The sequence below is a fragment of the Microcoleus sp. AT8-A3 genome (assembly GCF_036705675.1).
GTDB lineage: Bacteria > Cyanobacteriota > Cyanobacteriia > Cyanobacteriales > Microcoleaceae > Microcoleus.
Window position 1 is genome coordinate 1 of the sequence record NZ_JAUBVD010000045.1, and the last position, 50865, is coordinate 50865.

Annotated in this window: 46 protein-coding genes and 1 pseudogene; 28 read left to right on the forward strand and 19 right to left on the reverse strand. The window is 45.5% G+C overall.

All coding sequences use genetic code 11. The features are described 5' to 3' along the window. Positions 1-233: 233 nt before the first annotated feature. The 4 genes from QUB51_RS22245 to QUB51_RS22260 all read left to right on the forward strand — a co-directional run bounded on the left by QUB51_RS22245 (position 234) and on the right by QUB51_RS22260 (position 6011). A complete protein-coding gene (locus QUB51_RS22245) occupies positions 234-656 on the forward strand; it encodes a thioesterase family protein (protein WP_333057646.1) in 423 nt (140 codons plus the stop codon). A gap of 250 nt (positions 657-906) precedes the next feature. Continuing rightward, the gene (locus tag QUB51_RS22250; protein ID WP_333057647.1) at positions 907-2352 is read left to right on the forward strand and encodes a slr1306 family protein; all 1446 of its coding nucleotides are present in this window, start codon (positions 907-909) and stop codon (positions 2350-2352) included. A 611-nt stretch (positions 2353-2963) separates the two neighbouring features. Beyond that, complete coding sequence (locus QUB51_RS22255) at positions 2964-3992, forward strand: hypothetical protein (protein ID WP_333057648.1); 1029 nt, start codon at positions 2964-2966, stop codon at positions 3990-3992. A gap of 528 nt (positions 3993-4520) precedes the next feature. Then, positions 4521-6011, forward strand: a complete 1491-nt coding sequence (locus tag QUB51_RS22260) for a DUF697 domain-containing protein (RefSeq protein WP_333263357.1) — start codon at positions 4521-4523, stop codon at positions 6009-6011. A 298-nt stretch (positions 6012-6309) separates the two neighbouring features. Here the strand turns inward: QUB51_RS22260 and QUB51_RS22265 are convergent, their stop codons facing one another. Beyond that, positions 6310-6999, reverse strand: a complete 690-nt coding sequence (locus QUB51_RS22265; RefSeq protein WP_333247969.1) for a hypothetical protein — start codon at positions 6997-6999, stop codon at positions 6310-6312. A 135-nt stretch (positions 7000-7134) separates the two neighbouring features. Continuing rightward, positions 7135-8127, reverse strand: a complete 993-nt coding sequence (locus QUB51_RS22270; protein WP_333057651.1) for an SAM-dependent methyltransferase — start codon at positions 8125-8127, stop codon at positions 7135-7137. A gap of 221 nt (positions 8128-8348) precedes the next feature. Here QUB51_RS22270 and QUB51_RS22275 point away from each other — a divergent pair, with 221 nt between their 5' ends. After that, positions 8349-8588 carry a hypothetical protein gene (locus tag QUB51_RS22275; RefSeq protein WP_333057652.1) on the forward strand — a complete coding sequence of 80 codons (240 nt, stop codon included), beginning with the start codon at positions 8349-8351 and terminating at the stop codon, positions 8586-8588. 253 nt (positions 8589-8841) lie between these two features. On the opposite strand, the gene apcB is transcribed toward QUB51_RS22275, so the two are convergent. Beyond that, positions 8842-9351, reverse strand: a complete 510-nt coding sequence (gene apcB, locus QUB51_RS22280) for an allophycocyanin subunit beta (RefSeq protein WP_293258696.1) — start codon at positions 9349-9351, stop codon at positions 8842-8844. Positions 9352-9691: 340 nt separating this feature from the next. Between apcB and glnA the strand changes: the two genes are divergently transcribed. Then, positions 9692-11113: a type I glutamate--ammonia ligase gene (gene glnA / locus QUB51_RS22285; RefSeq protein WP_333057654.1), complete on the forward strand. Its 1422-nt coding sequence runs from the start codon at positions 9692-9694 to the stop codon at positions 11111-11113. 240 nt (positions 11114-11353) lie between these two features. Here glnA and QUB51_RS22290 read toward each other — a convergent pair whose 3' ends face one another. Next, positions 11354-12025 carry a hypothetical protein gene (locus QUB51_RS22290; protein ID WP_333211800.1) on the reverse strand — a complete coding sequence of 224 codons (672 nt, stop codon included), beginning with the start codon at positions 12023-12025 and terminating at the stop codon, positions 11354-11356. Positions 12026-12133: 108 nt separating this feature from the next. Between QUB51_RS22290 and QUB51_RS22295 the strand changes: the two genes are divergently transcribed. The 3 genes from QUB51_RS22295 (at position 12134) to QUB51_RS22305 (ending at position 13811) form a co-directional block, all read left to right on the forward strand. Further along, complete coding sequence (locus QUB51_RS22295; RefSeq protein WP_333057658.1) at positions 12134-12460, forward strand: hypothetical protein; 327 nt, start codon at positions 12134-12136, stop codon at positions 12458-12460. A gap of 2 nt (positions 12461-12462) precedes the next feature. Next, positions 12463-12696 (forward strand): hypothetical protein, encoded by a 234-nt coding sequence (locus QUB51_RS22300; RefSeq protein WP_333048876.1) that lies wholly within the window; start codon positions 12463-12465, stop codon positions 12694-12696. Positions 12697-12905: 209 nt separating this feature from the next. Further along, entirely contained in the window at positions 12906-13811 is a 906-nt protein-coding gene (locus QUB51_RS22305) for a ferritin-like domain-containing protein (protein WP_333263359.1), read from the forward strand. 508 nt (positions 13812-14319) lie between these two features. On the opposite strand, the gene QUB51_RS22310 is transcribed toward QUB51_RS22305, so the two are convergent. From QUB51_RS22310 to QUB51_RS22320, 3 genes are all read right to left on the reverse strand, one after another. Further along, positions 14320-15027: a hypothetical protein gene (locus tag QUB51_RS22310; protein ID WP_333263363.1), complete on the reverse strand. Its 708-nt coding sequence runs from the start codon at positions 15025-15027 to the stop codon at positions 14320-14322. 137 nt (positions 15028-15164) lie between these two features. Continuing rightward, positions 15165-15665 (reverse strand): hypothetical protein, encoded by a 501-nt coding sequence (locus QUB51_RS22315; RefSeq protein WP_333263366.1) that lies wholly within the window; start codon positions 15663-15665, stop codon positions 15165-15167. Between the two features lie 550 nt (positions 15666-16215). Continuing rightward, the gene (locus QUB51_RS22320; protein ID WP_333263369.1) at positions 16216-16656 is read right to left on the reverse strand and encodes a hypothetical protein; all 441 of its coding nucleotides are present in this window, start codon (positions 16654-16656) and stop codon (positions 16216-16218) included. A gap of 1005 nt (positions 16657-17661) precedes the next feature. Between QUB51_RS22320 and QUB51_RS22325 the strand changes: the two genes are divergently transcribed. Then, positions 17662-18165 (forward strand): YbjN domain-containing protein, encoded by a 504-nt coding sequence (locus QUB51_RS22325; protein WP_333057661.1) that lies wholly within the window; start codon positions 17662-17664, stop codon positions 18163-18165. 74 nt (positions 18166-18239) lie between these two features. On the opposite strand, the gene QUB51_RS22330 is transcribed toward QUB51_RS22325, so the two are convergent. From QUB51_RS22330 to QUB51_RS22340, 3 genes are all read right to left on the reverse strand, one after another. Then, positions 18240-18698 (reverse strand): divergent PAP2 family protein, encoded by a 459-nt coding sequence (locus QUB51_RS22330; protein WP_333057662.1) that lies wholly within the window; start codon positions 18696-18698, stop codon positions 18240-18242. Positions 18699-18712: 14 nt separating this feature from the next. Then, entirely contained in the window at positions 18713-19639 is a 927-nt protein-coding gene (gene crtE / locus QUB51_RS22335; RefSeq protein ID WP_333057663.1) for a geranylgeranyl diphosphate synthase CrtE, read from the reverse strand. A 190-nt stretch (positions 19640-19829) separates the two neighbouring features. Continuing rightward, entirely contained in the window at positions 19830-20717 is an 888-nt protein-coding gene (locus tag QUB51_RS22340) for a LysR family transcriptional regulator (protein ID WP_333263373.1), read from the reverse strand. Between the two features lie 110 nt (positions 20718-20827). Between QUB51_RS22340 and QUB51_RS22345 the strand changes: the two genes are divergently transcribed. Next, positions 20828-21316 carry a GNAT family N-acetyltransferase gene (locus tag QUB51_RS22345; protein WP_333057666.1) on the forward strand — a complete coding sequence of 163 codons (489 nt, stop codon included), beginning with the start codon at positions 20828-20830 and terminating at the stop codon, positions 21314-21316. Positions 21317-21394: 78 nt separating this feature from the next. After that, a pseudogene (locus QUB51_RS22350) lies at positions 21395-22168 on the forward strand (class I SAM-dependent methyltransferase); the annotation flags it as partial. 135 nt (positions 22169-22303) lie between these two features. Here the strand turns inward: QUB51_RS22350 and folD are convergent. Beyond that, positions 22304-23173, reverse strand: coding sequence for a bifunctional methylenetetrahydrofolate dehydrogenase/methenyltetrahydrofolate cyclohydrolase FolD (gene folD, locus QUB51_RS22355; RefSeq protein ID WP_333247948.1), 870 nt, complete (start codon positions 23171-23173; stop codon positions 22304-22306). A gap of 143 nt (positions 23174-23316) precedes the next feature. Here folD and QUB51_RS22360 point away from each other — a divergent pair, with 143 nt between their 5' ends. Further along, positions 23317-23742: a DNA-binding protein gene (locus QUB51_RS22360; protein WP_333233209.1), complete on the forward strand. Its 426-nt coding sequence runs from the start codon at positions 23317-23319 to the stop codon at positions 23740-23742. 323 nt (positions 23743-24065) lie between these two features. Beyond that, positions 24066-24488, forward strand: coding sequence for an NUDIX hydrolase (locus QUB51_RS22365; RefSeq protein ID WP_333233207.1), 423 nt, complete (start codon positions 24066-24068; stop codon positions 24486-24488). Between the two features lie 292 nt (positions 24489-24780). Here QUB51_RS22365 and QUB51_RS22370 read toward each other — a convergent pair whose 3' ends face one another. After that, a complete protein-coding gene (locus QUB51_RS22370) occupies positions 24781-25329 on the reverse strand; it encodes a LeuD/DmdB family oxidoreductase small subunit (RefSeq protein ID WP_333042404.1) in 549 nt (182 codons plus the stop codon). A gap of 177 nt (positions 25330-25506) precedes the next feature. Between QUB51_RS22370 and QUB51_RS22375 the strand changes: the two genes are divergently transcribed. The 3 genes from QUB51_RS22375 (at position 25507) to QUB51_RS22385 (ending at position 31504) form a co-directional block, all read left to right on the forward strand. Beyond that, positions 25507-26382 (forward strand): hypothetical protein, encoded by an 876-nt coding sequence (locus QUB51_RS22375; RefSeq protein ID WP_333057675.1) that lies wholly within the window; start codon positions 25507-25509, stop codon positions 26380-26382. A gap of 774 nt (positions 26383-27156) precedes the next feature. Further along, positions 27157-29259 (forward strand): ATP-binding protein, encoded by a 2103-nt coding sequence (locus tag QUB51_RS22380; RefSeq protein ID WP_333263376.1) that lies wholly within the window; start codon positions 27157-27159, stop codon positions 29257-29259. A 565-nt stretch (positions 29260-29824) separates the two neighbouring features. Continuing rightward, positions 29825-31504 carry an AarF/ABC1/UbiB kinase family protein gene (locus tag QUB51_RS22385; RefSeq protein WP_333263379.1) on the forward strand — a complete coding sequence of 560 codons (1680 nt, stop codon included), beginning with the start codon at positions 29825-29827 and terminating at the stop codon, positions 31502-31504. Here the strand turns inward: QUB51_RS22385 and QUB51_RS22390 are convergent. Both QUB51_RS22390 and QUB51_RS22395 read right to left on the reverse strand, forming a co-directional pair. Then, positions 31457-31699, reverse strand: coding sequence for a hypothetical protein (locus QUB51_RS22390; protein ID WP_333298333.1), 243 nt, complete (start codon positions 31697-31699; stop codon positions 31457-31459). The genes QUB51_RS22385 and QUB51_RS22390 overlap by 48 nt on opposite strands. Before the next feature lie 18 nt (positions 31700-31717). Beyond that, positions 31718-32179, reverse strand: a complete 462-nt coding sequence (locus tag QUB51_RS22395; RefSeq protein WP_333263383.1) for a hypothetical protein — start codon at positions 32177-32179, stop codon at positions 31718-31720. A gap of 200 nt (positions 32180-32379) precedes the next feature. Here QUB51_RS22395 and QUB51_RS22400 point away from each other — a divergent pair, with 200 nt between their 5' ends. From QUB51_RS22400 to QUB51_RS22420, 5 genes are all read left to right on the forward strand, one after another. Then, complete coding sequence (locus QUB51_RS22400; RefSeq protein ID WP_333263386.1) at positions 32380-32979, forward strand: N-acetylmuramoyl-L-alanine amidase; 600 nt, start codon at positions 32380-32382, stop codon at positions 32977-32979. 190 nt (positions 32980-33169) lie between these two features. After that, the gene (locus tag QUB51_RS22405) at positions 33170-33766 is read left to right on the forward strand and encodes a C39 family peptidase (protein ID WP_333263389.1); all 597 of its coding nucleotides are present in this window, start codon (positions 33170-33172) and stop codon (positions 33764-33766) included. A gap of 141 nt (positions 33767-33907) precedes the next feature. After that, complete coding sequence (locus tag QUB51_RS22410) at positions 33908-34957, forward strand: hypothetical protein (protein ID WP_333263391.1); 1050 nt, start codon at positions 33908-33910, stop codon at positions 34955-34957. A 539-nt stretch (positions 34958-35496) separates the two neighbouring features. Beyond that, positions 35497-36585 carry a galactose-1-phosphate uridylyltransferase gene (galT, locus tag QUB51_RS22415; RefSeq protein WP_333057678.1) on the forward strand — a complete coding sequence of 363 codons (1089 nt, stop codon included), beginning with the start codon at positions 35497-35499 and terminating at the stop codon, positions 36583-36585. 107 nt (positions 36586-36692) lie between these two features. Continuing rightward, a complete protein-coding gene (locus QUB51_RS22420; protein WP_333263394.1) occupies positions 36693-37805 on the forward strand; it encodes a M24 family metallopeptidase in 1113 nt (370 codons plus the stop codon). A 391-nt stretch (positions 37806-38196) separates the two neighbouring features. Here QUB51_RS22420 and QUB51_RS22425 read toward each other — a convergent pair whose 3' ends face one another. From QUB51_RS22425 to QUB51_RS22435, 3 genes are all read right to left on the reverse strand, one after another. Next, positions 38197-38448 (reverse strand): TIGR02450 family Trp-rich protein, encoded by a 252-nt coding sequence (locus QUB51_RS22425; protein WP_242725377.1) that lies wholly within the window; start codon positions 38446-38448, stop codon positions 38197-38199. 769 nt (positions 38449-39217) lie between these two features. Beyond that, a complete protein-coding gene (locus QUB51_RS22430) occupies positions 39218-39442 on the reverse strand; it encodes a hypothetical protein (RefSeq protein ID WP_006635912.1) in 225 nt (74 codons plus the stop codon). A gap of 1488 nt (positions 39443-40930) precedes the next feature. After that, positions 40931-42763, reverse strand: coding sequence for a peptidase C14 (locus QUB51_RS22435; RefSeq protein WP_333057680.1), 1833 nt, complete (start codon positions 42761-42763; stop codon positions 40931-40933). Between the two features lie 282 nt (positions 42764-43045). Here QUB51_RS22435 and QUB51_RS22440 point away from each other — a divergent pair, with 282 nt between their 5' ends. From QUB51_RS22440 to QUB51_RS22460, 5 genes are all read left to right on the forward strand, one after another. Continuing rightward, a complete protein-coding gene (locus QUB51_RS22440) occupies positions 43046-43747 on the forward strand; it encodes a V4R domain-containing protein (protein WP_333057681.1) in 702 nt (233 codons plus the stop codon). Between the two features lie 94 nt (positions 43748-43841). Next, the gene (locus QUB51_RS22445) at positions 43842-44108 is read left to right on the forward strand and encodes a hypothetical protein (protein ID WP_333057683.1); all 267 of its coding nucleotides are present in this window, start codon (positions 43842-43844) and stop codon (positions 44106-44108) included. Positions 44109-44278: 170 nt separating this feature from the next. Beyond that, positions 44279-44749, forward strand: a complete 471-nt coding sequence (locus tag QUB51_RS22450) for a phycobilisome protein (protein ID WP_333057685.1) — start codon at positions 44279-44281, stop codon at positions 44747-44749. Positions 44750-44799: 50 nt separating this feature from the next. Next, positions 44800-45462: a V4R domain-containing protein gene (locus QUB51_RS22455; RefSeq protein ID WP_333057688.1), complete on the forward strand. Its 663-nt coding sequence runs from the start codon at positions 44800-44802 to the stop codon at positions 45460-45462. Between the two features lie 242 nt (positions 45463-45704). Next, positions 45705-46871 (forward strand): pentapeptide repeat-containing protein, encoded by a 1167-nt coding sequence (locus QUB51_RS22460; RefSeq protein ID WP_333057689.1) that lies wholly within the window; start codon positions 45705-45707, stop codon positions 46869-46871. 17 nt (positions 46872-46888) lie between these two features. On the opposite strand, the gene QUB51_RS22465 is transcribed toward QUB51_RS22460, so the two are convergent. Further along, entirely contained in the window at positions 46889-47359 is a 471-nt protein-coding gene (locus QUB51_RS22465; RefSeq protein WP_333057690.1) for a phycobilisome protein, read from the reverse strand. Positions 47360-47397: 38 nt separating this feature from the next. Then, complete coding sequence (locus QUB51_RS22470) at positions 47398-47880, reverse strand: 2Fe-2S iron-sulfur cluster-binding protein (RefSeq protein ID WP_333057691.1); 483 nt, start codon at positions 47878-47880, stop codon at positions 47398-47400. 502 nt (positions 47881-48382) lie between these two features. On the opposite strand from QUB51_RS22470, the gene QUB51_RS22475 reads away from it, so the two are divergent. After that, positions 48383-50317 (forward strand): serine/threonine-protein kinase, encoded by a 1935-nt coding sequence (locus tag QUB51_RS22475; RefSeq protein WP_333057693.1) that lies wholly within the window; start codon positions 48383-48385, stop codon positions 50315-50317. Positions 50318-50865 lie beyond the last annotated feature (548 nt).

Genomic DNA, 50865 nt, shown 5'->3' on the forward strand with positions numbered 1-50865 from the left:
TCGAAAATCGAAAATCCTCAAGCCCCCGCATTTATCCGTGGGGTCAATCTAAAATCTAAAATCTAAAATCTAAAATCGATTGACCGTCTGTGCTTCCCGGACTAAGATTAACCTGGAAGCAGTGACGTTTCAACTATTGAGTGTAACTTGCAATCAGTTCTGAGCCAGTATCGACCCAGAGTGCGATCGCACTCGGAACTACAAAATACCGCAACAACTGGAAAGGTGAGAATTTGACACCATTTACTACAGAAATTAGAGTGCGACATTATGAAATGGATGCTCTCGGTCACGTAAATAATGCTGTTTACCAGCATTATTTAGAACACGCTGCGATCGAACATTTAGAACATTTGGGATTTACTCTCGATCGCTACCGGGAATTGGGCGGCGTCTTTGTAATGCGACGGATAGAAATTGACTATTTGCGATCGGCAGCCGCGGGCGATCGATTGGAGATATCCACTTGGATCGAACAAATGCGCGGCCCGCGCGCTGTCCGCCGCTACTCCATCGCGTTAGCTGGAAGTGACGAAATCTTGTTAAAAGCAGAGGCGCTTTGGGTTTGGGTTGAAGTTACCACCATGCGCCCGCGAGCAATTCCCAAACAAATAATTGATATTTTTGAATCACAATCTCAAGCATTACCAACCTAGAGAAAAAATCCACTATTATATTTGCAAAATCATGTAAAAATCTATTGGTTTGTAGTGAGGAATTCAGTCCTTAATTCCCCGTTTGTAGAAGTGCAAAAAGTTGATTGGCGCCAGGGCCGCAAATCCCGATCGCAAAAAGTCGGATCGCCCGCCTGCCAGTTTGGATGCCGCAGAGGTACGATGGAAGAGAGGGAGGGAGGCCAAGCCCGGTAAGGTTAAGCTTGGCGACAATACCCACAGGAAGGGAAAAATGACACTTAACTTGCGGCGACCGATTTTAATTGGCGGAATAGGACTTTCAGCGGCGCTGTGGCTGCTGGAAACTCTACAGCATTCGGGTTCAGAAATGGGCGAAACGGCACTCATCGGCTTGGCTGCTGCCGGTGCGGGTTATTGGTGGTGGAAACAACAATCCCCCAAACTCGAACTCGCACTCCCGCAACCCCTGGCGAACCGGGAAGCAGCCGAAAAAGCGATCGCGGCTTCAGAAACCGCAATTAAATTGCTAGCCTCAGAAGCTCAAAACTCCGCCGATCCTGCTAATCTAACAGCAAAGCTCGATCGGCTCAGAACCGAATTAGACAGACAAGATTTGCGGATTACCGTAACTGGCGGCAAAGCTGTCGGCAAAACTGCCTTAATTCAAGTTTTAAATTCTAATTGGGCATCTCAACACCCGCAAAAGCTTAGTTTACAAGAAACTGCAGCGCTGTTTGCTAATACAAATGCCGATGCCAAAATCAACGGTGATTTAGTGCTGTTTGTGACAGCGGGCGACATCACAGATTCCGAATTTAAAACATTATCTCAGCTAGCTTCGGCAGGTCAGCGCGTGTTGCTAGTCTGGAACAAACAAGACCAATATTTGCCAGAACAGCAGTCGCAGGTTTTGAACTCTTTGCAGCAGAAAATGCAAGGAATATTGGGAACAGAAGAGATAATTGCGATCGCAGCTTCTCCCAATTCTATTAAAGTGCGCCAGCACCAAGCGGACGGCACATTTAAAGAACGGATCGAAAATCAAGTCTCTCAACTCGACGGGCTGACGGAAAGATTGACTAAAATCTTAACGGAAGAACGGCAACAGTTGGTCTGGGCGAGTGCAGTGCGTGAGGCTGCAAGTATCAAGCTAGAGGCCAAAACCTTATTAAATGCAGTCAGGCGCGATCGGGCAATTCCCATTATCGAACAATATCAGTACATCGCCGCCGCCGCCGTCTTTACTAATCCGGTTCCAGCTTTAGACTTGCTAGCAACAACCGCCATCAGCACCCAACTCGTAATCGATCTCGGCGCCATCTACCAGCAAAAGTTTTCCTTAGACCAAGCTAAGACAGTAGCGGGGACTTTGGCTAATCAAATGTTTAAATTGGGATTAGTAGAACTGTCTACTCAAACTATTACTGGACTGCTGAAAAGCAATGCCGTCACCTATGTAGCAGGAGGCGCGGTGCAGGGAATTAGTGCAGCCTATTTTACCAGAATAGCTGGATTGAGTTTAATTGAATATTTCTCAACTCAAGAATTGGAAAATGCTAAAGGCATCTTCAATCTTACGGAACTGACGAAAACTTTGCAAGCAGTATTTCTGCAAAATCAGCAAGTTTCCTTCTTGCAAGGTTTCATCAATCAAATCGCAAGTCGTCTCGCGCCTCAGACATCAGGAACCCCGGCTGTTAACTCAGTCGCCAATTAAAACCCTGTAGGGTGTGCACCGGTTTTGGCGGCCGTGCAATACCAGCCCTGTCTGGCATGATAAATTTGAATCGGAGAAACAGCAGAACTCGCTATTTCTCCTTGTATTTTTCAGACATCAAGTGGGGCGGGGCGGATTTATTGAGGTTATTGGTTAGTGGTCAAAATTAGGGTGAATTCGCCCCTACAAAATAGGGGTTTTTCGTAACTTTTTCTAGAATGAAACAGCCATTTCAATCAACTAATAACCTCCGGCCCTGCTCAAAGTCTACTATTGAAAAAGCCACCCATGCCATTGTTAATTTTTTTTATTTCTTTTTTCGCTCTTGTGGAAACTGTAAAAAAAATCTACAATAACCAGCCAGATTTTTAGCTACTCCATCGGGTTTCAAACTGTCCTAACTATTGAGGATTGGCTTGTCAAAAAGCTTGGGCAATATCTCCGATCATGTCCGATGAATTAACCGCAATAAATCAGGTTCGTAGTGCGGACTAAAGTCCGCGACCTATTGCGGACGGAAGTTCGCACGCGCGATCCGTATGACATGAGGCAGCCAAGCAAATGTTTGGTGTTCAAGGTTCAATTAGTTCGTGTCTGATTATATAATAATTATGAAAAATGTCAAAAAGATTTATGACGAATTGTACAGAAAAATTGTCCTGAGATTGTATGAAACTAAAGTGTGGGATATGGGTGTACTTTTTGCGATATGGGCTTGGGTAATCTATGAATACTTGTCTCGTAAAAGTCCATATAATTTGTCTAAATATTACAAAAAGAAACGTCCCGATGTCTTAACTTTTCAAGTGTTTTGTCCGACCAAACATCCGCAAAGATTCCATCGCATCAGCATCATGGAAGAACACTATTTCCAAAGTATATTTCTAGCTTCTGGTAACTTGATTCGCTTCCCCATTTTCTGTTTTAATGACAAAGTAGTTTCTCGATCTTTGGCTGGTCGAATTATTCCCGAATTATTAGATATGGGTCTGCCGATAAATCCCAGCGAGCGCGCCAAATTACAAATCAAAACTTTTTATGACGATGTATCCAGAAGCAACTGGACAATCTATGTAGATCCATCTGAGTTTAGTCGAGTAGAATATCAGCAAATGCTCTGTTGTTATGAAGCACATCGTGAGGAAATAGATTCTAAACTAGAAACTTCTAAAGTTACTCCGTGGTGGAGTCCGAAATCAAAATACCCCAAAAGCTTTGAATTTGATTATCGTGCCAAACGTATTGCTCGCATTGTCTATGGAGCCATGCCTCAACCTCAAGTATTCTCACCTCAAAAAATTTCTACTGGCTGCGTAGTAGATGGCAACTGGATTCATATTTCTAATGAAAGTTTGATCGTTTACCCGAATGGGCAATGGCAGATTCATATTCGACGCAAACATGGCAAAAACCCGTGGAATGATTGTACTTTGGGTGAAGGAAAGGTAACATTTGTCGATCCAGTTCCAGTATTTGATGTTGAGTGGCTGCATTTTTATGATTTAGACTCTATTAAAGATATCAGCGTTGGCGAATATTTTGCTTCTTTTGCTGATAATGAAGGTAAGAAATTAACGGATTTTTATCAATTTGGCAAGATTCCATCTAAATTCAATACATTACAAATATACGGTAGCTGAATTATTTAAAAAAATACTAAAAATTTATTTTAAACTTGACAAATTGATAAAATTTGGGTAAATTTAATTCAAGTATTTTATCGAGACAGTCGGTTAAAACGATCTGTTTTTTGAGAGTGACCTAAATATTGTCTGGTTTTCTATTTTTTCTGGCTCAGAGTCCAGTTACTTTTTACAGAAGTGCGATCGCACTTTTATTCACACACTGTCCAGAGTATTGTTAACAAAACTTACGCCAGCCGGGTCAAAAACCCGGTTTCTGCATCAAGCATCTCTCGGATATATCGACGATTTTTCAGAGAAACCGGGTTTTTTGCGTAAGTTTTAGTTAAGAGGACTTTCGCTTTGAGGCAGGGACTTAAGTCACTGCCGGAATCCGAGTTTGAGGAGGTTGTTGACACGCCTTTGCCCTGTTTCTACCTAACTCCCCAATAAAAAACTAGAATTTTATCAAAACTTGTATTAAAATAAGAAATAGGATTTATAATTCGACGATCAATTCTACCTGCTTAAAAAAGCCGATCGCCAATGGCTGACAATTCCCTTCAAGAAAATCGCTTATCCCTTGCCCGCGCCAGTTTGCGCGAAGCCCTGGCGCGCTACTCCCACCTGCGCCAAGGGAAAAAGAACTCGAATAATACAGAATTAGAAGCGGCGCTGCAATATCAGTTAGATATTTTAACTTCCACCTCAGAAAAACTAGACTACAACATCATCCGCATTGCTACTTTCGGCTTAGTCAGCCGTGGCAAGTCAGCCGTATTAAACGCGCTTTTAGGTCACAAAATTCTGCAAACAGGCCCCCTCAACGGCGTGACTCAGTGGCCGCGTTCCGTGCGCTGGAGTGTGCCTTTATCCTTCCTTGACAGCGAGGAATCCCCCCAACCCCCCCTGGCCAAGGGGGGGAAAGGAGGCGTGCAAGTAGAATTAATCGATACTCCCGGACTTGATGAAGTTGGCGGCGAAGTGCGCGGCGAAATGGCGAAACAAGTAACTCGCCAAGCTGACTTAATTCTGTTTGTCGTTGCAGGTGATATCACCCGAACTGAATATCAAGCACTGTGCGAATTGCAAACAGCTCAAAAACCGGTAATTTTAGTTTTTAATAAAATTGACCTGTATCCAGAATTAGACAGAAAAGCTATTTTCCAAAGTTTGCAAGCGCTGGCAAATTCTGAAGAGTTAGCAGCCGCTGCGGTAAAAGAGGAAAAAGATAGCGAAAATTTGTCCGATCGCCCAAACAACCCATCTGATAAATCTACTGCAAAATCACCGCCTAAAACTTCCAAATCATTAGAAATAGTCATGGTAGCCGCCGAACCAGCACCGGTGCAAGTGCGGGTGGAATGGGCCGACGGAAGAGTAACTAACGAATGGGAGTCGCCCCCCGCGCAGATAGACGAACTCAAACATAAAATTCTGACAATTCTTAACAGAGAAGGTCGATCGCTCCTCGCTCTAAATGCTTTAGTTGAAGCTAGAGATGCCGAAGCAAACATTGCCCGTCACGTTCTCAAATTGCGACAAACAGAAGCCGAAGATTTAATCTGGCAATTTGCAAAATATAAAGCTTTGGCTGTCGGTTTAAATCCAGTGGCATTCTTGGATGTAATGGGAGCAACTGTCGCAGATTTAGCCTTAATTCGCTCTTTATCGAGACTTTACGGCTTACCCATGACTGGTTACGAAGCCGGCAAACTTTGGCAGACTATTTTCTCCAGCGCTGGCGGCGTACTTTTGGGAGAATTGGGCAGCAGTTTTCTGTTGGGATTTGGCAAAAGTGCAGCCGCAGCGGCCCCGCACATCGGCTTTTCTACTTTTGCCGGAGTTGCTGTCACTCAAGCTAGTTTAGCAGCTTACGGAACCTACGCTGTCGGTCGTGCCGCCCAAGTTTACTTAGAAAAAGGCTGCACCTGGGGCCCCCTGGGACAAGATACGGTAATTCAACAAATTCTCGCTACCATCGAGCGTAATACAATTATCGATCGCCTGCAGCAAGAGTTTAAAATTGGCACTTAAAAATTGCCCTAGTAGTTGAGTAGGGTGCGTCAGGAGAGGGTTATTTGTGATAATTGAAGAATTAGGATCTGACGCACCCTACTGCTTTTATTCTTCTACAACTGTCAAAAAAGAATGCAACTGTAGGTAAACTCCAAACCACCATGCTCATCAGTGATACCCCCTTCTTTAATCTAAAATCTAAAATCTAAGGAATGAGAATTAAATAACTTCCACAAGTTTGTGGGATGGGCGGGACGCCCATCCCACAATAACAATTAAAATTGTAAGTTATTTAATTCGCGATCCTAAAATCGTATTACCGTCTCGCGATTCTAACGCCTTCTCTAAAATGCGCGATCGTGGCAATTACTGCTATAGAAAAGTAAAATATTCTAATCAACCAAAAACAAACCCGCATTGACCAAGAAACAATAGTCGGAGCAATACCTGTGAACTGTACAAATCTGGAATTAACTTTTTTTTCAAAGCTGTCCAGGTCTTTCATCTCCGATTGTTTCGTGGGAATAACGGGAAACTGACCAGTATATACGTAATAACCGATAAAACCAGGCAATCCCACTTTTCTATTCAAAAATGAGTTAGTTAATGTTGCAGTTTGCGCTGGTAATAAATTATCCGATTCCTCTACTTTTTCCAGCCAAGAATTATATCTGATGGCTGGCGTAATCATGAAAACTAAAGGAACTATAACTATCAACAAAGCGGCACTAATTTTTCGACCATATTGAGGGTGTAGGAGCCTTGTCGCCACACCCACTCCCATACCGATAAATGCAAATATCAATATATTTAACAGTTCAATAATTTCGAGGCCTCTCAACAAATCGCCGATAATCAGAATGGTATATAATAATTTGTCTGCCAGTAGCAGAGCTGCCCACTTGATCAGAATTGAAACGCCTACAATAGTAGCTACAATCGCCACATACCCAATGCCACCTAGAACGTAGAGTAAAATCGAACCGACTTGTTTAAATGACTGCATGGAATTATTCACTCTTGTGAAAGTTTAGGAGTCTGATTGACAAAAATTTTAAAAATTTATAGCAATCTGGAGTTCCAAATTTGATTTTTAAAGTTGATTAGATCAACATCTGGAAATCAATCTAAAATCTAAAATCTACAATCGATCGACAAGTTCCCGCGCCGCCGCTTTGGTGACTTGTGCGATCCGTTCCTTCACAACATCCTCTTCGTTAGCGCAGCCCTCGAAGAGGATCGCCCTGTGGTCTGTTTCTTGTTCGCGATCGATCCCCAACCATAAAAGATACTCGATATTACCGGCCGGGCCAAGTAAAGGCGACCACGTTAAGCCGCGTTGCTGCCATCCTAAAGCTGTGGCTGCCTTCCACACTTGAAAAATCGCATCAGCTTGAGTTGCTGAGTCTCGCACTACGCCTTTTTTCCCAACTCTCTCGCGCCCTACCTCAAACTGCGGTTTTACCAGCAACACCGCTTCTCGCGGTGGTGCCAACAATTCCCACAGCGCCGGTAAAATCTTATCCAGGGAAATAAACGACACATCTACTACCGCCAAATCTGCATAAGCCCCTATTAGCAACGAATCTTGCTCCCCCCCTTGACAAGCGGGGAGTAAATCTTGCTCCCCCCCTTGACAAGGGGGGGCTGGGGGGGGTGAATCTTGCTCCCCCCCTTGACAAGGGGGGGCTGGGGGGGGTGAATTGCCGTAAAGCTCAGTAGCAGTCATGTACCGCAAATTGGTGCGTTCTTTCAAAATTACCCTCGGATCGTTACGCAAGCCCCAATCTGCTTGACCGTAGCCAACATCTACGCCATACACTAGGGCGGCGCCTGCTTGCAGCAGACAGTCGGTAAAACCGCCTGTGGAAATGCCACCGTCGAGACAAATTCTGCCTGCAACGGGAATCGCGAAAACTTCTAAAGCTTTGGCTAATTTGTCACCGCCTCTGGAAACATAGCGCGATCGCTCTTTAATCTGAATTTTTGCTGCAATGTCAACCTCAGTGCCCGGTTTGTCAACTACCTGTTGATTGATGGAGACTTTCCCAGTCCGAATCAATGCCTGAGCTTGCTGTCTGGAACTGCACAAATCTAGGCTGACCAATAAAGTGTCTAGTCGCTGTTTAGCCAAGGTTTTTAATCTGTACGGATAGGGTTAAGAACAGTACCAGATTAGCACTTACGCACAAGCCCGACTGCTAATTTTTGGCGATTATTTTGGTTTTTTGATCGTCGCGGGGCGATCGCCCCACCTCACCTTATGTGACTGAGATCGCTTTGATTGTGTAGTTTTATCACAGATATACCTTCATAAAATCACACAATAATTTTGGCTGCTAGCGGATGATTTAGATGCAGCTAAAAGCGCTACAAATACCATCAGGGCGATCGACCATGAAAACAATTAACTTTCCTATCAGAAATCCTGGCAATTGTCAAGAAAATCCCCTCGCCTTCGTCAGCGGTGACATCATCCACATTCTTTACCCCAACGGCGAAGTAGAAGCAACAACCACCGCACAAATCGATCTGCGCCAAACCAAAAATCCCCTAGACAAATGCCTCGTCTGGGGATGTGTTGACGATTTTTAGCACCCGTTTCAAACAAGAATGCAATTATAGGGAAGCTCCAAACCCTTAAATCATCAGTCATTCCCAATAATTCAAATTTTTAATCTATAATTTTTAACCTATAATTTTTAATCTGAAATCTTTAATCTAAAATTGTATAACCCATAAAAAAAGATCGCTTGGAGGCTGTGAGGCCAAAAAAAGCGATCGATCCAACTGCTGCTAACTGCCAGCCACAAGTGCAATTTGCTGCTAAAAGAACTAGCAAATTGACTTAAATATCTTGTTCGCTCAATTCGCGAATCATGTAATCAAAAGGCTGATCCAAAAAAGGCCCCACAGACAAGCCAGCAGCTTCCACCTGAGCCTTAACCATCTCCTTCATAATGCTAATCCCCATCACCGTCGGGCCAATGGGAACGCTTAGAGAATTGTAAGTTTCGCGCAAACCTTGCAGCACGCGCTCGTCGAGCACGTCGGTACTTCCAGCCACCAGGGCGTAAGTAGCATAGCGCAAGTAGTAGTCCATATCCCGCAGACAAGCCGCGTAGCGACGAGTCGTGTAGGCATTTCCACCGGGACGGATCAGTTCTGGCTGTTCAGCAAATAGCTGGATACCAGCTTGCTTGACAATTGCCGCAGCATTGCTGTTAATCGCAGCCGCCGCCTGTACCCGTGCCGTGCCCGTTGCAAAATAAGATTTCAACCGATCGATACCATCTCGGTCTAAATACCTACCAGCAACATCATAATTTTCAATCAGGCTCGTCACTGCATCGCGCATAAGTTTCTCTCCCAAAAATCTTTATCAATACTTTGCTATCTGAGACAGACCGCCTATTGTAGACTACTACAAATCGGCGTTTGATTAAGATTTGAGATAGGATTTTCACCAAGGGTAGTCTATCCGCGGCAAACTGTCGTAAAATTCAGCCGTTTGCCTTGTATCTTCATCCGACAAATAATCCACAGGGCAAGAATCTCAAACGGCCCGGCCCCACTGGGCCCCTATTTCAAACTTTTGTAGCCCTAGATACAAAATAGTGGATACTGAAGGCCTACGATCGCCCACACAGTCTGAAATCGGCCGATCGCCAAGACACAACCAATATCAGGAGTAAGTCATGTTCCAGACACCCCAAGAAGCCTTAAACTACATACAAGAAAATAAGATCCAGATCGTTGACCTCAAATTCATCGATATGCCGGGGATCTGGCAGCACCTTTCCCTGTACCACGACCAAATCGACGAAACCGCATTCACAGACGGCGTACCCTTCGACGGTTCCAGCATTAGGGGCTGGAAAGCCATCAACGAATCAGACATGACGATGGTCATCGATCCGACCACCGCTTGGATGGACCCGTTCATGGCAGAACCGACCATCAGCTTCATTTGCAGCATCAAAGAACCTCGCACCGGCGAACCGTACAGTCGCTGTCCCCGCACCATTGCCCAAAAAGCCATAGACTACTTGCTTTCCACCGGTCTCGGCGATACAGCATTCTTTGGCCCGGAAGCAGAATTCTTTATTTTTGACGACGTTCGCTTCGACCAAACCCAAAATTCCGGCTACTATTACGTAGATTCGATCGAAGGTCGCTGGAATTCCGGCAAAGAAGAAGCAGGCGGCAACCTCGGCTATAAACCGCGTTACAAAGAAGGTTATTTCCCAGTAGCACCAACCGACACCTCTCAAGACATGAGAACGGAAATGCTGCTGACAATGGCAAAATGTGGCGTACCCATCGAAAAACACCACCACGAAGTCGCCACCGGCGGTCAATGCGAACTCGGTTTCCGCTTTGCAACTTTAGTACAAGCAGCCGACTACTTGCTAACTTACAAATACGTCATCAAAAACGTCGGCAAAAAATACGGCAAAACCATCACCTTCATGCCCAAACCGCTGTTTAACGACAACGGTTCCGGGATGCACGTTCACCAGTCGATTTGGAAAGACGGTCAGCCTCTATTTGCAGGCGATCAATATGCTGGTTTCAGTCAAATGGGACTGCATTACATCGGCGGCATTCTCAAGCACGCACCGGCACTTTTGGCAATCACCAACCCCACGACCAATTCCTACAAGCGTTTAGTTCCGGGCTTTGAAGCGCCTGTAAACTTAGCTTACTCTCAAGGAAATCGATCGGCATCAGTGCGGATTCCGTTGTCGGGAACCAACCCCAAAGCCAAGCGGTTAGAATTCCGCTGTCCCGATGCTACATCCAACCCGTATTTAGCATTTGCAGCCATGCTGTGCGCCGGCATTGACGGCATCAAGAATCAAATCGATCCCGGCGAACCTTTGGACGTGGATATCTACGACCTTTCCCCTGAAGAATTGAGCAAGATTCCTTCAACTCCCGGTTCCTTGGAAGGCGCTTTAGAAGCTTTAGAAAAAGACCACAGTTTCTTAACTGAAACCGGCGTATTTACCGAAGACTTCATCCAAACCTGGATTTCCTACAAACTCGACAATGAAGTCAACCCGATGCGGCTGCGTCCTCACCCCTACGAGTTTGCTTTGTATTACGACTGTTAGATAGTTAATAATCCAACCTGAACAATTGAGAATTCTCATTGTTTGTCGTTGATGTCTAATCGAAAAAAAGGTCGCCTGCAAGGGCGACCTTTTTTAATAATTTATGCGAACTCAAAATTTTATATCCAGTCCGGTGGCATCCTTCGTGTATTGATCTGTGAGCTTCCATAACCGTGCTGTACTTATTCAATTTGGTTAACCCACATTAGCTTCTGAACTAATCTTTGATAGACCTGCGCTCTAGGGTAGCTCTGTCTCCTCCAACAACAACTTTTCAGCGACTTGAGAACCATACACATGGGTTAACAACGTTGGCAACCATTTATTTCGAGTGATGTCTGGGGGATTCACACCACAAGCCAACAGAAGGTCTCGCAAACGCTTAAACAAACCATACACCTGCTTGTCTAAATCCGGGACATATCCTCGAATCTCTTCGATAAACTCTAGTGATCCACCCAGCAATCCAAAACGTTCATGTGATTTCATCAGCCCCCACTTACCTTGGGCTGAATAAATAACACTGTCTGAAGTATAAGGATTTATACCCAACGTCGGTCCAATTAGCCTATCTTCTTCTGTTCCAGAGTACCCCTCAAGAAACTCTGATAATGAGATATAACAGTGAGTGAGTTGATCGCTTGGGTATCCTGTAGGTAGTAGTGAGATATAGGAGCCAGTATCACCTAAATTTACTGCTGCGTTAATTAGTGCGTCAATCAGGAGAAGGTCATTTTCACCGTCACAAGGATAGATAATTGTTCGTCCTATCACCTGTGATGTGAAAGGTTGGTTAAACGGATTGTCGTGAACAAAAATTTTCCGAAGGAAAGGCTCTGCTTCTAAATGAAATTCATCTTCAGTAAGAGTGTGCATATAATTTAGTCTTGTTATTATTTCCATTAAGTCCATAATCTCAAATCTCAAATCTCAAATCGGATGACCGTCTATCCGCCTTGCTTGCGCGGTGTTGCTGTTGTGGTAAATTAGCAATTTGCAGCAATTAGCAACTAGCAGATAATGTCGGATATTTTTGTGATGGTACGCAATCAAAATAACATGGCAATGACTTCAGTTGATGGCATTGCCTTCATTACTTTACTAAATCGGGACGGACGGGTACTGGCCGAGGAGACAGTGGCTTTGATGGAGGCAGATGCGGGATTTGATGACTTGGCAGCAGGACAATATACTGTAATAGTTAGGCATGAACGGGTTGAACCGCGATCTGCCACCTGGGATGTCACAATCAGCAATGAAGATCAAGTAATCATACTGACATTTGTCTATCTAGAACCCGAACGGGTACTGCTTCGCATCCTAGCTACAGTTGAAGAGAGACTATAATCATGACAGCTAAAGTTATTCCATCACAGTCAATTAAAATGTTTCGCTATCGAGTGCATTTCTTGGCAAAAGACCTTTGGAAAGAGAAAAACCCAGTTGGTCGGATGAATCTGGCTTTACAGTTAGCGGATGCGGCGACAACGCTGGCGAGACTGGAAGTGGAGGAGATGCACAAATTTCAACAAGAGCCTGCTAGCCTTGAGGCTTCAGACTCGACGGAACCTGAAAAGTTTTGAGTGCGTGAGATTGCTTTGGGAGCCTCGCGGAACGCTTGCGTAAATGACAAATCAAAACTATTTTAGTCGATCGATCTGCGAGTAAAAAAATTGTATGTATAAAATTCAATCTGCCTGCAACACAACAACTTTCAGCCTTGCGAGGTAATTGGTTGTCAAAAAAACTGCGTTACACTTATATAAGTATCTTTACAAAACAACATAAAAGCATGACTGTTGCCTACCCCCGCAAGCTTCGCAACGCAATGGGAGCGCGCGAAATTTTAGCTAATGTAGTGCGCGATCGCGAAATTCACCTGATCACCCTCAACCGCTACCGCTACAGCGAACAGCGCAGTTGCAAAGACCTCACCGAGGTGATCGAACAGCTAAACGGGGAACCAGCCGAACTCGTGCGCGACCTCTCCCGGCACATTTCCGACGAAGCGCGACACGCTATGTGGCTCACCGACTTGCTGGTAGACCTCGGCCAAAATGTGGGAACGCCGCCGGGAGTCTCCTACATTGACGAATTTGAAAGGTTGTATGACAGCGAACAACAAGACCCCACCACAAACCGCGAAGACTTTGTAATTTCTTCCCTGGCCGCGATTAACGTCACCGAAAAGCGGGGCTGCGAATACTTCTCAGCGCACATCCACGCCCTCAAACAGGCTCCCCAAACCGCAGAAAACGTCAAAATCCGCGAAACAATCGAAAAGATTTTTCCCGAAGAAGCTGGTCACGTCCGCTGGGGCAACCGCTGGCTCGGCTCCATAGCTGCCAAAAGCCCGGAACACCGCCAGAAGGTGGAACAGGCCAAGCGCAAGTATGTGGCGATCGAACAAGCAGCTTTTGAATCGGGAATGGATATCATGCTGGGGGCAGAACTCCGCCGCGTCACCCGCCTCGTGGATATTGCCAACACCATGCCGATGTGGGAACGCCCGCAATACCTGATGGAACGCTTACCCAGAACCCTGCTGGCCCCGGATCTGCAAATGACTAGAGTCGATGTAGCTCAGCGCGCCTGGAACCGCGACCCGCAGGCATTTATGGAGAAATTGGTACCCATGTTCCTCAACGGCTTGAATACCATTGAGAAGAAGCCGGCGGCGACTAAGCCCAAGGCTTAAAAACGATCGCGAACCTGGTTGAAACCGCTCTGCAAGTCAAACTTGCGTCTGCCTCCGCCAACAAGCGAGATATACTGGTTCCCTGGCATAGCCTCGGAACCAGTTATTTAACCCTCTTTTGTCACTTTCGGCAGAAAATAATCTGGGATGGTTATAGCATAAGACTTTTACCAAAAACCTTGATTTGGGCCATTCTGTTAGAAAATAAATGCTCAAATCCTTGATCTATCTACAGTTTAAAATTTTGGTATCATTTTTATTTTCCCAGAGTGACAAAAGAGGGATAAGGGCATGTCCTGAGCCAGAGACTAGAACCGCTAAGGTCATTAAATAGTGTCAAGCGTGTGACACACGGCTTTAGGTTTCCTAGACCGGATAGGCAGGTGGCTATTTTTCCGACGGTCTTCTAAATCTTTTTCACTTCGACAAAGACTTAAGAACCCGTCGAAAAAATCCCGCTAGAGGTTTAGGCGGGGATAAGCTCATTTAAACTGGTGGGGTTCATAAGCTAAGGTGTGTCCTTAGCGGGCGCATCTTCAGCGGGCGCATCTTCAGCGGGCGCATCTTCAGCGGGCGCATCTTCAGCGGGCGAATCTTCAGCAGGCGCGTCCTTAGCGTCTCCGGCGGGCACTTCTTCTAAATTGAGACTAATCTGGGCTAACTTCCAGGCATCTGCTTCCGGTAGGTATCCTACTGTGAAGTTTATGCGGGTAGGTGTGGTGGGATAATAGCCTTTGATGACAAGCACACCATCACTATCTATTGCTGGCGCTGGCGTGAAGACTGGTTCCATCTTGTTGACAAAAGGTCCGATATTCGTGCCTTTTGTGTCTAGATCGGTAAACGACTTAAAGATTGCCGCGAATTCCTCCACCGTCACTTCCTTTTGCCAGCGCTTAGAGATGGTCGAATGGAGCTCTGTAAAGTTCTTGGTTTGGACGGCCTCGTTCCATGCTAACAGGGTCTCTTTCGTCAACTTTGTTAGCTCTGCCGTTGGAGGCACCTTGTCTGGTGCGAAGCCAGTCGAAGCAACGCCGGGCGAAGCAACGCCGGGCGAAGCGATAGTGTCGGTCTCGCCAGCGGTCATCGTAATTTTGCAGCCATGTAAAATCGGAACCAGGCAAAGCGCCAGTGGCGCCCATATCAACATCAATTTGTGGCGAATTACCATTTTCTGTCCCTTTGGGTACGTTGAAAAGTCTGGTTTCTGATTCAATTAGTTTCCCCCGCGAGTGGGGAGTCTGATGCCGTTAGGCGTTGAGTAGTTCTGAGAATTGATTGAGAAATATTAATTTAAAAAGCAATTTACAGTAGTTTTACTGTAGAGGGCTTTTTTATTATTATTTTTTAATTTTAGAAGGTTTTTTCGCTTATAACGATCTCACCATCCTCGGTTTTTACTTGAAAAGAACTTCCCACCGAGTACAGGAATGTTGTTCCATTATCAGTGACCTCTTTTGCCCTATAAGTTCCGTCACCCATAACGACGCCTAAAAGAACATTGGAATCATCGGGACTTCCCTTATTTACATATACTAGATAGTTGACCTCGTATTCATCCTGACAAATGGATATTTCATAGCTGGCTGTTGAGAAGTGTTCATATATTTTGTCATTATCCACGCAAAGGCTGGTAGCTTGTGCGATCAACAAATTTCCCGAAGAGGTGGAACTCAAGTTCTCACCAATAGCAGAAGGCGCAGCTAACAAAGGTAATCCGGGTAACAATAACCCAAAAATGGTACCAACTATAGCAGAATACTTGCAGCCTTCAACCCAAATTTTTGAAGTCATTTTGTTTGTTTTTTTAAGTGGTAACTTTTTAATTGTATCTTTGTTTTTTAACTGTGTCAACCGTGGTTTTTCGTAAGTATTTATACACCCTCTATACTGTTTTTGTGAACTTTTAAATATTTTGGAACTTAGCTATAACCAGCTTGAGGGTGAATAGTGCCTACGCAAAATGCAGGAGTGAAATATACAGTGATGCCAGTTGGTCGGAAACAACCTAAAACCCTATTAAGGATTGAAACAATTTCTTCACACTCCGATAGCCTAACCCGACATCAAATCCTAAAAAGCAATCTTTGAATTGGGATTTTAGGACAAAAAAGTCACTGTGTTCAGGGTGCAGGGTAGGGGAGCGCAGGTTGCAGGGTGAGGGTGAGTGAATATCACCCTTCTCACATCGACAGCACTCAAATGTATCAGAAGCTAGAGAGTAGAGATAAGGGTAAGACTAGACGTAAGACAAAAAGTAAGACATTAAAAAATAGGTGGTGGCTATTTTTTCGACGGTCTTCTAAATCTTTTTCACTTCGACAAATACTTAATAACCCGTCGAAAAAATCCCGCTAGAGGTTTAGGCGGGGATAAGCTCATTTCAACTGGTGAGGTTCATGAGTTAAGGTGTGTCCTTAGCAGGCGCATCTTCAGCGGGCACATCTTCAGCGGGTACATCTTCAGCGGGCGCGTCCTTAGCATCTCCCGCAAGGGGTTCATCGTTTAACATGACATTAATTCCGAGCAACTTCCAGGCATCCGCTTCGCGTAAGTATTTTAAGGTGAAGCTTGTTCGGGTAGGTGGGGTGGGGTAATAGCCTTGGAGGACAAGCACACCATTACTATCTATTGCTGGTGCTGCCGTGAAGACTGGTTCCCTCGCGTTGACAAAGGGTTCGATATTCGTACCATTTTCGTTTTCATCGGTAATCGGCTTAGAGGCTGCCGTCAATTTCTCCGCCGTGGTTTGCTGTTGCCACACCTTAGAAATGGTCGAGTAAAATTGTGTGAAGTCCTTGGCTTGGATGGCTTCGTTCCACGATAACAGGCTCTCTTTTGTCAACTTTGTTAGCTCTGCGGTTGAAGGCACCTTGTTCGGTGCGAAGCCAGTCGAAGCAACGCCGGGCGAAGCGATAGTGGCGGTCTCGCCGGTGGTTCCCGTAATTGTGCAGCCATGTAAAATCGGAACCAGGCAAAGCGCCAGTGGCGCCCATATCAACATCAATTTGTGGCGAATTACCATTTTCTGTCCCTTTGGGTACGTTGAAAAGTCTGGTTTCTGATTCAATTAGTTTCCCCCACTAGTGGGGAGGCGGTTCTGCTGTCTGTAGAAACTTTGCTGCTGGAAGCTATGTGTTTCCATTCAATTACTTTCCCCAGCGAGTGAGGAGTCTGATGCCGTTAGGCGTTGAGTAATTCCTTAACCTATGAGTTTCCACTCAATTAGTTTTCCCAGCGATTAGGGAGCTAAAGAAGTAATTGGCAAAGGGTTAGCACTAGAATTCAAGTTTCCATTCAATTGTTTCCCCACTCGCGGGGGAAACTTCTATGATACACCCGAGACAGTGCAAGATGTTTAGAGGCTCTTTGTGAGGCTCAGAGGTTTTCCCTCAAATTTAAACTTGTGGCTACTCATACAACATTCTCAAACCCTTACGCAGTAACCTTGCGAGGCTGACAACACAAAAACATTATTTGAGGTATTTTGTCACTAGCCTCGCAAGGTTAGGGGAGTTACCTAAATCAATAGGGAACTTAACCGAGCTTAGAAATTATTCTCTGAGCAGATTAATGGTTTGCGGGCAGATAGCCTATTTGTCAGCATAACCCTCTTTTGTCACTTGCGGCATAAAATAATCTGGGATGGTTATAGCATAAGACTTTTACCAAAAACCTTGATTTGGGCCATTCTGTTAGAAAATAAATGCTCAAATCCTTGATCTATCTACAGTTGAAAATTTTGGTCTCATTTTTAATTTCCCAGAGTGACAAAAGAGGGTTAAAGTCATAATTTTAAGCTTTAGCAAGTAAACTGATTATTAGAATAGTTTTCCATCTAAATATAATCATGACTACCAGCGAGCCGAACATACAAACAGCTTCCGCAGAAAGCCTATCGAGGGAAAGCGCGATCGCCTCCGAGCAGGTCGAAAAAGCCACAGCCGTCACCTATGCAGAAGAAATTGAAACTGTCATCGCCAGCATGGCTGTAGACCAAAAAGTGATGGTCGGTCAAAGTGAAGCTGGCGGACATCTTTGGAAGTTTAAGTACGGCAGTGTTGAAGTGTTCGTGCAACTCACCGGCGAAACCGAAGATGATACTTTGACTGTTTGGGCTTTTGTACTGCAGTTGCCTGCGAAGAATGAAGCTCAATTAATGCGGAAACTTCTAGAAATGAATTGGCTGTCTACTTTGGAATCTCATTTTGCCATTGTTGACAATCAAGTTGCGGTAATATCGACTCGGACGATCGCCGAAATCTCGACCGGAGAAATTTCTCGTGCTATCACTATTGTCGCCACTATCGCCGATGACAACGACGATATTCTGCAAGCAGAATTCGGTCAGTAGTGATTAGTTAACAGTTAACAGTCAACAACTAATACTTAAAAGTTAAAAGTTAACAGTTAACAGTTAACAGTTAACTAATATGCAGGCCCTGCGATCCAAGCAATAGTGATTCCCAGCCCCAAACCGACAAGCACTTGAAAAGGAGTGTGTCCCAGCAACTCTTTCAGGCGAGCCTCATTAAGGTTGTGATCTTCCTCAAAAAACTCGTCAATAATTTGGTTGAGGATGCGAGCTTGCTTGCCTGCTGCTTGGCGGACGCCTGCTGCGTCGTACATGACAATAATTGCAAAGATCGCAGCGATCGCAAAGTCCGGACTTTCCCATCCCATCGTTTGTCCGACTTCAGCAGCCAAAGCGCCCACAAAAGACGAGTGAGCGCTGGGCATTCCCCCCGTTGTTACCAAATACTGAAGATTAAACTTGCGATTTTTGACCAACTCGATCGGCAACTTCATGATCTGAGCCGCCAGACAAGCGATCAAAGCAACCACGAGTACATGATTGTTTAAAATGCCGCTGCAAATTTCCTGCATAGTGTTTAGTATTTCTAGTTACTGCGGCTGGTAATATAATCGGCGATCGCCAGCAGCGGTAGAGCTTTGCTCCCAAACACTGCCAATTGAGCCTTAGCATCAGCAACAAGCTGCGAAGCTTGGCGCCGAGACTCCTCAATTCCCCACAAACTCGGATAAGTGACTTTCCCTGCTTGAACATCTTTGCCAGCAGTTTTGCCCAGTTCTTCTTGGGTAGCAGTAATATCCAGAATGTCGTCAATGATCTGGAAAGCCAACCCAATATTTTGAGCGAAACGAGACAGCCGCTGCAAATCCGCAGCCGAAGCCCCAGCCAGAATTGCCCCACAAACTACGCAGGCCTCTAACAGCGCGCCTGTTTTGTGAGCGTGAATGTAATTCAAAGTTTCCAGAGAAACATCTGTCTTTCCTTCCGATTCCAAATCAACCACTTGACCGCCTACGAGTCCAGCAGCACCCGATGCCCGCGCTAAATGGGCGATCGTCTGCAACACCTGTTGGGGGGGTACGTTCTCAGTTTTAGTGGCGATAAATTCAAAAGCATAGGTCAACAAACCATCGCCAGCCAAAATGGCGATATCCTCGCCGTAGACTTTGTGGTTCGTCAGTTTGCCACGCCGGTAGTCGTCATTGTCCATTGCCGGCAAATCGTCGTGGATCAGCGACATGGTGTGGATCATTTCCAAAGCGCAAGCTGTCGGAATTGCCATAGATGTAGTGCCGCCGGCCAGTTCGCAGCTAGCCAGACACAGGATCGGACGCAGGCGCTTGCCCCCCGCTAGCAGCGAGTAGCGCATTGCTTCGTAAATTTTCTCTGGGTAGATGACCGGCAGTGCACTGTCGAGAGCTACCTCGATCGCCTCTTTTCGCTTGACTAGATAAGTAGATAAATCGAAAGAGGATTCCGGTTGGGACGAACCCATTTCTGTTGCCAATACCATCCCTTGCTCTCTTGTACTTAATATTTATATGGGATATTGTGAGCCGTTCAGGTCGCATCGTGCCGACTTTTACGGCAGTAGTTGCTCGAACTCCGAGCATCAATTAATCATTCTACGGGTGTTGTTGCACAGAAAATCTTTGAGTTTTGATAAGTTTGTCAAATTGCCAGTCAATCTAAAATTTACAATCTCAAATCTCAAATCCGCTGATTTGTCTGGCGACTTCCAAAAACCGCTGCACCGCCGCCGTTGGATCGCTGCGCCAAATTAGAGCGATCGCCACAATGCAGGTTGATTCTGGTAACGCTTTGTAAACAACCCCGCTGCGCTGGAAATTTTGCATCGACGCCGGGACGATCGCCACTCCCATCTCGGCGGCTACCAGACTCACAATGGTTTGCATTTGAATTGCTTCTTGAGCTGCGCGAGGGCTAAAACCTGCTTGTTGACAAAGACTGACGATCGCATCGTAGAGTCCCGGAGCCTGGGAACGCGGAAACAAAATGAACGGTTCCGTGGAAAGTTCGCGTAATTCAAGATGCGTGCGATCGGCCGCCGGATGCGTTTCTGGCAATGCCACAATCAGCGGTTCTCGAAAAACGATTTCAGAATTTATCCCGTCTTCCTCAACCGGAGGACGCACGAAGCCGATATCAATTTGCCCGAACCGCAGCCGCTGCAACTGTTCGTTTGTCGTCTGTTCGTGCAGTTCGAGCTTAACGGCGGGACACCGAGTGCGAAAGGCTTGCAAAATGGCTGGAACCACGTTGTGTGCTGCGGAACTCACAAAGCCGATCGTCAGTTGGCCGAGTTCGCCCCGACTGGTTTGTCGGCCCAGTTGAATTGCTCGATCGACTTGCTGCAGAATTTTCCCGGCTTCCTCGAAAAAAACCTGTCCCGCAGCCGTTAAATGCACCGTCCGCTTGGTTCGCTGAAACAGTTGAAACCCCAACTCTGCCTCTAAATGCTGGATTTGTTGACTCAGTGGAGGTTGAGCAATATGCAGTTTTTCCGCTGCACGAGTGAAATTCAATTCCTCTGCAACTGCAATGAAATAACGCAAATGCCGAAGTTCCATAAGTCCCCATCATTTATATTTTAAAAGTATAAGTGGTTAGTTAAACATATATTGGACATTGATGATGATATTTCATACAGTGATTAATAGGCGAATTTGAGAATTAAACAATGGCTAATTTGGATATCAAAATTAGAGAAGCAGAGCTGGCAGATTTGGAATTAATCGTGGATTTTATTTCGCAGAAAAGCGAGTTTGATGGAGCTAAAAATTTCTTAGCAGCAACAGCAGATAAATTGCAGCAAACGTTGTTTTGCCAACCTCCGCTAGTGCGGGTTTTGTTGGCGGAAGTTGGGGGAAAAGCGGTAGGATTTGCTCTTTTTTATTCCTCCTATTCAAGTTTATTGACGCAGCCGTGTCTTTGGCTTGATGATTTATTTGTGCAAGCTCCTATGCGCGGTATGGGAGTCGGTACAGCGCTGTTAAAGTATTTAGCACAAATTGCTGAGTCCACAAATTGCGGGCGGATTGAATGGACTGTTAATACTGGCAATGCGCCGGGAATTGCTTTTTATGAAAAGCAGGGAGCGCGGATTTTGGAAAATATTAGGGTTTGCCGAATCGAGGGACTTGCGATAGCCCAACTCGCTAACAAATAAGTTGGTTGGTTTTGTGAAGAAGGATTTTTTTTTACCGCAGAGTACACAGAGAACACAGAGAGAGATGAAAGGTTTAGAGTAGTTATGATGACACAAGATTCTTGGAATACAAATCTCTACGAACAACAGCACGCTTTTGTTTGGCAATACGGCGAATCGCTTTTGAAATTACTGGCTCCGAAGGTTGGTGAACGTATTTTAGATTTAGGTTGCGGTACGGGACAGTTAACTGAAAAGATTGCTGAAAGTGGGGCTTTTGTGTATGGGATTGATTCATCTTTGTCGATGATTTCTACGGCAAATGTTAACTATCCTCACATTAACTTTTCTGTCGCAGATGCGAGGAGTTTTCAAGTAGAAGAGCCGTTAGATGCTGTGTTTTCTAATGCGGTTTTACACTGGATTAAACAGCCGGATGCTGCGATCGATTGTGTGGCAAAAGCGCTGAAGCCGGGAGGGCGTTTTGTGGCTGAGTTTGGGGGTAAGGGGAACGTGGGGGCGATCGTCCGGGCACTTTTGAGTGTTTTGTCAGAAATTGGCCCGCTTGAGCCTGAAGCGCTTAATCCTTGGTATTTTCCGAGTATTGGCGAGTATGCTGGGCTTTTGGAAAAGCAGGGATTTGATGTGGGTTATGCGGTTTTGTTCGATCGCCCGACTCGCCTAGAAGGTGGCAGCGCGGGTATGGTAAATTGGATTGAAATGTTTGCTGGCGGGTTTTTGTCGGGGTTGTCTGATGATGTGCGATCGCAGGTAATTAACGCAGTTGCAAAGCGTTTGCGATCGGCGCTGTACCGCGATGGTAATTGGAGTGCAGATTATCGCAGAATTCGCGTTGTGGCTGTAAAACCGTAGGGTGCGTCGCGATCGCAAATATTCAAATTCGAGAACATCGTCAGGTGCGTCGCTTCTTCAAAACTCGATTTTTTACGGAAATTTTCTGCAAGCGACGCACCCTACGTTAAGTGTATTTGTAATGATGACTAATGACTACTTGATGCTGTAACTCGAAACGGTATTTTCCAAAAGCATAGCAACAGTCATCGGCCCGATTCCTCCCGGCACCGGTGTGATAAATTCGGCTACTGTTTTAACCGCATTAAAATCAACATCTCCGGCTAAACGACTCGTACCGTCTGGATTGACGACGCGGTTAATACCGACATCAATTACTACCGATCCAGGTTTGACCATATTAGCTGTAATCATTTCTGTGCGGCCGACTGCGGCTATTAAGATATCAGCTTGGCTGGTAATCGATTCTAGGTTTTGCGATCGCGAATGAGCTACAGTAACAGTACAATCGGCTTCTAAAAGCATCAGCGCCATCGGTTTACCTACTAAAATACTCCGTCCCAAAACAACGGCGTTTTTTCCTTTTAAATCAATCTGGTATTCCTGCAATAACCGCATCACTCCGGCGGGAGTACAACTCCGCAAACCTTCCTCGCCACGCACGAGACGGCCTAAATTTACAGGGTGAAGTCCGTCAGCATCTTTGTCGGGGGCAATTTGGTACAGCAGCGAAATTGCATCTAAGTGTTCTGGTAGCGGTAATTGAACTAAAATGCCGTCTACTCGATCGTCCTCGTTGAGTGCACGAATTGCAAGTTCTAGTTCGGCTTGAGTAGCGTTGGCTGGGTAATGCTGGCCGAAGGAAGCTATCCCAACTTTAGCGCAGGCTCGCTCTTTATTGCGAACATAGGCTGCGCTAGCTGGGTTGTCCCCTACCATCAGCACCGCAAGTCCCGGAGGACGACCCTTTTTGGGTTGTAGGGCGCGGACTCGATCGCTCAGCTCGCTTTGAATCTTTGTCGCTAAAGCTTTGCCATCTAGTATTTGAGCAGTTTTGGCATCCATTGTAGACTCTGGGTTAGGGGCTGATGATTTTAGATTTTAGCTTAATCCCCGCCAAGGACTACACTAGAGAAATTTCTTACTTGCGATCGATTCTGGGGATTCTGTTAAAGTAAGTCGTATCTCACATCTCAAATCAGTTGACAATGACTACTGCAATTAAGCAAGTTTGGGTTCAAAGATTCTGTACCAGCTCTTTGTCGCTAATCCTCGCCAGCGGTTTTTTCAGTTGCGGCAATTTACCCATGTCTCAACTTAATCTTGGTTTTAATGTTGCTAGCATTGGCGACATTCAACAAAAGCGACAAGTCGATGGTGAAGTTTATCTCCGGGGAAAGGTGGAAAATCGCGCTCCGTTTGTGGGGACTGCGGCTTATCAACTTGAGGATGGTACTGGCAGTATTTGGATTTTAACCAAGCAAGAGTTGCCCCAGCTTGGCGATGAAGTATTGCTGAAGGGAGAAGTCCGCTACAAGAGTATTACTCTGAAGGATTTGGCCGGAAAAGATTTAGGTGAAGTTTATGTTGAGGAAATGGAACAATTAAAGCGCACTCCAGCGGCAACTAAATAAAAATAGGAAGATGCTATAGCCTTTCTCAGTAACATGAGGTGGTCATAGGGAGCCGTGGGCCTAGGGTTCGCCCCCATATTTCACCACGCTTGAGAACCGCTATAATTTATTTCATTAAGTGATTCTATTTCATAAAAATCAAAGGTTTATAGTTGCGCTTGGGCGATTTGGATCTGTTTATTTATCCTCAAAGTTCATTAACCATAATATTATGGTCGGGGCGGGTTTACCTAGATTTTTGGTGGGTTTTACAGATGTTGGTGAACCCGCCCCTACAGCAATTTATTCCTTCTTCCTTCTTCCTTCTTTCTGCTTTTTAACAAATGACTAAAATTCACGTTGCGATCGCGATTTTGTACCAAGACGGCAAGTTTCTCTGTCAGTTGCGAGACGATATTCCTCATATCAGGTATCCCGGACATTGGGCTTTGTTTGGCGGACACTTGGAACCGGGGGAAACGCCGGAAGTTGCTGTAGTGCGGGAATTATCAGAGGAAATTGGCTATGCTCCTGCAAGTGTTTCTTTTTTCTGTTGTGATGTCGAAAAAGATGTTGTTCGCCACGTTTTTTATGCACAACTTAGTGCGGATGTCAAGGATTTAGTTTTGCTTGAGGGTTGGGATATGAAGTTGTTGACACCCCAGCAGATTCGGGCCGGCAAATGCTTTTCTGAGCAGTCAGGAGATGTGCGACCTTTTGGGATTGCTCACCAACGTATTTTATTGAATTTTATTGACTCGATTTGAGAAAATTGGCACTCACCCCACATTGCAGGGGTTTGAGGAGGGAGATATTCGTAAGGTGCGCCCAGGCGTCCACCTTACATTGCAGGCAGAGCTGTTTCATCCTCTTGTAGGGGCTGCCCCCCGTGGCTGCCCCAATCTCTGAAACACGAGCAAATCGTGGATGGGGAGGGTAGGCACGGGGAGTAGGGGTAGCACTACAAGAGTCAAAATCATCGTTTTCTGTAGGGGCAATCCGACCCCTACTCCCCGTGGCTGCCCCGAAACAGCCCTGACATTGCAGGGGGTTTAAAAGTTAAGAGCGAGCCGCAATCATTCCGGTTTGGCGCGCGTAGTCAAACAACCCTCCGGCATCTATTACTGGCCCTACTTCTCCTAACGGCTTGAGCGAGAAAGTTCGATCGAGAGTGTGGTTGACAATTACCTCTGCTGTAAAGTCGATCGTCACTTCTTGGCCCGTTACAAACAAGTCGCAAAGCCGCTCGACTGATTCGATCGGGTACAATTCGCCAGTAGCCGAGCAATTGCGAAAGAAAATGCGCGCGTAAGACAAAGCTACCACCGCTGTGACACCTGCAGCCCCCAGAGCGATCGGAGCGTGCTCCCGCGAAGAACCGCAGCCAAAATTTTCGCCCGCTATGATAATCGGATACCGGGTTTTCTGTTCGCCGGATTCGATAAACTTACCATAGCGATCGGGCAACCCAATCATCGCGTAACTGCCTAGTTTCTCGTACTCATCCGGCTTCGAGGGAACCAGGGTCAGGTATTCGGCAGGGATAATTTGATCTGTATCGATGTTGTCGTCTACAACAAAAATTTGACCGCTAATTACTTTACCCATAGTTTATTTCCTGTTAGCCTCGCTCGATGCTGTGGTGATAATTTTAAGTGGATCGGTATGCAAGATTTGCATCTGTTCATTTTAACCTGGCAGTGTCAGTGATAACCTGTATGAATAAAAATTAGATCCGAGACTTTGGGTTAACAATTAACAGTTGCTAAGCGTCAACATAGTTTTATGGCAAATCCAATAGATGACATTGCTCGACAAGCTCGCGAGGGTTCGGTTGCATCGATTATTCAAATCCTTAATGACGAACTGGCACAGGTAGGGGTCAGGGCCCGAGCTGTGTTTGCAGACGGGGTGTTGCAACTGCTGTGCGAAGCTGCAACGCCCCAATTGCTCGAAGAGTCTAGTTTGGTCGATCGAGTCCGAGCAATTTTGGAACGCATTTCGCCCCACAATATTCGCCGAGTCAACATCAACAGCCGGCTTGTCCGAGAACACCAACTGCTGTGGCTGGAAGAAATTAGCCGCGATCCCGAAAATCAACTGTTGTGGTCTCAAGAAATTAAACTCCGAAAGCCGAATTTGTTCAAGCGTTTAGCCACAGCCCATCACGAACGACAAGCTGTGGGAGGCAAGCGGGCTTTGCCAAGAATGGCTATACCTCGATCGATGCAGCAACCGCAACAATTTCAGCGCGGTATCGTCGGCGGCATCAGCTTGAGCGTGCTGTTGCTCGCTGCAGCGGCCGCCATCTACAAAGGACTTAATTCCCAAGTGCCAAACACTAAACAAGCCAGCACCCAAGCAGTTGCCAGTGCTCCTCCCTCGGAGGCAAAACCTGCTGTGAAAATTTCTAAGGAGACTGTTAATTCTGCTGGTGACTCTTTTGCACAAGCAGTGCGAGTAGCCGAACAAGCAGCCACCGAGGGCAAAACCGCTCAATCTCGCGAGGATTGGTTAGTCGTAGCTGCTAAGTGGCAGCAAGCTTCCGATTTGATGGCAGCCGTGCCTTCCAAACATCCCCGCTACACCACAGCTCAGAACCGGACGGCACTTTATCGCCAAAATAGCGATAAAGCCCAACAGGAAGCACAAAATAAATAAATTTAACAAGAGAGTTCGCCGCGCTGCTCTAGGTGTTGTGAAAAATGAGTTTTTGAGTCAAAACTCGGAAACTCTCAGCCGGCGTTATGAGTGATAATTTGGGGATTTTGAATTTTTGCGATCGGCGTTACTAGATCGGCGGATTTGTATCACAATAAAAATTTGCTAGTATCACAAACTTAAATAGGAAACATCACACAGTGAGAAGATGGGTGTCACTAAGCGGTCTCTAGAAAAGATTCATACTACTAATAACCGTCAATCGATTTTAGATTTTAGATTTTAGATTTTAGAGGCGACCCCACAGATCAATTCGGGGGCAAGTTTCATCGGATACAGGTTTTTGATTTTTGGACGGATGAATCACGTGGCGGGTATCCTGGATGCGAGGGGGTCAAAATTAGGGGAATGGGATTGATAATCATCCGGTCAAGGATGGCAAAGTTCATCCCGTACAGATCCAAGCGTAGAAAACAGGAAAATAGAACTCGGTCATATCTGGGTATATTTTTACATATCGAGTCACCCGCCGATCGGCTCCACAAACACAGAAAGCAGACTCATAATGGTTAAGCCGACAGTTATGGAGAGGTTCTATATTTGTTGCAGCGGTAGTCGGCTTAAACATCTTAGAATAAAGGCTTGGTTGCCATGATCGATCGCCAGAGAAATCAAGACTTTACTTCGATCGACAGATCGCCGTCAGAGTCTTGCACATTGCATTTACCGCAAATCGCAGAATCAGTCTCAGTCCCAAAATTTCTGGATCGTCTTATGCAGTACCAGGTCGATCCTGCCCTTCTCGGGCGACAAATTTGCCAAATTCTCGCCACCAGCTTTGATCGAGAACTCCTGCTGCTGCAAATAGCCAATACTTTGGGGGCTGCATGGCGGGCAGATTTCTGTTTGGTTACTGCTGTGGTTGACCAGAAAGTAGTACATCCGAACGCTTACTGGCAAAATTGGAGCAATCTCCCTTATGTTGCCGATGTTGCGGGTTCCACTCAAGCACCGGAACACCCCCAAACGACAGAATTAAAACCGCCTAGCATATCACTCGAACATCCCGCTTGGGCAAACGTCCTAGCAAACGGAGAGATAGTGGCGATATCCGACTATCTTGATATTCCGGCAGCTTCATCGCCCAATTCCCCTGTGACTCCGCTGCCTTTTCGGGCAATTTTAGCAGGGCCTGCGCGATTTGGAGGGGCTGTAAATGGCATGATGATTGTTGGTAAGTCGCAACCTTACGACTGGTCGGTAGCCGATCTGCAGCGCCTTGAAGCAGCATCAGACGCGATCGGCAGCGCGATTTCTCACATTCAAAAAACTCAAGAAATTGCCAGCTTAAACGAACAGTTACAGCAACAAGCTAAATACAAAAATCTACTCAGGTTAGTTGCTGCCTCGGACGACCCCAATTCAGAAGTCGATCGAATATTGCAGCAAGTTATTCAAAATACCGTCGATACCCTGGAAGTAGATAGAGGCCAAATCCTCCTATTGAAATATACAGATCCTCTATTTACAACTCGCTCCCCCAATCAAACTCCCAAAGCGAAAGTCGAATTAGTTTGCGAATCGGTTGTAAAAAAAGATCCAAATAAACAGGCAATAACACAAAGCGCAGTCGAAAAAAAAAGCTCAACATCCAGAAGAAAAAACAAGGATAAAACTGCTAAGTCCCCATCCAAAATCCCCAACTCAAAACCAAATAACTATCCAGGTTTTTGGCTGTCAGAATCTAATTTGTGCCACCAAGCATTCCACAGTGCGCCCCGACCCCTAGCCCTCGCTGATGCAGGCGAATTAATCGCCAAAGAACAAGAAGTAGCCACAGAAATTTTGAAACTCCAAGGCATTCGCGGCTTGCTGCTGGTTCCCATCACGGGCGGTAGCTGCCACGAAACAGTTTTGGGTTTCTTGGTTTTGCAGCACTCGAAGCCGCGCACTTGGAACCCGGAAGAACTAGAAGTTCTCGAATCAGTCAGCGCTCAAGCGAGCAAGATGATGATCCAAACTCAAACGCTTAAGGAATTGCAAACCGTAGTCTTAGACAGAAACGCTCAGTTGCAGCAAAGTCTCGACGTGCAGGGGAAACTGTACGAACAATCTGCCAATCAGCTAGAGCAAATGCGGAAATTGAAGGTGGTTAAAGACGAGTTTCTCAGCACTCTGAGTCACGAGTTGCGTACCCCTTTAACAATCATGAAGCTGGCGATTCTGATGCTCAAACAAGCTGAACAGCCGTCAGCGAATCGGACTAAGTATCTCGACATTCTAGAACAGCAGTGTTCTAAGGAAACTGCTCTGGTTAACGATTTGCTGGCCCTCAAGCAGTTTGAGCCTCAGCAAGTCCCAATTTCTCTAATCAAAATCGATCTCAACCGTTTATTTCAAGATTTAGTTAGGGATTTTGAAAAACAGTGGGCGGATAAGCAATTGACTCTGAAGGTGGATTTGCCCAAGTTGGCCCCTTGCTGGGAAACTGACCCGGACATTCTCAATCGGATACTGCTGGAACTGCTGACGAATGCTGGAAAATACTCTGCTTCTGGAACGGCAGTAGTTTTGGAAGTGTCTGAGGCAGCCGGCTATATTGTCCTGAGCATTTCTAATTTCGGGCGCGGCATTTCTGCGGCTGATTTGCCCCATATCTTTGAGAAATTCCGCCGTGGCACTGGCATTACTGACCAAGCTATCGCCGGTACGGGTTTGGGGCTGGCTCTGGTAAAGTGTTTAGTGCAGCACTTGAATGGTACTATTGATGTATCTAGCTGTCCGGCAGAAAGTTTAGAAGCTGACAATTTGTGGCGCACATCTTTTACTCTGACTCTGCCGCTATTTGCAGCGGAACTCTGTAATGTAGAAGAATAGTTCGGTTGAGAAGCTGCTCTTAATTGGCCGCGAACAGGCGAAACGACAAGACTTGCCAGAAGAGGGAGATTTGGAAATGTTGTAAACACTACCAAGTCCTCTGTTTTGAATTGTTTGTTTGGTTGCTGTCTAAATTGCCGGTTCTCGATTGCTGATTTTACCCAGGACTGATATTATGTCTGGTTATTGGGCAGTAATTAGCGCGTGTTTTTAGTGAGTACGACTGTCCTCTATTTATTAATTAATCAGGACTGGCATTACTTACTATGAACTTAATTATAATTGTATAGCCGGAGATGATACAGCACTTTCCAGGTAAGTGAAGTACAGAGAAACCGGGTTTCTTGAATAAAACCGGTTTCTGGCGAGAAATCCAGAAGAAACCCGGTTTCTGGGGTGTACTTTATAAACCTGGAATCCGCTGTATTACGCAGTATAGACCAAAGAAACTGAGTTTTTTAACTGTTTCAAAGGCCTGCAACCCGTCTTTTCGTACAAGCCGGTTTCTGCGTCCTGGATTGTCCCTAAAAATTGTCACGGTGCATGGAATTCGATCGCCAATATTATGCTCACAAAAGCTGCACCTAAAACCCTGCGTTGGCAACGTTCTAAATATTCGCCACTGGCACGGCAAATAGACATTTTTGCAGCGGCGGGAAAGTTTATGTTTTTTTTGTGGTGGGACGCACTGCTGCAAAATAATTCGCCTCAAACTAGAAGAATTCGCGCTCATTGGTTGGTCAATACTTTGCTGAATTTAGGCCCGACTTTTATTAAAATCGGGCAGTCTCTCTCGACTCGCGCAGATTTGCTGCCGCTTGAGTATGTCAAGGAACTCGAACAGTTGCAAGATCGGGTTCCTCAGTTTAGTTCCGAAGAGGCGATCGCTCTTGTAGAATCAGAGTTAGGCAAGGATATTTATGCTTTGTACCGCGATTTTGACCCGTCGCCACTGGCTGCTGCGAGTCTGGGACAGGTACACAAAGCAAGGCTGCACACCGGGGAAGATGTGATTGTAAAGGTGCAGCGTCCCGGTTTGGAAAGTTTATTTGATTTGGATGTCAAGGCGGTGCGCCAAGTGATGCGTTTTTGCGATCGCTATTTGCCTGGGACGCGCAAGTACGACCTAGAATCTATTTATCACGAGTTTTTTAAGATTTTATATCAAGAAATTGACTACCTGCAAGAAGGTAAAAATTCCGATCGCTTTAGCCAAAATTTTCGAGAATATCCTCAGATTATTGTCCCCAAAGTCTACTGGCAATACACTACTAAAAAAGTGCTAACTCTAGAATACGCACCAGGGATTAAGGTGGACGACCGCATTAGTTTAGAGGCGATTGGAGTCGATATTGTGAAGCTCAATCAACTTGGAATTTGCTGTTATTTGAAACAGTTGTTAATTGACGGTTTTTTTCAAGCTGACCCCCATCCGGGAAATTTGGCGGTGACAGAAGATGGTAGCTTGATTTTTTACGATTTTGGGATGATGGCGGAGGTGAAGTCTCTGGCTAAAGACCAAATGGTCAAAACGTTTTTTGCTGTGATGAGAAAGGATACTGACGAGGTACTCAATACTTTAATTACGATCGGCTTAGTTGAGCGGATGCCGGATATGATGCCGGTACGCAGGTTGATTGCTTTTCTGTTGGATAAGTTTATTGATAAGCCGATCGACTTTCAAGCTTTTAATGAAATTAAGAACGAACTTTACATCATGTTTGAGCAGCAACCGTTTCGCTTGCCTGCAGAAATGATGTTTATTGTCAAGTCCGTGACGACTCTCGACGGCATTGCTAGAACTCTCGACCCTGACTACAATTTCCTAGCATCCGCTCAGCCTTTTGTCAAGAGTATTGCGGTGAGCAAGGGGCGGGGAAATGCGATCGGAGAATTGGCAAGGCAAGCGCGAAGTTTTATTACATATAAGTTACGACAGCCGAGCAAATCGCAAGTTTATCTCAACCGTTTGGAGCAGCGAATTGAAGAGGGCGAACTGCAAATTAGAGTGCGAAATCTAGAGAGCGAAAGAGCCTTGAAACGCATTAATTTAGCCCTGAAAACTCTAATTTTCGCTTGTTTGACTGGTTTTGTCTTTTTGTCGGGTGCAGTGCTGCTAGTGGGCGGATATCAAACGGGGGCGATCTCCGCTTTTGCGGTTTCGGGATTCGGTGGTTTGTTTGTGTTGCGCTCGTTGTTAGACTTGTTGGTTAAGGAAAAGCTCGATCGAATGGTCGATCGATAAATATACTGGGTAATTGGGAATTGCGATCGTAGTCAGGACTTTCGCCCTCATTAAAAAGACTAAAGTCCTGACTACAAACTGCCGGAAATTCGAGCGGCTAAGTCGATCGCGAAAACAGCTTTTGAAAGTGCCTGGATGCTCTACAATCGGGAAAAGTTCGCCGAAACTGCACAACTGTTTGAGGATTTTGTGCACCTAAATCCGATCGGATAGCTACAATTTATCTCGATCGATGCCGACAACAATTATAAAACTAACACAGCCGACAGCTTTACCCATGCTACCGAGTCCAAAAATACCCATTAAACGATAGGGCTCTTCAATCATCCAACTTTCTAGCGTTTGCAGTTCTTGACGCTCGTAAAACCGGGAAAAGTCGATCGCTTCACCGTCATCTTGCTTAGCTTGTTGCGATTGTTCGTAGCGACGCAAAACAGCTTGAATATTGCACTTGGAGACTGGTTCGCCCAAGATTTGAGACAGACTTCGCCACAAATGCGAACCCACTTGTTTGATGTAGTCGTATTCGTAACCTAGCTGCTGGGCAATTTCCGAGTAGGAATGTTCCGCCCAAGTTTCCAGAAATACAGCAGATTGCAGATCGTTAAGTTTTTGTCCGTGGTTAGCAGCTTGTAAAAGCCGATCGACTATGGTAAGCGCTTCTTCTCGTCTCATCGCCACTACCTTGACTGATTATTTTAGGTGTTGCTGGCTTCTAACCCCCTTACCAGCAGCGTTTCAGGAAACCTTACAAAAACTTTACAAAAGGAACTCACTTTTTCTCACCGACAGGGCGATCGGGCTTCGGTTTTGATTGAAGTCGAATAGATTTCAGAAATGATTTCTCCACTAATCCTAAAGCAAGGAATCAAGAAATGGCAGATCCAAAAACTTACCAATTTGATCTTCCCAGCACCGATCGTCCGCTCGACGTTTTAATTCCTGAAAGTTGGTATCCGGGAATCCGGGATTATTGGTCAGGATGTACGAGTCAACGAGATGTACACCCCATTGATGGCATTAAAGCAGTTGTAATACACGCAACAGCAGGCTCTAACTCCGAAGGTGCAATTTCGGTAATTAGAGATGGCAAAGCTAGTTTCCATTGGCTTGTTCCGGATGAAAATGAGCCTGAACACGGTCAAAAGATTTGGGCTTGTGCGCCAGAAACCCTTGCTGCATGGCACGTTCAAAACAAAGCATCACACCCTGATGTTAATGGTGGCAGAGTCAGAGTCAATCATTGGTCTTTGGGAATCGAACTTGTGAATACACAAAAACCTAGTCCTATTGATCCTTTTTCAGATTGGCAGGTTGCTATTACTGCAAAGATAATTCGTTATTGTTGGGCTAAGTATCCCAATCTTCGCCATATAGTATCGCACGCAAAGCTAGATCCTGATCGTCGCGAAGATCCCGGATCTCTGTTTCCTTGGGATAAATTCAAGGATTTGGTTTTATCTTCAGACGATTAAGCACCTTTTGTTAGTTTCACCGCTGCAAATAGAAATGCTGATGATATTTGTCTGATTGCAGGTGATTCAATTTGCTGCTTATAGGCTCAGATAATTTGAGCCTATATCTGGCTTACGCTTTTTCCTCCTACCCGGATTTCTTTCGGTCGCAATTGTTTCAGTATTATCCAAAAACTTGTGAGGTCAAATCATGAAAGTTATTAAGGACGTTCCATACTTCTCTCAACTAGACAATAAGTTTGCTCCCTACACAGCTTGTAACGTGACATCGCTAGCTATGTGCCTTTGGTACTGGGGGATGCGAGGTCGCGGCAGCCAGCGTCAATTTGAAGACGAACTCTATACACGTGCTCTTGATAATGGTTGGAATCGTTTTACTACATGGGGGTTAAAAGGTCTAGCTGAAAGTTTTGATGGCATCCAAGACGATCTAACTGAAAAAGGTACTCTCAAGGACATCCGCGAAGCAATTGATGATGGAAAACTTTGTATAGTACACGGTTTTTTTACTGAAGTAGGTCATATTATGGTTGTCAATGGTTACACCGACAGCGGATTTATTGTCAACGATCCCTACGGAGAGTGGTATCCGGGGAGGTATGACAGGAATGAGCCAGGAGGTAACAATAAAAAAGGAGAAGGTCTAGAGTATTCCAAACGAGCAATTACATCCTGCTGTGATAGTTGGAGTATAGGTGAAGCACAGATTCGCTACTCTTCGATGAGCGGTTCTCAAGCCGAAAAAGAAGCGGACACAATTTGGTTGCATCGCATCTATAAAGCATAGGATGTGAATTTGCAGAACGATCGCACCTCGTCACCTCTCCATCGTTTCACCAGACAACAGGAGATGAGAGTGAAAGGTGCGATCGCTTTCCAAATTGATTGTCAATACTAATTTTCTCCTTCTGTAAAGAGGTTTTAAACTATGAACTTCCCGGCGATGTTGGATGTGGCTATTGGCTTGTTTTTCATTTACTTAACTCTCAGTCTTTTAGTTTCAGGCATTCAAGAATTAATTGCTACAGTTCTAGAATGGAGAGCTAAACAATTAAAAGAAGCCATCCAAATTCTACTTGGTGACACTGAAGCAAATGATCCGTCCGCTATACAAGGCCAAAAAATTGCTAATAAGCTGTGGGATCATTCTCTGATTCGATCTCTGAATCAAAGAAAAATTATTCGAGGTTCTGTCGGCCCTTCCTATATTTCTTCAAAAATGTTTGCGGCCACCTTGCTGGAAATTATCCAAAATGATTACGATTTTAACCCTTCAGGAACAATTGATGACATCGTAGAATCAATCAAGGAGAATAAAAACCTAGATACAGAAATAGGACGGCGGATTTATTCTATCGCTTTAATAGCTCAAAGGAAAGCTAGTGCTAGTGAGAAGGGAATTAAGTCTTTAGAAAAGGAGATAAGAATTTGGTTCGATCAGTCGATGGAGCGAGCATCTGGTGTCTACAATCGGAATGTTAAGGGGGTTGCTTTTTTGATTGGCTTGGGAGTTACACTGGCGATCAATGCTGATACATTCTACATCGTTCAAAGATTAAACAAAGATGCGGCTTTGCGCTCTAGTATCAATCAAGTTGCCAGTAAGGTTATTAGCAATAACAAGAAGCAGATAGACGAGTGTTTGATAGAGGCAAATAAATTGAATGATCCCAGGGAAAAATTAAAGAAACAAAACAAATGCTTTGAGGACCTTAATGCAGGCTTGGATAATATAACTATGCCTCTTGGCTGGTCTACAATGGAACAATTTAACAAGCAAGTAAATCCCCGATATCCCGCTAAACCTCAACCTTGGGATTGGGTATTCGGAATCATCAAACTTATCTTTGGTTGGCTGTTGAGTGCTGGGGCTATAGCGATGGGTGCGCCCTTTTGGTTCGATCTGCTCGGTAAATTTATTAACGTCCGTAATGCTGGTCAAGTACCTGAATCAAAATCTAATGATAAGCCTAGTTGAGCAAGGTTTTGTGAAAAGATAGTAGGGTGCGTCAGTCAATAAGCGTTTCCCATGTAGAGTCAGTGTTCGCGAATGATGCACCTTACCTGGATCGTTAATGGTTTAAATGCGTAACAGCTTATTAAATCTTTCTATATAGTTAGTCTGACCACTATCCTTTCCTACTGCTATATCTTGTTAAACAGGAGAATTGGTGATTTTTTGAGCCATCAAGTTTTTAATCTCGTGAGGCTCACTCTTGATGAGAGAAAAAGGAGATCCCTGTTTTGGCACACTATATATAGTAGGCCTGCGTAAGTCCTGTCAAAGCTAAAGTCCTCTTAGATACGACTCAAGAACTCATTAGTCCTCATAGCGAGCTCTTTAGCTAAAAAACCCGTGGGTTTCAACCCCTGGCGGACTTGCGGACGATCGGCTGACGTTGGTACTGCAAACTAAACTTGTTAAAATAATTTGCGACTTTAGGTAGGGGCGGATTCTCAAAGCACGAAGTTATACTCCTAACATATATTAAACCCGATCGCCCGCCCCTACAAAAAATGTACGCCCAAACATTGCTAAAACCAGACGGCCGCCCACTCACACTGTACAGCCGCTACCCAATCCCAAAAGGTATCGCGGCCGTAAGTCCCAGCAATGAACCCGTAGAGGCAAACCCGCACTTTCGGTGGCATCCTTTGCGGGGGGAATGGGTAGCATACGCCAGCCACCGTCAGGGAAGAACTTTCATGCCGCCGCCGGAATACAACCCGCTGGCTGCTACAATTAACCCTAAGTTTCCGACAGAATTGCCGCCGGGAGATTACGATGTAGCAGTGTTTGACAACCGCTTTCCCTCGCTGACTTTGCAAGCAAAAAACGCACCTGCAAATATTGTCGAAACTTTGCCAGCTAAAGGCATTTGCGAAGTCGTGGTTTTCACTCAAGATCCGCTGGCTTCCCTCGGTTCTTTGGAGTTATCTCATTTAGAATTATTGTTAGAAGTATGGGCAGATCGCACTTCAGTTATTGGCAGCAATTCCGAAATTCAATACGTCTTGCCCTTTGAAAATCGCGGCGTCGAAGTCGGAGTAACTTTGCACCATCCCCACGGTCAAATTTACGCTTATCCGTTCGTGCCACCGGTGCCGGCACGGATGTTAGAATGTCAATCGGTTTACTATCAAAAAAACAGTAGCGGTTTGCTGCAAGATTTGATTCAAAAAGAGATTTCCGACAACCAGCGAATTATTTATTTAGACGAAGAGGCGATCGCCTTTGTCCCCGCTTGTGCCCGCTACCCTTACGAAGTGTGGATTGCGCCCATAACTCCCGCTGCTACATTTGTCGATTTGACCCAAAAACAGCGGCAATCACTCGCTAAAGCCTTAAAAACAGTCACCCTCAAATACGACGGTTTGTGGCATCGCCCCTTCCCTTATTTGATGGCTTGGTTTCAAGGGCCCACAGACGGGGAACCCCATCCAGAAGCGCATTTGCACGCCCAATTTTATCCGCCCTATCGATCGAGCGATCGGCTAAAATATTTAGCAGGAACCGAACTAGCCGCCGGAATGTTTGCAAACGACGCTTTACCCGAAGAAAAAGCTAAAGAATTGCAAGCAGTATCTATCGATTTTAGATTTTAGATTTTAGATTTTAGATTTTAGAGATTGTAGATTTTAGATTTAGCAAATGTTAACTAAAATCAGTGATTTTCTTCCTTCTTCCTTCTTCCTTCTTTCTTATTTCATATATGATAAACTCATTCAACAAAGAAGTCGATTTAAAACTCGAATTCATCCGCAAAGCCTTAACCGAAACAAAAGCGATCGCCCTTCGCTTGCGCGGTACAGACTGGTTTGCCTGGGCCACAGCCGGCGGTTCTCATACAGTATTGCTAACCGCAGAAACCGGAGTGGCAGAACTTTTAATTACCGCCGAAACAGCTTGGGTTCTCACCGATGAAATCGAAGCTCAACGCTTGCAGGACGAGGAATTGCCAGCCAACTTTCAAATGCACATCTATCCTTGGGCAGATGTTGCACAGCGCGAAGCTTTTGTCAAACAAATTACTGGTGGCGGTAACGTGATGAGCGATCGGCCAACTTCCCAAGAAATGCCAATAATCGCATCTTTACAATCCCGCAAACAGACAATGATGTCAAGCGAATTAGAGCGATACCGGCGAGTCGGGCGTTTAGCCAGCGAAGCGATGACAGAGGTACTTTCCGCCGCCAAACCCACATGGACAGAATATCAGCTAGCGGGAGCCGGTGCAGAGGCATTGTGGGCGAGAGGTTTGCATCCAGCACTTACCTTAGTTGCTGGAGAAAGGCGTTTGCCGCTGTACCGCCACGCCACAGCAACCGCCGAACAAATTGGACGACAAGCAATGTTAGTATTTTGCGCCAGGGGAGGGGGTTTGTATGCAAATTTAACAAGATTTGTCTGTTTCGATTTTCTTGGGGAAAAGCATTCAGAGTTGCACCGAAAAGTTAGAGAAATTGAAGCAGCGGCGCTAAATTTGTGTCGGCCTGGAGTAACGCTGAATGCGGTTTACGATACGCTTAAAACTGCTTACGAAGAGCACGGATATCCTCAAGCAATTGCGGAACACCATCAAGGCGGAACTACCGGATATTTGGCGCGCGAAATTGTGGCGAATCCGGCTACTTCAGATATTTTGGCAGAAAATATGGCTGTGGCTTGGAATCCGAGTTTGTCGGGAGCAAAAATTGAGGATACGTTTTTAATTCACAGCGATGGAACTTTGGAAAATTTGACTTTTGATCCGAATTGGCCGAGTGTTGAAGTAGCCGGAAGGTTGCGCCCTGTGCCGCTGGAAATATGGGACGATCGACCTTAGTCAATCTCAAGCAGTACCGAGCGATGACAAACGCGCTGCAAACTTTTAGATGGAATTTATCTGGCGGCTTCTGTCATTTGGCTTAATTTAGTTAATCGGTAGGGTGTGTCGTTCCTTCATATTTGATAAATATGGCAGATTGACGGGTGGCGACGCACCAAACAGCAGGCGATCGCTCTTCTTGTGTTTACCACATATACATGGAATATGCTGTATGATTTTTCCCACCTAATTACTGAAGCAAAAACGCAGCTACATAAGGGTTTCCCGAACTTGTAGTCATGTAAAAGATTTTTCAAAACCGGGAAAGTCTCACTCCGTATTGGTTTGAATCGGAACGATAGCAGCAGGCGAGGGAACTTCCCCTCTCTCTACCCCACAGCCCTGTCTTTTAGTCGGCAGTTTCTAATTCCTCTAATTCTTGCGTAGACTGCCATCCAGCTTGCCAGAGCGATCGGTCTTTGAGCTGTGCGGCGTTCAGCCAAAAACGCACATTTGGATCGCAAGCCGCCACCATTTCTGCAAATACCCATTTACCTTCGTTTTTTCGGTTGACCACTTGAAAGTGTCGCCACCCCCAAGTTTTTTGGTGTGAAGTCCATCGGGAACCAACTAAATAAGGAAATTTTTGTTTTTTGCTCACAGTATTTTTGTGGAAAAATATATTAGAAAGCAAGTGAATTGTAATATAGCCATCCTAAATCCTTTGTGTCATTCTTGTAGGGGCAAACCCCCCGTGGTTGCCCCATGAGGCCAGGGTAGGCAAAGAAAGGTACTATCCCCTACATCTTGGTACGACTCCTGCAAGGATTGCTATAACTCGTTCTGTTTGATGATATTAATTCCCTATCAAAAGTCGTCCAATCCTCTCCCCCTCTCCCCTTCTCTCCCTCCCATCTCGAACATACCAAATAATATAGAGCCACTGCTGCTTACACGAGAGTTCACATAAACTCTATCTACAAGTAGATGCGTTTATTGTAACTTGCAACAGTTTCGCATCGGGTTCAAAAGTAAGGGCAGTTCAATGACTGCCCCTGTAATTAGTTATACCTATTGAATAGGATAATTTTTCAGGCGATCCACAAATAGCCTATTTATCCAATACCAGCTACATCGTGAATCTCAAATCTAAAAGCAAATAACCCAGGTTATAGTTGTGCAGAATAATCCTTTCTGTGAAACTTACTCAAATCTACTTTTAGAGCAGGTTTGACGTTCACTTCCTGCTTCTACCAAGGCGGTCGGCCGCTTCTTGTCCACAGGCGTGTTTTCGAGCCCAACTTTCCCTACAAACATTTTTTCAATCTTCATCGTGTTTCATTGATCCTGTACAGCTCAATAAAAACGCACTTTTAGGTAAGATTGACTAATTTCTTTGATTCTGTCGCTACCTCTTGATTACTTCCCTGTTAAGGCTTTTGGCCTGATAAGTCCAGAGGAAGTTGGGGAAGTCGGAGGCGAACCGCATTTGTTTGCAGCCAGAGAGTAATAGCGTGCTTCCGTTGCGGAGTCACGTACTCTCCTGGTCGGATCACGCCAGCACAGACGCCGATGTTTTTAATAAGGGTTTCTCGCTCCGATGAACTTGCACCCTGTAGCAACCTGACTTGGGCTTTGATAAAATCCACGTTCATAGCTGAAAGTAAAAGTAAGTAAAGAACTCAGTTAAATAGCGATGCTTTGATTCCGATTGTAACTCTAAAACCACTTGGTATGAATCAAATTGATTCAACATCCCCAGGATGGGGATCGGCGCGTCTAGAGCTAGCCAACTTTATTTACTTTATCTGTTTTTGCTAGCAAAAGTGTCACTATGCTAGCAGTTTTGGCAGAATTCTTTATAGTTAAGAACTGTTACAAATTTGGCTCGATTTCCACAATACGGCAGAGTTTAGTGCTAACGCTACTTTCCTGACCTCAAAAAGTTCAGCCTTGTCTCCAACTCCTTGCCTTCCTAGGTTTTAGACTCCCCGATTGGGAAGCGATGGCTCCGGGAACATTCCTATTCGATCGCCCCTCTTAACACCCGGACACCGCCACATCACCCTATTGATTTAGCTCGTCCTGTAGACTTGGCTGTGGACTATAACTTTAGGCATACGTGTTGTTACCGGGGCTACAATAAGCGAGCAAGTTTTTATTCTTGTTTCTCAAGGAAATATTTTTTAGATTTTCTTGCCAAGCCCTTATTTGTGTTAATTAAGGCAGCTTTGTCATCTCCGGGCAAACGAAGACTCGCAGCTTGCGAATCCAGATATTTTTTGCTGTGTGGCGGTGAATCTGTTTCCTGAATTCCTTGGGGGCGATCGCACGTCCGCGAGAATTCTCAGTAACGGCTCATTTTGTATAATTCATAACAGATATGTCACTGTTCATAATTTAAAAACAGTACAATTTTAAACAGTCTTCCATCCGTCGATCGCTCCTAATAGTCTACCAAAATCGATAAAGAAATTAACTGTGCATAGCCGAGTTTTTATGACGAGTTTGCCCCATTGATTTGCATTAGGTAGCAATTATATGTAGCAAACCTTCTTACTAAATTAAGTTAAAAAAATATAACTTAATCTGATAATCACAAGTAATTAAATATACTGATTTTTTTCTAAATTTCAAATAAAAGCTATTTATTCATGATTTATTTATCATTTTTTAACTATATTTATACCCATCTTTTTTGTTAGAAAAATATTTTTTGACGGTAGAGGCTTCGGCTCAGAAAACTCTAGACGTGAATTTAAAATATTAATTAATCGGCGTTGCATAATTTGAAGATTATTTTGGGCATTAGGGTTGGGCGTCCCGCCTGCTGTGAAAATACACGCCTTCGGTCTCATAGCCCCATCCACAAAAAACATTAAAATCATTCCCCTATTATGCAACCCTCATTAACCAGCTCATACGATATCTTTCACTATACAAAAACGCACCGACCAGCCAACAGATAAAAACCCCTCCCGCAGAAGCTGGGAGGGGAAATGGCGAATAAAATTATTGGTTTTAAATTATCGATATGTAGGTCTCTTTTTTCAGTATCAAGAGGTATCGATCTAGCCAACGACTAATGTTGGTCAGTCGCTAAAATAATTTCCCGGTGGGAAACCGAGAAATTATCAACTAAATCAACTTTTTTTCTGCTGGCGTTGGAGCTTAGTTTTCCAATTGGCGATATCCTTCTGAGCCGGCTGATAACTCTTAGTACCCGACGGCACCAGCGAAGCAGCTTCAACTGCCTCTTTCAGCTTTCCTTGAGAGCCACGCAACTGAGCAATTTTGAGAATACTTTCGCTCCACTCTCCAATTAACTGTTGAGCTTCTTCATACTTCGGCTGACCAGGCTCAATTTTATTAGCTTGCTGGATGCCTTTACTGTAAGAAGAGGCAACCCCCCGCTTAATTTGACCCTTAGCAGCTGATAGCAAAGCAGCATTTACATCCTGGTCTTTGGATAGCTCCTCCCACTGAGCGATCGCCTGTTTCGACTGATTGTAAACAGGCTTATTGACATCCGGCATTAATTTAGCCGCCCCGATCGCCCCCTGGAAATCGCCCCGAGCAGCCCGCCCGTTAGCTATATCCAAAATCGTTAAACTCCAGCGCTCAATATCCTGCTGAGCCTGCGGGTAGAGCGGATCGCTAGCCGGAATCGTTCGAGCCTTAACCACCGCTTTATTAAAACTAGAAGCCGAACCATCCTTAAGGAAAGTTTTCGCCTCAGCCCACACCTGCTGGCTCGACGGTGGCTGCTTGGTTCCAGCCCCTGCTTGCACCGCCCGCGGTTGGTTCTGCGACCCCCCAGTACCAGTAGATTGTTGAGATCCAGAGTTTTGGGCATTTTCAGCAGGCGATCGAGGATCTCCTTCCTGCTGACCAATAAAAATTGATCTGTTCGTCACAAAAACACCCAACAGCAACACCAAAGCCGTAGCGGAACTCCACAAAACTAGCTGCTGCAAAAATGACTTATCCGACCCCCCTTTATCTTCATCCTCCGGCTTTTGCAAGTTCGGTCGATCGCCTCCCCCATCAGCAGGAACCACGGCCTTCGGCTGCGACACAGGCGGCATCTCAACCGACGAATCCTGAGCGTTGCGAACTGCAGGAGGCAGATCCATTCGATCCCTAGCCGTCGCCATTTGCGGGCGATCTAACCCATCAGCCGTACCAACCGTCATATTGCCGTTGCGTCCGGCCAACGCAGCAGTTGGTACCCCTACATCGGGCAAAATCACCAAATTAGCCTTTCCTGGAGGATTCACCACCATCAAAGGTTCTTGTTTCGGACGCAAATGGTGGTCACACAGCTCAGGCAGTCGATCGCTCAAAAAACGGTCTAAACCCTTAATCGTCATGCACTGTCCCGAGCGTAGCCCCTCCAAAAGCGCCGTCGTAAAAAACCCCTGACGCAAAGCCGAAGTTTCCCGCGAAACTTGATTCGGGCGGCAAGAAAGCACCGTTGGGATTTCCAGTTCCCGCGCCAGCTCGACCGTTTGAGAGCCGATCGTTTCCCCCGCTTTCAAAATCTGGCTGCGGTTCATATCAACCAGCACCAATACAGTTTCCGTAGGAGCGTTTTTCAGAGTATTCAACAGCAACTCTACCGGAATCCCCGTACCCTTAATGTCAGCCGGATTGCCGTCAATCGGCATCAAATAATCCTTACCTTCATAGCTGACACCGTAGCCGCTAAAAAAACACCAGAGTAAATCTCCCTTTTGCACATGTTCCCCGCAGAGGCTTTGGGTCAATCTCAGAATATTTTCCCGATTTGGATATGTAGATTGACCCCACAGCGACGGCGAGCTATCGGTCATCAGCAGACATCCCTCCGGCGCAAAACCCGCATCCTCAGTCAAAAAACCGTACAATGCCTCTGCATCCTCTTGGGCATAACTCAAAGGCTGGAGTAACTGATATTGATTGATGCCTATTGCAATACAAGCGTGATTTTTCATCCCCATATGCCCTATATATATAGTGGACTGCTTGCACAAAACGATAACACATAGCCGCTGAAGGTTATACCCACTTTCGCCAGCACTCAGAGAGCAGTTGTCCGAAGGCAGAACTCCCAACAAGCGCCCAAATTTAGCATCCTAGAAATTTTAATTTTTATATTGCAGTAAAAAATTCTCCCCTGTGTCTACCTTTAGAAAAATAAAGTTAAATTGGATACACAGGCCAGTCTATTTGACTCTAATTTTCACCAAACTACATCAAAAAGGAATAACCCGCCAATGGTCTCTACCGCGAAAAAAGAAATCTCCCCCCACAGCGAATCGTTACTAAAGCAACATCATCCTAAAACTCATAGCCACTATAGATTTCAGGATTTTTTTGCCTTCGATCGCCAGATGGGCACAATTGACGACTGGAACGAGTCGCGCAACATTTTTACAAGCGAAGACTTCATTATTGGTTTGGTGGAGGGACTCGAAGAAGAAGTCGGCCCTGCGTCCTCTGTCATCATGTATACTATTGGTTGCCAATGGGGACTCCAAGATTCCGAATTTTTTCAAAAATGGTTTAGTGCCGAATACAGCCAGAACATTCGCCAGTCAAATCTCATGTTTCTGCTAGAAACTTGGTGGTGGCCTTTCACAGCTCAAGGTTGGGGTCGCTGGGAAGTGGACATGAGCGATCGCAAACACGGCTGTATCTTCATCAACCTTTTTGACTCAGCAGTTGCTCGAACTTTGGGCGACGTAGGCAAACCGGTTTGTCACCTATACGCCGGTTTGTTCGCCGGTTTCTTTGGCTCTTTAGTCAAAAAGCCTCTGAGCTGCATAGAACTCCAATGTTACTCAATGGGAGAAACCTATTGCAAGTTTCTGCTTGGCAACCCAGATAAAATTGATGCAGCAGCATTCTGGCTCAACGAAGGTGCCAACGCCCGCGATATTCAAAATCGACTGCAACACGGTGAAATATTGCGGTAAACAACCTGGAAAGGCACATTCCCTGCCCTGCCTTTCCTCCCACCAATTTCGCGATCGAAAGTGCAATGGTGGATTTCTCCAGGCAGGAAGAAAGATGAAAAGTCAAACTTCATGGTTGGGCCAATCCGTCCAAGAATTCTTTGGTCACTATAATTGGCTGGGAAAATCTTTAGAAACCCCAACTGGCTCGAACCCCGGTCAACTTCTGAGTTTAACCCAGCCAGTAGCAGACTTTTTTCAAGCTATTTCTTGGGAAGGAATTCCGGAAGTAGGTGCCCTACCCCTACCGCCACCCTTGCCAGTAATTTCTATTACTGAACAAGCAGAAGTCACCATTGATGACCTATTCGATATGTTTTAATCTGTCTAGGGAATAGAACATGAAAAATAGAGCAATCCCTCATCCATCTTCCCTCACCCCTCTTTTCTCATCCTTCAAAATCCCTCCGTTAAATCCGTTAAATCCCGTACACTGCTCGTTGCCGAACTTCCTTCCTTTTATCAATTACCGATTACCACTTAATTAAAATCATGCACCCTGAGATTGAGGCGCTGCTGGATCAGGCAGAAAACCGCTTTTTAAAAGGCGAAGAACTCCTAGCTTTTAAGCGTCAAGCTGTAACCCTTGTTCAGCGCTTAAAAATTTACGAATTTTTGCGAGAGAAGGAAGCAAGCATCTTCCAACCAGTAGCCAACCAACTACAAGAAACATTCCCCGACGAAAAACAAGAAACCTTAGAACGATCGCTCAAACACTGGGTGTTAGTCTTGCGGTACTGCGCTATGGCTATGCTGCTGAACGATCAAAATTTTCTCGAACAGCGCCTTGTAGACTGGCTTTCCGGCATAGTCGAAGCCCACCAAACTCAAAAAATCGAAGCAACTGTTTGCAATCTGCTGCAAACTCGTTTAAAAGAATTGCTTTCCGAGCAAGCCCGGGCTATATTGCAACCATTTTTCGACCAAGCACAGTCAATTATTATTGATCAAGGTAATAAATAATCAGCTTTCTTCCCAATTTCCAATTCCCGATTCCCAATTCCCAATTCCCGATGATTAATATTGCCGACTTACTCAAACAGCCCCGACTCCCTGGAAACTACTTTGCCAGCGATGCCTACGTCCGAGGCGACCTCGAACTCGGCCTCCTCGAAAACCGACGGGGCGATCGGCTCTTAGCACTTCCAGAAACACTGATTCAAGCCATTTATATCGGCTTAGAACAAGAAACAGGTCAAGCCTCCCGCCTCGTGCTTTTCAACTGCGGTCGCTGGTGGGGTAAAAACTTCTACGTGCGTTTTTGTGAAGAAGTCAGCGAATACTACGGTCAGCCAGTTTCTGAAATGGAAATGGTAGAATTTCTTCAGTCCTTACAGCAGTGTTGGAAAACTCATGGATGGGGAACATTTGATCTAGACCCCAGCTATTCCGAACATGGATTCTTAATAGTAAAAATTGCTAACTCTCTTTTTGCTAAAACAGCCCCCAAGTCTAAGCGACCAGCCTGTTTTTTAGAAGCAGGTATTTTAAGTTCGTTCTTTAGTCAGCTTACGGGTCGAGAACTTCACTGCCTGCAAACATCCTGCGAATCATTGGGTTCGGACTGCAACCGCTTTATTTTAGGGCTGCGCGATCGCCTCCAACCAGCAGATTCTATGGTCGAAGAAGGAAAAGACCATGAAGCTATTATCACTCAACTTTTCCAAAAAAACTGACTTATTTGACAGCTATTACTTTGTTTCTAATAGCTGTCAAAATGATTTTTTGGTAGTCATATTATCCACCGTATCATCAAAACTGTGAGTTAAATTATAAAAAAGCTCCTAAGTCAAAAAATTAGGTTTTAGCAATTTAAATAAAACCTGATTATAACTAGCAGCAATAAAATTCATAACTTACTCTAGAAATTCCTAAAATTTAAAAGCAATCAAAACCTCAAATATTTTGCTAGAACTTAATGGACGCCAATGAACTTCTAACTCGATATGCAGCCGGCGAAAGAGATTTTAGACTGGCAAATCTGCGCGGCATTGTGTTGAGTCCGATCGATTTATACCGTTCCAGCGATGCCCCAACTCTAATTTTGGCAAACCTCAACCAACACCAGCAACGACCCTACTTAATCGGTGCTAACCTCAGCGGGGCAGACCTCACCAAAGCCCATCTGAGCCGAGCCAATCTCAGCAAAGCTGACCTCAGCGGAGCCAATCTCACCGGCGCCAACCTCATGGCTGCCAGTCTGAGTGGAGCCAATCTCATCGGAGCCAATCTCACCGGCGCCAACCTAGCCGGATCTCATCTGAATTGGGCAAACCTGACCGGAGCAATTCTTCCCAATGCTAATCTCATAGGTGCAGATATGAGCGCCGCTAACCTCACCAAAGCCGTTCTGACTCAGGCAAATCTCAGTAAAGCCTATCTGATTAAATCCAATCTCAACGGAGCCAACTTCAAAGATGCTTACTTAAGTCTAGCGAGTCTCAAAGAGGCAGACTTGACCGAAGCACAGCTCACCGGAGCCGAATTATCCAAAGCCAACCTAGCCGGAGCCAACTTAACCCGTGCTAACCTCAGCAAAGCCAACCTGTTGAAAGCTAATCTCAGGCGGGCTAACCTCACTCAAGCCTATTTAAACGGCGCGTGCTTGATCGGATCAGACCTTAGCGAAGCTTGCTTGGATAGAGCCAATATGTGCAAAGCAGACCTCAGCAAAACCTATCTGAGAAACATTACTTTGAATGGTAGCCACTTAAGCGGTATTAACCTCAGCGGAGCCGACCTCAGCGGTGTAGACTTGAGCCGCAAACTTTTAACTGGAATTAATATGGCAGAGGCATTGTTGAATGAAGCCAACTTAAGCGGTGCTTATCTGATGGAAGCTAACTTGAGCGGAGCCAACCTCAGCAAAGCCAACCTGAGTCTAGCCTACCTGATCAATGCCGACCTGTCTAATTCTTGCCTGCATGAAATTAACTTGACCAAAGCTAACCTGAGTAAAGCCAACTTGCAGAAAGCTGACTTGACAGGAGCCAACCTCCGGGGAGCGATTCTCACTGAGGCGGATTTGACGGGAGCGAAGTTGATTGGAGCCACTCTTCCTAACGGCACAGTTTATCGGCGTTAACTGGTCAACCCCCTTGATTATTTGCCGAGTAATGTGCGGTTAATGTCCAGAATCGGAAAAAATAGGTTCCTTTCTTCCACCGTGAGATATTGCTTGAGGACCTTTTTCATCACATCGTAGGTCACGGTCGCAGTATTTCTAACTTGAACAGCGCCTAAAATAGTTTGCAACCAAAGTAGTAGCCGATCGCGCAACCGTTCAGTATCATTAATCAACAGTGCTGCCGCCGAATGCCTCAACACCCGCACAATATCTCCACGGCACTTTTCAGTCATATCGTTAGCCCCCCGCCTAAATAAACTAGGGTCTAGAGACAGCATTTGTGCTTCCACTTGCCGCATAATTTCTGTTTCAGAGGCTTGAATTTTTTTATAAGCACTCATCCGGTGATTCAAAGACTGAAAGTAGTCTTTCAAAAATTGGAGTTCTTCGGCACTGGCGTAGCGTCCGTCTGTTTCCGTGCTCAAACGCGCAAGTTGGCTCAACATAGATTCTTCTCTACTACTAAAATACAAACATATCAGTTTTAAGCTTCTTTAGTGCGAACTAAATACTGTCCTACTTGAAAGCGGGTTTCATTAAGCTGTGTAACGATAGAACGAGTAATTAACTTTCCTGATTCTACAACTACTTGACCCGTAATTGGGTGTAATAAATCTTGCTGGGCTCGGCGGCCGATCAGAGCTTCGACATTTTCAATAGCATTAATATACATCCCCGCAGGCAACTCTACAACCACACCCTCGCCCATAATTTGAGCCTGACAAGCAAGTCGCGAATTGGCTTTAGCCGTAGTAATGACTTCCAACGTCCTTTTCTCGCGGCGGTTCATGTCCGACAAGCCTTCCATGCCTTCTTTAATGTAAACATGGCAGGTAGCGCACATTCCCCGCCCCCCGCATTCCTTGAGAACGTCTAAGTCTTTGGAAAGTAAGGCAGACAGGATATTCGATCGGGTTTCGACTGCTATTTCCTCCGCAATTGGATCTAGTTTAATAATTTTAACCATATTGATGTTTGCTCCTGTCAAGTTCAGTATTTAGCAAGTTACGATCAACTTATTCAAAGCGCAAATAAATTTAGCTAACACTCAAAAAGGTTAAGATGCCTTGACCACAGCATCGGCTTGTGGCTCTCTAACCCCTATGGCATAACCGCACTTCTGTTTTGCTCCTATCGCTGTTTCCTCGCCCCGATTCCCCAGCTTAGCCTTGAAAAGCTAAAACCTTAGAAACTTTCTGGAGGGCATTGAAAAAACTGTAATAGTCGCGATCGACTAAAATAGCAGCCACAGGTAGTTCCCGATCGGGTACAGGCATCCGGCAAGATTGATAGTGATTCCGAAGCTCAAGGATTTTAGTAGGTGCGACTGTGCGATCGCTCTCAAGGAGGCTGAGAATGAACCTGAGATAACATAGGCTGTACCTGGCGAGCGATTCAAAAATTTGAATTTTTGTCAGAATTATTTACATATTTTAATACTAGCTCAAGCTTTTTCTATAATTAGACCGATGCAACATTCTAAGTACCGCATTTTAGGGCTAGTCGGACAAGGACAATTTGGTCGAGTCTTTTGTGCCAGCGTTCGAGAAGCTCCCGCCCAGGACTCCCGCCTCACCAGCCAACTGGTTGCTCTCAAAGAACTTAGTCATCAAAAAGCCCCAACTAGCGAATTCTTGCGAGAGCTGTGGTTTCTGATCACCTTGCAGCACCCGAACATCGTTACCTGCCGTGCTCTAGAACACACAGCTACAGGCAGGTACTTGGTTATGGACTACTGCGAGGGAGGAACCCTCCGCAACCTGCTCAAACAAGAGCGCCCCTTGCGTCTGCTCGAAGGTTTGCAGCTAGTCATGGAAGTTTTAGCCGGCTTAGACTACGCCCACCGCCGAGGCGTAGTTCACTGCGACATCAAACCCGAAAATATCCTCCTAACTTTAGGGGCCAAAGGTTGGTCGCCCCGGCTGTCTGACTTTGGCATCGCGCGTCGGCTGCCAGAAATTGGTACCACTCGCCTCCACCAAGAACTTTCTCCCGACGCTACCGTCGGTTCCCCCGCTTACATGGCCCCTGAGCGGTTTTACGGTCTTTTTTCTCCGATGTCAGATATATATGCAGTAGGAATTCTGCTGTTTGAATTGCTAATGGGCTACCGCCCTTTCGGGGGAACCCCCGGAGACTTGAGGTGGGCCCACCTCAATCAACGCTTGCAATTTCCAGACGCCATCCCCGAACCTTTGCAAGCAATAGTCAAAAAATCTTTAGAAAAGCTGCCAGCCCGCCGTTTTGCCAGTGCTTCCCAAATGGCTCAAGCTCTGCGGCTGATCATGTACGACCCCGCTGTCAGGCAATTGGGCGACTGCATTATTCCCTGGGAAAATCCCACAAGTGGTGATAAAAGTCTGAAGTCGGAAACTGACTCTTTGCTGGAAGTTGAAGAGGAAAAAGTATCACAGTCGGCTATTAATTTACTTCGGACTGTGCGCTATTCGCTTTCGCAGCCCAAGCCACTGATACTTCCTGCACCGTTGACCGCTTTAATTGCCACTGAAACCTATCTCTATGCTGCTGTAGGTACAGAGGTCAAGGTTTGGTCTCAGCCGGGAAAACAGCTAGTTACAGGAGAAATGTCTACTTCGATTTCATTAATGGCGGAAATCGTGCGCGGCATTTTACCTGTTTCCAACGGCTGCTGCGTTCTCACTCCCCAAAAACTTTACTGGCTCAATGAGCGATCTTGGGAGCCTCAGTGTTTACTGGATATGGGTTTGAGGCAAGGGCCAGATTCTTTAAAAGCTGCTGTAGACTCTCGCGGCAACTGGTTGACAGTAGCGGTTCCCGGCGAACTGCGTTTTTATTCTTTAGCTGGAAACAGCACGGCGGGCGATCAGAAAAAAGCCCTGAAGCTGATCGCTACTGTGCCGTTACCAGAACACTATTTACCAGAATTAATGTTTCTGGATCGGCGACACGTCTTAGCAGTTTGGCCGGATAACGAACCAAAAAATCCCCAAACTATTTTTAGAGTTTACACTCGCCGCGGCACCCCTGTGGGTTCTGTGCGGTTGTCGGCCAGCGTCGGACAGATGCTGTTGACACCTGAGCCTTATACTTTGCTGGGAATTCCTCAAGGTGGTAAAGCGGCGGTGCTGTTGATGAAATTGTGGCCGCTCAAGGTAGCGCGAATTCCTCTTGAAACTTTGCCCGTGTCTGCTTGTGTGGCTAATTGGGGATGGGTATTGGCAGATGTTGGGGGCCAGATAGAAGTGTTAAACAGTCAAGGGATTCAAGTAGGGAATTTTAGCAGCCCTGCCTCACCGCGGGCGATAGCTCCTTGGGGGAATAGAGGTTTGGTGATTGCTGTCAATACTGAGGAAGAGAGTCACTTGCACTTTTTAGATGTAGATGTTGAGGAGACCAACTCGCGCTCGCTCATCAAAGGCTGATAACTGGCGTAACTAAAGGAGTTTGGGGGTGTAATTCAGGAGAGTGTATTTGCGGGCGATCGATTCCTGGGAGTTCGATCAGGGTTAGAGTACCGTGTCGTGTCAACTTCTGGATTTTGAGTCAGAGGAATTGTTAAGGGCGATCGGCTCAATCTGAGATCCAAACCTCCCTCAGTAAAGTCCCAGAAATGCACACACCACTTACATATATATGACTCATGCACCAGCCTGCTTCTGTCATCCTCACCCAGTGCTCCAGCCTCACCCCTTACACTCTAACTTTGCCTAACCTCTACTCCAAGTAAGCCCCATCATGTTGAACCACTGAGTCCTTATACCCATGCGGGGGAAATAGTCCGCCCCAAAGCCGTATTTGGGCCGAAAAAAAGACCCCATAGTTAAAAGAGGAGTCAGCCAGGGGATACCGGAGCAGGCGATAAATGTCGAAACCCTTGGTGTGTATAGCTTTCCAAAAAAGTCAAAAATATTTTCACAAAACGCTTGACAACTCTGGGGAGAGTTGATACATTAATAAAGCGCCAGAAGGG

Bases quoted from the DNA above. Each gene is read 5' to 3' on its own strand.
- QUB51_RS22250 (WP_333057647.1), top strand. From the start codon at position 907: ATGACACTTAACTTGCGGCGACCGATTTTAATTGGCGGAATAGGACTT.
- QUB51_RS22255 (WP_333057648.1), top strand. From the start codon at position 2,964: ATGAAAAATGTCAAAAAGATTTATGACGAATTGTACAGAAAAATTGTC.
- QUB51_RS22260 (WP_333263357.1), top strand. From the start codon at position 4,521: ATGGCTGACAATTCCCTTCAAGAAAATCGCTTATCCCTTGCCCGCGCC.
- QUB51_RS22265 (WP_333247969.1), bottom strand. From the start codon at position 6,999: ATGCAGTCATTTAAACAAGTCGGTTCGATTTTACTCTACGTTCTAGGT.
- QUB51_RS22275 (WP_333057652.1), top strand. From the start codon at position 8,349: ATGCAGCTAAAAGCGCTACAAATACCATCAGGGCGATCGACCATGAAA.
- apcB (WP_293258696.1), bottom strand. From the start codon at position 9,351: ATGCGCGATGCAGTGACGAGCCTGATTGAAAATTATGATGTTGCTGGT.
- glnA (WP_333057654.1), top strand. From the start codon at position 9,692: ATGTTCCAGACACCCCAAGAAGCCTTAAACTACATACAAGAAAATAAG.
- QUB51_RS22290 (WP_333211800.1), bottom strand. From the start codon at position 12,025: ATGGACTTAATGGAAATAATAACAAGACTAAATTATATGCACACTCTT.
- QUB51_RS22295 (WP_333057658.1), top strand. From the start codon at position 12,134: ATGTCGGATATTTTTGTGATGGTACGCAATCAAAATAACATGGCAATG.
- QUB51_RS22300 (WP_333048876.1), top strand. From the start codon at position 12,463: ATGACAGCTAAAGTTATTCCATCACAGTCAATTAAAATGTTTCGCTAT.
- QUB51_RS22305 (WP_333263359.1), top strand. From the start codon at position 12,906: ATGACTGTTGCCTACCCCCGCAAGCTTCGCAACGCAATGGGAGCGCGC.
- QUB51_RS22325 (WP_333057661.1), top strand. From the start codon at position 17,662: ATGACTACCAGCGAGCCGAACATACAAACAGCTTCCGCAGAAAGCCTA.
- QUB51_RS22330 (WP_333057662.1), bottom strand. From the start codon at position 18,698: ATGCAGGAAATTTGCAGCGGCATTTTAAACAATCATGTACTCGTGGTT.
- crtE (WP_333057663.1), bottom strand. From the start codon at position 19,639: ATGGTATTGGCAACAGAAATGGGTTCGTCCCAACCGGAATCCTCTTTC.
- QUB51_RS22340 (WP_333263373.1), bottom strand. From the start codon at position 20,717: ATGGAACTTCGGCATTTGCGTTATTTCATTGCAGTTGCAGAGGAATTG.
- QUB51_RS22345 (WP_333057666.1), top strand. From the start codon at position 20,828: ATGGCTAATTTGGATATCAAAATTAGAGAAGCAGAGCTGGCAGATTTG.
- folD (WP_333247948.1), bottom strand. From the start codon at position 23,173: ATGGATGCCAAAACTGCTCAAATACTAGATGGCAAAGCTTTAGCGACA.
- QUB51_RS22360 (WP_333233209.1), top strand. From the start codon at position 23,317: ATGACTACTGCAATTAAGCAAGTTTGGGTTCAAAGATTCTGTACCAGC.
- QUB51_RS22365 (WP_333233207.1), top strand. From the start codon at position 24,066: ATGACTAAAATTCACGTTGCGATCGCGATTTTGTACCAAGACGGCAAG.
- QUB51_RS22370 (WP_333042404.1), bottom strand. From the start codon at position 25,329: ATGGGTAAAGTAATTAGCGGTCAAATTTTTGTTGTAGACGACAACATC.
- QUB51_RS22375 (WP_333057675.1), top strand. From the start codon at position 25,507: ATGGCAAATCCAATAGATGACATTGCTCGACAAGCTCGCGAGGGTTCG.
- QUB51_RS22380 (WP_333263376.1), top strand. From the start codon at position 27,157: ATGCAGTACCAGGTCGATCCTGCCCTTCTCGGGCGACAAATTTGCCAA.
- QUB51_RS22385 (WP_333263379.1), top strand. From the start codon at position 29,825: ATGCTCACAAAAGCTGCACCTAAAACCCTGCGTTGGCAACGTTCTAAA.
- QUB51_RS22395 (WP_333263383.1), bottom strand. From the start codon at position 32,179: ATGAGACGAGAAGAAGCGCTTACCATAGTCGATCGGCTTTTACAAGCT.
- QUB51_RS22400 (WP_333263386.1), top strand. From the start codon at position 32,380: ATGGCAGATCCAAAAACTTACCAATTTGATCTTCCCAGCACCGATCGT.
- QUB51_RS22405 (WP_333263389.1), top strand. From the start codon at position 33,170: ATGAAAGTTATTAAGGACGTTCCATACTTCTCTCAACTAGACAATAAG.
- QUB51_RS22410 (WP_333263391.1), top strand. From the start codon at position 33,908: ATGAACTTCCCGGCGATGTTGGATGTGGCTATTGGCTTGTTTTTCATT.
- galT (WP_333057678.1), top strand. From the start codon at position 35,497: ATGTACGCCCAAACATTGCTAAAACCAGACGGCCGCCCACTCACACTG.
- QUB51_RS22420 (WP_333263394.1), top strand. From the start codon at position 36,693: ATGATAAACTCATTCAACAAAGAAGTCGATTTAAAACTCGAATTCATC.
- QUB51_RS22430 (WP_006635912.1), bottom strand. From the start codon at position 39,442: ATGAACGTGGATTTTATCAAAGCCCAAGTCAGGTTGCTACAGGGTGCA.
- QUB51_RS22435 (WP_333057680.1), bottom strand. From the start codon at position 42,763: ATGAAAAATCACGCTTGTATTGCAATAGGCATCAATCAATATCAGTTA.
- QUB51_RS22440 (WP_333057681.1), top strand. From the start codon at position 43,046: ATGGTCTCTACCGCGAAAAAAGAAATCTCCCCCCACAGCGAATCGTTA.
- QUB51_RS22445 (WP_333057683.1), top strand. From the start codon at position 43,842: ATGAAAAGTCAAACTTCATGGTTGGGCCAATCCGTCCAAGAATTCTTT.
- QUB51_RS22450 (WP_333057685.1), top strand. From the start codon at position 44,279: ATGCACCCTGAGATTGAGGCGCTGCTGGATCAGGCAGAAAACCGCTTT.
- QUB51_RS22455 (WP_333057688.1), top strand. From the start codon at position 44,800: ATGATTAATATTGCCGACTTACTCAAACAGCCCCGACTCCCTGGAAAC.
- QUB51_RS22460 (WP_333057689.1), top strand. From the start codon at position 45,705: ATGGACGCCAATGAACTTCTAACTCGATATGCAGCCGGCGAAAGAGAT.
- QUB51_RS22465 (WP_333057690.1), bottom strand. From the start codon at position 47,359: ATGTTGAGCCAACTTGCGCGTTTGAGCACGGAAACAGACGGACGCTAC.
- QUB51_RS22470 (WP_333057691.1), bottom strand. From the start codon at position 47,880: ATGGTTAAAATTATTAAACTAGATCCAATTGCGGAGGAAATAGCAGTC.
- QUB51_RS22475 (WP_333057693.1), top strand. From the start codon at position 48,383: ATGCAACATTCTAAGTACCGCATTTTAGGGCTAGTCGGACAAGGACAA.